This is a genomic window from Paracoccus albicereus (assembly GCF_024359525.1).
In the GTDB taxonomy this organism is placed as follows: domain Bacteria; phylum Pseudomonadota; class Alphaproteobacteria; order Rhodobacterales; family Rhodobacteraceae; genus Paracoccus; species Paracoccus albicereus.
Genome location: NZ_JAKZEU010000003.1, coordinates 56,492 through 113,175, shown reverse-complemented (window position 1 = coordinate 113,175; position 56,684 = coordinate 56,492). Strand labels below are relative to the sequence as shown.

The window sequence follows — 56,684 nt, the reverse complement described above, 5'->3', positions numbered from 1 at the left end:
CGAGCTGGTCTGGGTCGAGGGCTACGATACCGTCCCGCTGGGTGAAGGGATCGGCATGGGACTGCGCCAGTCCGACACCGAGTTGAAGGACAAGTTCGACGCGCAGATCACCGCGATGAAGGAAGACGGCAGTCTGAACGAGCTGATCAAGAAGTGGTTCGGGGAGGACGCGATGCTGTTCGAAGCCTCGGGTGACGGGGAAGCAGCGCCTGCCGCCGGTGCCGCAGCCGAAGGCGACGCGGCTGCCGCTGAAGGCGAGACCGCCGAGACGGCCCCCGCGTCGAACTGACCGGATCGGTGATGCGCGCGCCTGATCGCGCGCGCATCGCCACCCCGCCATGTTTGCATCCTGCGCCGATCCTGCCTCGCTCGAAGGCCTGCAATGGCTGATGTGTTATCTCACATCGGGCACGCATCTGCTGTTCTATGCGAGCTTCGGAACGGTGCTGCTGCTGCTGGCGATCACGGCGCCCATCGCGCTTCTGTTCGGTTTCGGCGGGGCGATGGCCTCGCGGTCGCGGATCGCGCCGCTGCGCTGGTTCGGGCAAGTCTACACGTCGATGGTGCGGGGTATCCCGGACATCATCTTCTTTCTGTTCGTCCCCATCGCGCTTGACCAGGGCCTGGAATATCTGCGCCACAAGATCCTGTGCGACAGCAACCAATCGGTCTGGCAGGGCAACGATTTCGTCGTTTGCGCGGCGGCCAAGCTGCCGCTCTCGACCAGCCCGCAATGGGTGCATCAGGCCTACGGTTTCGGGACCGCTGTCGTGGCTTTCGCCATCGTCTTCGGGGCCTTTGCCGCGAACGTACTTTACGGCGCGATGAACGCGGTGCCGCGCGCTCAGCTTGAAACGGCCGAGGCATATGGCATGTCGCCGCGTCAAGTTACCCGTCGCGTGCTGATCCCGCAGATGTGGACCTATGCGATCCCGGGCCTGTCGAACCTGTGGATGATCCTGATCAAGGCCACGCCGCTGCTGTTCCTTCTTGGGGTCGAAGATATCGTCTACTGGGCGCGAGAGCTGGGCGGCACCAAGACGGCGGCCTTCAGCTATCCGCACCCAGACTGGCGGCTGTACTACTTCCTCGCCATCCTCGTCTTCTATCTGCTGATGACCTGGGGCTCGCAGCGGATCATCGACCGGCTGACCCGTCGGCTGTCGCGCGGGCAGGCGACGATGGGCGGCGAAGCGCTGCGGAAGGTCGGCGCATGAAGCTGGTCTGTGCGCAAGAGATCACCGATTACGGCCTGCGCGCCATCGGCATCGGCGAGCGGCTGCTGCCGCGATCGGATTACGATCTGTGCCAGCAATTCGTGCTGATCGGATCGGGGCTGATCTGGAACCTTTATTACGGCATCCTCGCGCTGACGATCGGCTTCTTCATCGCCAACGCGGTCGCGGTGGCCAAGGCCAGCCGCCACGCCTGGCTGCGTCTGCCCGCCGAAGGGTTCATCTTCCTGTTCCGTGGCAGCCCGCTCTTCATCCAGTTCTTCCTCGTGTACGAGGCGCTGGTCCTGCTTCCGCGGGCGGGCATTCCGATCTTCGGCTTCACCGTCGCGACCGACTGGCTGACCAAGGCCTGGGCCGGGGCGCTGCTGGTGCTGGTCCTGAACACCGCTGCCTATTCCGCGCAGATTTTTCACGGCGCGCTGATGGCGGTGCCGAAGGGCGATCTGGAGGCCGCGGACGCCTACGGCATGACCGGCTGGAAGCGGTTTCGCCGCGTTGTCTGGCCAACCATGATGCGGCTTGCATGGCCCGCTTACACGAACGAGGCGATCTTTCTGTTCCACGCCACCACGCTGGTCTTCTTTTCCAGTTTCCCGGCGTTCCGTCAGCAAGGGGACGCGCTGTATTACGCGAGCTACTTTGCGGACAAGACCTTCAACCCGTTTGTGGCCTATCCGATCGCGGCGTTCTACTTCATCCTGCTGACGCTTTTGCTGATTTCGCTCTTCGGGGTGGTCAACCGGCGCCTGAACCGGCATCTTCCGGGGGCGCAGAAGCGCATCAGATACCGCCCCCAACTGATCAGGTGAGACATGGAGTGGCTGAGGGAGCATCCTGAGGTCAAGACGATCCGCGTTGCCGCAGCCGATCTGAACGGCGTCGCGCGCGGCAAGCGCGTGCCCGCGCGGTTCGCCGACAAGCTGCTGACGGAAGGGACCAAGTTTCCCTATTCGGTCCTGAATCTCGACATCTGGGGCGAGGATATCGAGGACAGCCCGCTGGTCTTCGAAACGGGCGATCCCGACGGCATCCTGCTGCCCACCGAACGGGGTTTCCTGCCGATGCCGTGGCTGGACGCGCCGACCGGTTTGCTGCCCTTGTGGATGTTCCACGCCGATGGGCGCCCGTATGAGGGCGATCCGCGCCAGGCGCTTGCCCGCGTGGCGGAGCGGTATGAGGCGGCGGGACTGGTCCCGGTCGTGGCGACCGAGCTTGAATTCTTCCTGATCGACGATTCCGGCCGGACGCTACGCGTCCCGCCCAGCCCTCGGTCCGGCAAGCGCCGCACCGGCGGCGAGGTGCTGAGTCTGCGCGCCCTCGACGCGTTCGACCAGTTCTTCTCGACCCTCTATGAGGCGTGCGAGACGATGGATATCCCGGCGGATACCGCGATTTCCGAAGCCGGGCCGGGTCAGTTCGAGATCAACCTGATGCACCAGCCCGACCCGCTGAAGGCCGCGGACGACACCTGGTTCTTCAAGATGCTGGTGAAGGGGATCGCGCGGTCCTACGGCTTCGCGGCAAGCTTCATGGCCAAGCCCTATGAGGCATGGTCGGGAAACGGGATGCACATGCACTTCTCGGTCCTGACCAAGGATGGCCGGAACATCTTCGACGATGGCGGCGAACTTGGCACCGACAAGCTTCGTCACGCTGTAGGCGGTTGCCTGCGCGCGATGCCAGGCTCGACGCTGTTGTTTGCACCGCACGAGAATTCCTACGACCGGCTGGTTCCGAACGCGCACGCGCCGACCGGCATCGGTTGGGCCTATGAAAACCGGACGGCCGCGATCCGCATCCCGTCATCCAGCCCCAAGGCGCGGCGGATCGAACACCGCGTCGCGGGCGGCGATGTGAACCCTTATCTGACCATCGCAGCAATCCTTGGTGCCGCGCTTGACGGGATCGAGGATGAATTGGAGCCGCCGGCCGCCTTCAAGGGCAACGCCTACGACCAGAACCTGGCCCAATTGCCCGGCGATTGGGGCGCAGCGATCGAGGCCTTTGCCGATTGTCCCGAGATGCGGCGGATCTTTCCGCAGCATCTGATCGACAACTACCTGATGACCAAGCGTCAGGAACTGCACTACATGGCCGAACTGACCGACGAAGAGACGGTCGAACTGTATCTGGACACCGTCTGACGACAGGTTTCAGAGAACCGCGTCGACCGCTTTCTGCAGCCGTGCCAGCGTGCCGTCCACATCCTTGAGCTTGTCGAGGCCGAACAGGCCCAGCCGGAAAGTCGAGAAATCCTCGGGCTCGCCCACCTGCAGCGGCACCCCGGCCGCGATCTGCAGTCCCTCGGCGGCGAACTTGCTGCCGTTGCGGATCGCGGGATCGTCGGTATAGCTGACTACGACGCCCGGCGCGCCGAAACCCTGCGCCGCGACCGACGCTACGCCCTTTTCGGCCAGCATTGCGCGCACACCGTCACCAAGGCGCCACTGCGCGTCGCGTGCGGCGTCGAACCCCATCGCTTCTGTCTCGCGCATCGCCTCGTGCAGGCGGCGCAAGGCATCGGTCGGCATTGTGGCGTGATAGGCATGGCCGCCGTCCTCGAACGCCTTCATGATGCCGCGCCACTTCTTCAGATCCAGCGCGAAGCTGTCGCTTTCGGTCTTGGCCAGACGGTCCGCAGCACGGCGCGACATCATCACCAGCCCGGCCGACGGCGAGGCCGACCAACCCTTTTGCGGGGCCGAAATCAGCACGTCGACGCCCGTCGCCGCCATGTCGACCCAGACAGCACCCGAGGCGATGCAATCAAGGACCATCAGCGCGCCCACCTCGTGCGCAGCATCGGCGAGTGCCTCGATGTAATCGTCGGGCAGGATCAGCCCGGCCGAGGTTTCGACATGGGGTGCGAAGACAGCTTCGGGCCGATGCTCGCGGATCTTGGCCACGACCTCTTCGATGGGAGGCGGCGCATAGGCCGGCTGCTTTTCATTCCCCGCAGGCCGCGCCTTGACCACAGTCAGGTCGCTGGCAAAGCCGCCTGCCTCGAGGATCTGGCTCCACCGGTAGCTGAACCATCCGTTGCGGACGACCAGCGCATGGCTGCGCGCGGCGAACTGACGGGCCACGGCTTCCATCGCGAAGGTGCCGCCGCCGGGAACGATGGCGATCTCTTCGGCGTGGTAGACCTCGCGCAGCATCGTGGACAGGTCGCGCATGACACCCTGGAAGGCCTGCGACATATGGTTCAGCGAGCGATCGGTGAACACGACCGAGAATTCCTGCAGACCGTCGGGATCGATATCGGGGCGAATGCCGGCCATGGCGGAACCTTTCAGCAAAGAGCGGATGAGTCGGCCGGCACGTTATCCCCTGTGATCAGGAACGGCCACCCGCGATCGCCCTGCTGCCACTCTTGCCGGGTCGCGCGCCCGGCATGCTCTTGCGGGACACCCTGCCAAGCGACTAGCTTAAGGCTATCGCAACCATTCCAAGGGCCTCCATGCGCATCGGCATCCTGCAATGCGGCAAATCCCCCGATCAGATCCGTGACGAACTGGGGGACTATCCGGACATGTTTCATCGCCTGCTGGCGGGACGGGGTTTCGACTTCCGCACCTATGACGTCGAAGAGATGGAATTTCCGGGCAGCGTGGCGGATCAGGATGGCTGGCTGATTACCGGCTCGCGTCACGGAGCGTATGAGGATCACGCTTTCATTCCGCCCCTGGAAGACTTCATCCGCGACGCCTATGCCACCAGTGTGCCAATGGTAGGAATCTGCTTCGGCCATCAGATCATCGCGCAGGCCTTGGGCGGCACCGTCGTGAAGCATCCGGACGGTTGGGCGGTCGGTGTTCAGGATTACGATTTCGGAGGCGCACCGGTCACGCTGAATGCCTGGCATCAGGATCAGGTGGTCAGCCTGCCCGAAGGCGCCGAGGTCGCGGGGCGCAACGCCTTTTGCGAGAACGCGGCGCTGATCTATGGCGATCGCGCCTATACCGTTCAGGCGCATCCCGAATTCGACGATGCCTTCATCCAGGGGCTGATCGACCACCGGGCCAAGGGCAAGGTGCCGCAGGACCTGCTGGACCGGGCCGAGGCGCGGATGGGTCAGGCGACGGGTGCGAGCCTGATCGCTGACCGGATCGAGGCGTTCTTCCTGCAGCCGCGCGCGTTGCGCCGCGGGGACGGAACCGGTGCGTCGACGCGCGGGGCCGCATGAAACATCCCGAATGGATCCAGTCCGCACCCGCCGCCGCGCGCGAATACGTGCAGGGCCGCCGTCTGGACGAGGTTGAATGCATCGTGGCCGACATCGCGGGCGTCGCGCGCGGTAAGGCGATGCCCGCATCGAAATTCGCGCGGCAAGACAAGTTCTACCTGCCGAACTCGATCTTCCTGCAGACGATCACCGGTGAATGGGCGGACAATCCGGCCGGCGCGTTCACCGAGCCGGACATGATCCTGACGCCCGATTTCTCGACCGTGACCGCAGCGCCGTGGACCGCCGACTGGACCATGCAGGTGATCCACGACGCCCATGATCAGCAGGGCAATCCGGTGCCGGTCGCGCCGCGCAACGTGCTCAAGCGCATCGTGGGTCTGTACGAGGAGCGTGGCTGGAAGCCGGTCGTCGCGCCCGAGATGGAATTTTTCCTGGTCGCGCGGAACATCGATCCGAACCAGCCCATCATTCCGCCGATGGGACGTACCGGGCGTCGCGCTGCGGCCAAGCAGGCCTATTCACTGTCTGCCGTGGACGAATACGGCAAGGTGATCGACGACATCTACGACTTCGCCGAGGCCCAGGGGTTCGAGATCGACGGCATTCTTCAGGAAGGCGGTGCCGGTCAGGTCGAGATCAACCTCAACCACGGCGACCCGGTCGCCCTGGCCGACGAGATCTTCTACTTCAAGCGACTGATCCGCGAGGCCGCGCTGCGCCACGACTGCTTTGCAACCTTCATGGCCAAACCCATCGAGGGTGAGCCGGGCAGTGCGATGCACATCCATCACTCGGTCGTGGACACGAAGACCGGGCAGAACATCTTCTCCGACGAGAAGGGCCGGGACGCGCCGCAATTCCTGCATTTCATCGCAGGGATGCAGAAGCATCTGCCTGCCGCGATCGCGCTGCTGGCGCCTTACGTCAACAGCTATCGCCGCTATGTCCCTGACTTCGCCGCGCCGATCAACCTGGAATGGGGCCGCGACAACCGCACCACCGGACTACGCGTCCCGATTTCGTCCCCCGAGGCGCGGCGGATCGAGAACCGGCTGGCGGGGATGGATTGCAATCCTTATCTCGGCCTCGCCGCAAGCCTCGCCTGCGGTTATCTGGGGTTGATCGAGGGTGAAAATCCACGCGCCGAATGTCTGGGCGACGCCTACATGTCCGAGGATGAACTGCCGCTGACACTGGGCTACGCGCTGGACATCATGTGCGAAAGCGAACCCATGACCGAGGTGCTGGGCAAGGAATTCGTCGCCGTCTACGAGGCGGTGAAGCGGAACGAATACAAGGAATTCCTGCAGGTCATCAGCCCGTGGGAACGCGAACACCTGCTTCTGAACGTATGAATCTGCTCTACGCCAACGACCGGCCGGGCGAATATCCGCAAAGTCTGTACGCGGCGACGCGCGACCGGCTGGACCCGTTTCCGCGCCTGAAGGGCGAAACGCGGGCGGACGTCGCCGTGATCGGCGGTGGGTATACTGGCCTGTCGGCGGCCCTGCATCTGGCGCAAGCCGGGATGGACGTCGTTCTGCTGGAAGCCCATCGCGTCGGCTTCGGCGCCTCGGGGCGCAACGGCGGACAGATCGGGTCGGGCCAGCGTCAGGAAGTCGACTGGTTGGAAAAGCAGCTGGGACGCGACATGGCGCGGCGCCTGTGGACGATCGGCGAGGACGCGAAAGCCCTTGTGCGCGATCTGGCGCGGGCTTCGGGTGTCCCTTTCCATTCAGGCGTCGCCCATGCGGTCCGCAACGCCGCTGAAATCGACCACGCCAGACGCCTGTCCGATCTGCTGGCCAGCCACTACGATTACGATCAGGTGGAGGTCATGGACCGCGACGCGTTCCGCGCCATGGTTCCATCCAATGCCTATGTCGGGGGCGATCTGGATCACGGGGCGGGGCATCTGCATCCGCTGAACCTCGCCCTCGGCATCGCCCGCATCGCGGCGGGGGCGGGCGCGCGAATTCACGAGATGACGCATGTCCATCACATCAAGCATGCGAAGAAGGCGGACGAAAAGACCGTCCTGCGCTGCGATACAGGACGGGTGATCTGCGATCATCTGATCGTCGCGGGCAATGGATATTTGGGCGATCTCGATGCCGGCGTTGCTGCGCGGGTCATGCCCATCAACAATTACATCGTCGCGACCGAACCGCTGGGCGATCGCGCGGTAGGGGTCCTTACCCGCAACGTCGCGGTCGCGGATACGAAGTTCGTGGTGAATTACTGGCGGCTCAGCGACGACAAGCGCTTGATTTTCGGCGGGGGTGAGACGCTGCGCTACCGCTTTCCGCGCGACATCCGCGCCACCGTCCGCCCGCACTTGCTGTCGGTCTATCCTGGCTTGAAGGATATCGAACTGACCCATGCCTGGGGCGGTACGCTGGCGATTACCCGCAGCCGGATGCCGCATTTCGCAAGACCCGCGTCGAACTGCCTGTCCGCGGGCGGCTATTCCGGACATGGCGTCGCGCTGGCGACGCTGGCAGGGCGGATGATGGCGGACGCGGTCAGGGGCCAGGCCGAGGGTTTCGATACGATGGCGGCGGTCGGTGCGAAGCGATTCCCAGGCGGGGCTGCGCTGCGACCGCCGTTGCTGGCCCTTGGCATGGGTTGGTTCGCGTTGCGCGATCGGCTGGGCTGGTAGTCGCCCGAGCGTCAACCTTGCGCGCGGCGGTCCAGCCGCTCCTGCACCTTCTGACGTGCTAACGCGGAATCGCGATCGGTGACGCCCAGAAGTCCGGCTGCCAGGCGGATAAGCCGCTCTTCATCGCTGTCACGCTTCGAATCGACCAGCGCCACTTCCCACATCGCGCTGATGATGGACTGGCGTTCCTCCAGCACGACCCGATCCTTGATCTGGCGCGTGAAGCGGACCGTGTCCGGGGCCTCCGCCTCGATCATCTCGGCCGCGGCACGACGCTCGGCGGCCTCGTCCGCGCCGATGTTGTGAAACCGCGCCAGGATCGCATCGATCCGGGCCCGCTCGCTATCGTGGTAGGCATTGTCAGCGCGGGCGACCCGCACCAGCAATGCCGCGATTGCGACTTCGGACTCCACGCTGGACAAACGCGCGGGCGCGGGATCATCGGTCGTGAGGCGATTGAGAAGATTGCGAAACATTTAACCATCATAAGACCTGTGCCAGCCGGGACAAGCAGGTCCGTTCATATCGCGTGCGATTAATATTTTTGCGGGACGTACAGATCGCGCGGAAGGGTCTCGCGTTCGTAATCGGGATTGAAGACGCGGTTAGGCAGTTCGACCTCTTCGTGCGGCACGTCAGTGTAGGGCATCAGCGACAGCAGGTGCGACATGCAGTTCAGGCGCGCGCGCTTCTTGTCGTTGCCCGGCACGATGTACCACGGCGCTTCCGGAATGTTCGTCAGGTCGAACATGTCCTCCTTGGCCTTGGTGTAGGCCTCCCAGCGGATCCGCGACTGAAGGTCCATCGGCGACAGCTTCCACTGTTTCAGGGGATCGTGGACGCGCATCAGGAAGCGCATCTGCTGTTCCTCGTCGGTGATCGAAAACCAGTATTTCACCAGCCTGATGCCGGACCGGACCAGCATACGCTCGAATTCCGGAACGTCCTGGAAGAATTGGTCGACCTCATCCTCGGACGCGAAGCCCATCACCCGCTCGACGCCGGCGCGGTTGTACCAGCTGCGGTCGAACAGGACGATTTCACCCCCCGCGGGCAGATGCGGAACGTAGCGCTGAAAATACCACTGCGTCTTTTCGCGGTCCGATGGCGCCGGCAACGCCACCACGCGCGCCACGCGGGGGTTCAGCCGCTGGGTGATGCGCTTGATCGCGCCACCCTTGCCGGCGCTGTCGCGGCCTTCGAACAGCACGACGACTTTTTCCTTGTGATAGGACACCCAATCCTGCAGTTTGATCAGTTCCGCCTGCAGCCGCAGCAATTCCTGGAAATAAAGCTTGCGATCCATCTGTTCGGGATGGTTGTCGCGATAGATGCGCTTGATCTCAGCCGAGAGGACCGCGTCCTCCAGCTCGATCTCGTAATCCTCGTCGAGCGTATCCTCGAGTTCGGCCTCGAGCCAGTTCTTCGGTTCTTCACTCATGCGGCTCTCCTGCATCTGTGACACCGATATAGGACCGTAACGTGACGGTTTTACAGATGTCACGCGACTCTGTGGCGGCGCGGGACCGCGCCGCTCGTCTTGGGCTCAGTTGCGGAAAAAACGGGCCGCGCAGCTTTGGGTGATGCCGAAGGCGACCCCTCCGCCGTCGAGTCCGCCGGTTGTCCCGCACCATTGACCGTTCGTGGTGAACAGGCTCTTCGAGCCGCGGGCGGGTCGGAAGGCGACGCGATTGCCGTTCACGTCGAATAGGTTCAGCACCCCGCCGGGATTGAGCGCATAATAGCCAACGACACTGCCGTCGGAGGTGATGATGAGCCTGTTCTGGTTGGCGGGATTCGACGGCCGGTTTTCATAGTTTCCAGACGTGTTCGAGCTGTTGCCGGCCGAGTTCCACGCCGAGTAGGGTGAGTTCGCGGGCGCCGCAGGATTGTTCGCCGGATGTCCGGGACCAAGCTCGAAGGGCAGTTGCGTCCGATCAAGGATGAACAGCGGCGCGTCGGCCAGCGCCGGCGCAGTGCCGGCCGCCAGTGCCAGCAGCAGGGCCAGGGGACGGGCAAGGGGTCTGGGCATCCGGTTCTCCTGTCAGCGTATCTGACCCGCATATTGCCGAACCGCAGGGCGTTTGAATAGCGCGACCAGCGTTGGTCGCGCGTCTGTCATTGGCGGCACCCGCTCGCCGGTGCGTCGGCTCAGACCAGCCGCGCGCCTTCCTTGGCCGCTTCGACGAACCCTGCGAACAACGGCGCAGGGTCGAAGGGTTTCGACTTCAGCTCGGGGTGCGATTGAACGCCGATGAACCAGGGGTGGTCGGAATATTCCACGACCTCCGGCAGCTTGCCGTCCGGCGACATACCCGAAAAGCAAAGACCCGCCGCTTCCAGCGCTTCGCGATACTTGCCGTCGACCTCATAGCGGTGACGGTGCCGATCTTCCATCTGCAGCGCTCCGCCGTAGATCTGCGAAATCTTCGATCCGGGCTGCAGAACGGCGGTGTAGGCGCCAAGACGCATGGTGCCGCCCTTGTCATCACCGATCTTGCGGTTGACGGTGTAATTGCCCTGCACCCATTCCTTCAGGTGATAAACCACGGGGGTGAAGCGGGTCTCGCCGGCTTCGTGATCGAATTCCTCGGATCCCGCGTTGGGCATGTCGGCGAGGTTCCGCGCCGCCTCGATCACCGCCATCTGCATGCCAAGGCAAATGCCCAGATATGGCACGTCCTTTTCGCGCGCGTAACGCGCTGCGGCGATCATGCCTTCGGTGCCACGCTCGCCGAAACCGCCCGGCACGATGATGCCGTGATAGCCGTCCAGCAGATGCGCGCCTTCGCCTTCCAGCTTCTCGCTGTCCACCCAGTCGGCCTTGACGCGGACGCGGTTGGCCATGCCGCCATGCGTCAGCGCCTCGGCGATGGATTTGTAGGCGTCTTCCAGTTGCGTGTACTTGCCGACGACGGCGATGTTGACCTGTCCCTCGGCATTTTCCAGCCGGTCGATCACGTCTTCCCACTTGGTCATGTCCGGACGGGGCGCGGGGCTGATCCCGAAGGCGTCAAGGACGGCCTGATCCAGGCCGGCGCGATGATAGGCGATCGGCGCTTCGTAGATCGAGCTGAGATCATAGGCCGGGATCACCGCCTCTGGACGGACGTTGCAGAACAACGCGATCTTGGCACGTTCCTTTTCCGGGATCGGCTGTTCGGACCGGCAGACCAGCACGTCGGGGGCCAGGCCGATCGACTGCAGTTCCTTCACGCTGTGCTGCGTGGGCTTGGTCTTCAATTCGCCCGAGGCGCGCAGATAGGGCAGCAGGGTCAGGTGCATCAGGATGCACTGGCCGCGCGGACGTTCGTGGATGAACTGGCGGATCGCCTCGAAGAAGGGCAGGCCCTCGATATCGCCGACAGTGCCGCCGATCTCGCACAGCATGAAGTCGACCTCGTCATCGCCAATGGCGAGGAAGTCCTTGATTTCGTTGGTGACGTGCGGAATGACCTGGATGGTCTTGCCCAGATATTCGCCGCGACGTTCCTTCTCCAGCACGTTGGAATAAATCCGCCCCGACGAGATCGAGTCGGTCTTGCGCGCATGAACGCCCGTAAAGCGTTCGTAATGGCCCAGATCCAGGTCGGTTTCGGCACCGTCGTCGGTGACGAAGACCTCGCCATGTTCGAAGGGCGACATCGTGCCCGGATCTACGTTCAAATAGGGGTCGAGCTTGCGCAGCCTGACGGTGAAGCCGCGTGCCTGCAGAAGCGCGCCGAGTGCGGCGGATGCGAGGCCCTTGCCGAGGCTGGAAACCACGCCGCCGGTGATAAAGATGTAACGCGCCATGAGGCCCCCGTGATGTCGAAATTCAAGGCTTTGCGGGGCCGCCGGACGGCCTGCATCACGGGACTCAATCTATAAGCGATTCGCGCCCGTCGCGCAACGCGAAGCGCAAGCCCGTGTGGGCCGCGCCGCATGTTGCCGCAAGGTGTGGTGTCAGTTGTTCGCGGGCGCTTGCGTCGCGGGTTCTGCGTCGGCCGGTGCCGGTTCGCTTTCCGTTGTGCTGCTTTCCGGCGCCGGCTGCGCGGCAGGCTCTTCGGCTGCAGGAGCTTCGGCTGCCGGCGCGTTCGTGGCGGGCGCTTCGGCCGCAGGCGGCGTCACCGGTGCCGTCGCGCTGTCGGCGGCTGGCGCGGCGGCCGAACTGTCGGCTGCGGGTGCCTGCGCCGCGGGCGCATCGGCCGCGGGCGGCGTGACCGGCTGGCCGGTGCCCGGCGGGGGCGCGTATTCCGGCAAGGCAGGCAGGTTGGAATCGGTCTGGCTTTCACTGGCCGGCGTATTGACGCCCAACTGGTCCATCACCGAGGACCCCGAGCTTTGCCGTGCGGCGATGATCGTCAGGGCGATCGAGGTCACGAAAAGCGCGATCCCGAAGATCCATGTCAGGCGCGTCAGAACGTTCGCGGCCTGCCGACCGGTCATCACGCCACTACCACCGCCGCCGCCACCCATGCCCAGACCGCCACCTTCGGAGCGCTGCAGCAGCACCACGCCGGTCAGCAGAAGCGCCAGGATCAGATGGACGGTCAGAACGACGTTTTGCACGGGCGTGGGCCTTTCCTTCGCGGACGGGCCTATCTAGTCATCCATGCGGATGATGGCAAGCGGATGCGGGGACAGCCGATGGGCGGGGTGATGATCCAGGGAACCGGCTCGAATGTCGGCAAGTCGATGCTGGTCGCCGGGCTTTGCCGGGCCGCACGGCTGCGCGGGATCGACGTCGCTCCGTTCAAGCCGCAGAACATGTCGAACAACGCTGCGGTGACGGTGGATGGCGGCGAGATCGGGCGTGCGCAGGCGCTGCAGGCGCGGGCCGCCGGTATCGAGCCTGCCGCCGACATGAACCCGGTGCTTCTGAAGCCCGAAACCGACACTGGCGCGCAGGTGGTTGTGCAGGGCCGCGTGCTGGCGCGGGCCGAGGCCGCCGATTACGGCGCGCTGCGGCCGCACCTGTTGGCAGCGGTGATGGACAGCTTCGCGCGGCTGAAGGCGCGGCACGATATGGTGATCGTCGAAGGCGCCGGCAGCCCGGCCGAGGTCAACCTGCGTCCCCGCGACATCGCCAACATGGGTTTCGCACGTACTGCAGACGTCCCGGTGGTGCTGGCCGGCGATATCGACCGGGGCGGGGTCATCGCGCAGATCGTCGGCACGCAGGCTGTACTGGACGCAGACGATGCGGCGATGGTTCAGGGCTTCCTGATCAACAAGTTCCGCGGCGATCCGCGCCTCTTCGACGACGGCTACGCGCTGATTGCGGCACGAACGGGCTGGCGCGGCTTCGGCGTCGTGCCGTGGTTCCGTGACGCGATGCGTCTGCCGGCCGAGGATGCGGTCGATCTGCGGCACAGCGCGGGGCAGGGGCTGCACGTCGTCTGCCTTTGCCTGTCGCGGATCGCGAATTTCGACGATCTCGATCCGCTTGCGGCCGAGCCGGGCGTTCGGCTGACCATGCTGGGGCCGGGGCAGGCCCTGCCCGGCGATGCCGATGTGGTGATCCTGCCCGGCACCAAATCCACACGGGGCGATCTGGAATTTCTGCGCGCGCAGGGATGGGACATCGATCTGTCCGCGCATGTGCGACGCGGCGGTCATGTCTTGGGTCTTTGCGGCGGTTTCCAGATGCTTGGGCGCCAGATCAGCGATCCGACTGGCAGCGATGGCGCGCCGGGTGACAGCGAGGGGCTGGGGCTGCTTGATGTTGAAACGGTGATGAGCGACGCGAAGCGTATCGTGCAGGTCAGCGGCACAGCGATGGGCGCGCCGGTTTCGGGTTACGAGATCCATATGGGTCGCACCCTCGGCCCCGATTGCGCACGGCCCTTCGCGCGGCTGCCAGGCCCCGATGGCGCGATCAGCCGCGACGGGCGCATCGCCGGGACTTACCTGCACGGATTGTTCGCCGACGACCGGTTACGGGCGGCATGGCTCGCGCGGCTCGGCGCGGTCTCACAGCCCGGTTACGAGGCGGGTGTCGAGGACACGCTCGACGCGCTGGCTGCGCATCTTGAGGCGCATCTTGATGTGGGTGCAATCCTGTCGCTGGCGCGTTAGCGGCGTCGGCGGACGGCAGCCTTGAGTTCCGAAAGACGATAGGCTCCGGTCGCGAAGGCCAGCGCGAAATAGATCGCCGCACCGCCGAGGACGAGGATCGCAAGCTCGACGACGTCAGTCATCCCATCAGTCCAGCGCATCGTCATCCACAGCGCGCCCGCCATCAGGGCCGCCGACAGGACGATGCGCGGCGCGGTCCGGCCAAGGCGCGCATCGCCGCGCGCGGCTTGCCCCATCTTTCGGGTTCCCCACCACAGCTGCGCCACCATGACCCAGGCGGCGATCGTGGTGCCAAGCGCGGCTGCAAGAAATCCGATGAACGGCATCAGCCCGAAGGCGACGGCGGCATTCACCACCATCGACATCAGCGCGAAGCGGAACGGCGTGCGCGTATCCTCGCGCGCAAAATAAAGCGGTTGCAGGATCTTCTGCAGCACGAAGGCGGGCAGACCCAGGGCGTAGACGACCAGCGCGCGGGCGGTCTGGACGGTGTCGTCGGCATCGAAGGCGCCGCGCTGGAACAGGGTCGAGACCATCGGCTCTGCAATGACCGCAATCGCGAAGGCTGACGGGATGGTCAGGAACAGCCCGAACTCCGTCGCCCGGCTATAGGCCTGCTGGCCGCCCGCGTCGTCACCCGCTGCGATGCGCCGGGCAAGCTCGGGCAGAAGGACGACCGCGACCGCCGCCCCGACGACCCCCAGCGGCAGCTGATACAGGCGGTCGGAATAGGACAGCCACGCGATTGCGCCCTCGAACCGGGAACCGACCTGCCGGCCGATCAGCAGGTTCAGCTGCACCACGCCGCCCGCGAAAGCGGCGGGCAACGCCACGGCCAGCAGCCGGCGCATGTCGGGCGACAGTCGCGGGCGCCGCGGCCAGAAGCGCCATCCGGTGCGCCGCGCGTCCCACCAGACTAGGCCAAGCTGCGCGATCCCGGTGATGGGCGTTGACCAGGCAAGCGTCAGTCCCATGTCCCAGCCCCGGACTCGCGCCAGCGCCATCGCCGCGATGAACAACAGGTTCAGCAGTACCGGCGCAGCCGCCGCCGCATGAAAGCGACCGTTCGCGTTCAGCACGCCCGAGATCATCGAGGCCATCGAGATCAGCAGGATATAGGGAAAGGTGATCCGCCCGTATTCGACCGCCAGCGCGAAACGCTCGTCACCTGCAAAGCCTGACGCCATCAGCCAGACCAACGCCGGCATGAAGATCATCGCCAGCGCCGACAGGGCCAGCACCGTGGCGAACAGTCCCGAAAACGCCTCGCCCGCGAAACGCTCGGCGCCGGCGCGATCCTCGAGTCGCTTCGAGAACATCGGAACGAAGGCGGTGTTGAACGCACCTTCCGCGAAGAATCGGCGGAACATGTTCGGCAGCGACAGCGCGATCAGGAACGCCTCGGCCACCGGCCCGGTGCCCAGCCACGCGGCCATCAGGATGTCGCGGATGAACCCTGTCAGCCGCGAGACGAAGGTCCAGATGCCGACCGAAAGGAAGCCGCGGACCAGCCCGCCCGGCCGCGCCATCAGGCGGACGCCTTCGCACAGGTGAGTTTCATCGGATCAGCTCTCCGCCCTGCGACCACCGGCCTCGATCGCGGCGCGCAGCTTCTTTTCCAGCGCCTCGCGCTTATGCGCCGCGTGCAGTTTCAGGCCGAACATGTCCTTGACGTAGAAACTGTCCACCACCTGCGCGCCATAGGTCGCGATCACGGCGCCGACGATCTGGATATGATTGGCCGCCAACGTCCGCGTCAGGTCGTAGAGAAGGCCGGGTCGATCACGGGTATCGACCTCAATGATCGTGTAGATGTCGGAGCCTTCGTTGTCGAAGGTGATATGCGTGGGGAACCGGAACTCGCGCTCGCGCTTCTTGACCTGATCCTGCCGGGTCGCGAACTCGTCGCGGGCCACGATTTCGCCCTTGAGCGTCCGCTCGATGGTGCGGCGAAGGCGCGGCAGGCGATCCTCGGCGTAAGGGTGGCCGTCGGCATCCTGCATCCAGAAGACGGCGGTCGCGAAACCGTCCTTGGTCGTGTAGGTGCGCGCATCGACGATGTTCGCACCCATCAGCGACAGGGCACCGCAAAGGCGCGAGAAGATGCCGGGATGGTCGGCCATCACGAAGGCGGCGCGGGTCGCGTCGCGATCATGGTCGGGGTCCAGATCGATGCGGATCTCGCCCTCGGTGATACCGTTCAGCAGGTCGGCGAAGATCGCATGGGTCGCGGTCGGCATGCCGGGCCAGTAGCTGTCGTAATGACGCGCGATCTCGGCCCGGATGGCCTTCGCCTCCCAGCCCTTCGCGACCAGAAGGTGGCGCAGGCCGCGCTTGGCCTCGGACTGGCGCTTGTCGCGGTTCAGCTCTTCGAGACCGCCATCCAGCGCGGCGACGGTTTCCTGATGCAGCTTGCGCAGCAGCATCGCCTTCCAGTTGTTCCATGTCCCCGGACCGACGCCGCGAATGTCGCAGACCGTCAGCACCAGCAGCATGTCCAGCCGCTTGCGAGTCTTCACCGCCTTGGCGAATTCGCGCAGCGTGCGCGGGTCGGAAATATCCCGCTTCTGCGCCACGTCGGACATCAGCAGGTGGTTCCGGACAAGCCATTCGACGGTCTCGACCTCTTCAGCGCTGAAGCCCAGCCGGGCGCTGACCCGGCGCGCGATATGGGCGCCGACGATCGAGTGATCCTCGGACCGACCCTTGCCGATGTCGTGCAGGAAGGTCGCGAGATACATGACTTTGCGGTTGACGCCGGACTGCATGATGTCATGCGACAGCGGCAGATCGTCAGGATGCTCGCCCCGCTCGATCTCGGCCAGCGCGGCGACGCATTGGATCGAATGTTCGTCGACCGTGTAGTGATGATACATGTTGAACTGCATCATCGCCACAACCTGCTCGAATTCAGGGATGAAAGCAGCCAGCACGCCCAGCTCGTTCATCCGGCGCAGCGAGCGTTCCGGATTGCCGTGCTTCAACAGCAGGTCAAGGAAGATGCGAGTTGCGTCGGGATCGTGGCGCACCTCGTCATCGATCAGCTTGAGGTTCGAGGCGACCAGCCGCATCGCTTCCGGATGAAGCAGCATGCCGGTCCGCAGCGCTTCTTCGAACAGGCGCAGGATGTTCAGCGGATCGTCCAGAAAGGTCTTTGGGTCCGCAGGCATCAATCGGCCTGTTTCCTCGCGAAAACCGTCGCGCAGCTTGCGGCGGCGGCGGAACAGCCGACCCAGCAGCGGCGTCTTGCTGACGTGACGCGCCTCCAGCGCGGTCAGGAAGACGCGGGTGACATCGCCCACGCGGGTCGCGTGGCGGAAATAGGTTTGCATGAAGTGCTCGACCGCGCGCCTGCCAGCGCTGTCCTGATAGCCCATGCGCCGGGCGACCTCGACCTGCATGTCAAAGCTCAGCACGTCGACGGGCCGTCCCGCGATCAGATGCAGGTGGCAGCGCACCGCCCACAGGAAATCTTCGGCCTGCCAGAAGGCACGGTGTTCTTCGCGCGTGAAAAAGCCAAGGTCGATCAATTCGACCGCGCGATCGACGCGGTGGATGTATTTCGCGATCCAGTAGAGCGTCTGCAGATCGCGCAGCCCTCCCTTGCCCTCCTTGACGTTGGGCTCGAGAACGTAACGCTGGCCACCCTGCTTTTCATGCCGCGCGTCCCGTTCCGCCAGCTTCGCTTCGACGAATTCCGGCACCGATTTGTCGAACAGTTCCGACCACAGCCGGTCGCGCAGCGCTTCGGCCATGGGGGCATGTCCGGCAACGTGACGATGTTCCAGCAACGCGGTCCGGATGGTCATGTCGCCCGCCCCGAGACGCAGGCAATCATCGACGGTCCGGACGCTGTGGCCGACCTTCAGCTTCAGGTCCCACAGCATGTAAAGCATGGATTCGACCACGCTTTCGGCCCAGCCCGTCGCCTTGGCCGGGGTCAGGAACAACAGGTCGATGTCCGAATGGGGCGCCATCTCGGCCCGGCCGTAGCCGCCCACCGCCAACACGGCGAGCCGTTCGCCATCCGTGGTATCGTCTTTGGGATGCAGGATCTCGGTCGCGACATGGTGGATCGCACCGACAATCCCGTCGGTGACCGACGCGATCGCGCGAACCGTTTCGCGCGCGGCCCGGGGATGGGTCAGGAACGACGCTTCGACTTCGGCCATCGCCTCGGCCCGCGCCTGTGCAAGATGGGCGACGGTCGCGGTGCGGATGTCACGCGCGCTGGCCACCCCGCTTAGCAGGCTGTCCAGCGTCGCCGTCGATCGGCCGAGGTCGAAAAGGTCGTGCGCCCCGGGCAGGGCCGGGGCGCTTTCGACATTGCGGACCGCTGTCCCGGGGCGCGGCAAGATCAGGACCCGAAGCGGCCGAAACGACGCGGTGCAGGGTCAAGGATCACGACCGTGTTGTTGCGGATCGTGGCGACCGACATCGCACGCTGGTTGCTGCCGTCGGGACGGAAGCGGAATAGCCCGTTGATACCGCGGAAACCCGACGATTGCGTCAGCCCGGACTTGGTCAGCGCGTTGCGGTTGCCGGCGCGCGCACCGGCCGCGATTGCCGCGACGCCGTCATAGGCGAGGCTGCCGAGAATGTGGGGCGCTTCGCCATGGGCGGCGCGGTAGCGGCTGGCGAACTGGCCGGCCATGGCGGTGTCGGGCAGGGCGAACCAGCCACCCTGCAATTGCGGCATCGACAGGCGCGATGCAGGCTCGTCCCAGCGGGTCAGGCCCATGAACTGCGTGACCTGGCTGGTGACACCGGCCTCTGCCAGCGTCTCAGTGAGGTAGGGAAGGACGGCGAGATTGTTCGCGGTCATGAATATCGCATCGACCTGACCTGAGCGCGCTGCATTGGCGATCTGCGGCGCGACGCCATCGATACCCGATTGCGACACGGGATGATTGACCCGTCCCGCGACGGTCGCGCCGTTTCGGGCGGCCGCGCCCGCAATGGCGGCGGCACCGACCTGGCCCGCGACATCGTCCTCGGCCACGATCAGCAAGCGGCGCTTGTTCTGGCTCACGCCATAGCCGATCAATCGGTCAGCCACGTTGTCGAACGTGTTGCCCAGCACGAAAAGGTTGCCGCCCGCGATCTCGGCATTGTTCGAAAAGCTGAGCACGTTGATGTTGCGCGCGCGCATCGCGGTGCCGACGGCGTTGGCGCTTTCGGCGAAAAGCGGGCCCAGGATGATCTTGGCGCCGTCATCGGCCGCCTCGTTCGCGCGGGCGACGGCGGCAGCGGCGCTGGTGCCGGTCTGGTAGACCCGCAGGTCGATCTGCGCGCCTTCCGCATCGGCCGCAGCCATCCGCGCCGCGTTGGTCAGGCTGCGTGACAGCCATTCCAGATCGGCATCGCCTGACCCGCCCGGGACCAGCAACGCGACCGGGACCGGCGCGCCGGGGTCGATCTGCTGGCCAATCGAAGGACCCGAGGCGGTGTTCATGCCGACCGGTTCGCAGGCTGCGACGACGAAGGCAGAGACGACGGCCAGCGTCCTCACAAGGATTGAAAGGGGCCGTGTCGTGCCGGCGATGGAGGCGATGGCGCGCATGGTCGAAGATTCCCTGTTGTTGTCGGACGAGCGGTGCCCCAAGACCCTATTGCGGCGGCCATGTCTTGGCAATCAGTCCGGCGATCACGTCTGGACCGAGGGCGCGGAAAGGAAGGACGATGCAGAGCGACGGCAATTCGGGACCCGGCGCGGCACGGATCGAGGCGCAGATTCAGGCCTCGCGGCTGGAGGCGGGACTTTACCTCGTCGCGACACCGATCGGCACGGCGCGCGACATCACGCTGCGCGCGCTCGACGTGCTGAACTCGGCCGATCTATTGGCGGCCGAGGATACACGGGTCCTGCGTCACCTGATGTCGATCCACGGTTTGCCCCTGCGCGAGAGGCGGATCGTGGCCTATCACGATCACAGCGCCGACCGGCATCGCCAGGCGATCCTCGACGCGTTGGCTGACGGTCGGTCGGTCGCCTACGCCTCGGATGCGGGTACGCCGCTGATCGCCGATCCCGGGTTTCGCCTGGCGCGAGAAGCGATCGGTCGGGGGCAGCGTGTCCACGCGGTGCCCGGCGCCTCGGCCGTGCTGGCCGCGCTGACCCTGTCGGGCCTGCCTTCGGATCGCTTCCTCTTCGCGGGCTTTCCGCCGGTCCCGAAGGGCGCCCGAACCACCTGGCTGCGCGATCTGGCCGCAATCGACGCGACCGCGGTGCTGTTCGAAAGTCCGCGGCGCGTTAAGGAAACATTGGAGATTCTGTGTGAGATTGATCCGGATCGGGATATCGTTCTGTGCAGGGAGCTGACCAAGAAGTTCGAAGAGGTGATGCGCGGCAAACCGGATGATGTTGCCCAGGCGATTCCCGATGCGGGACTCAAGGGCGAAATCGTCCTGCTGCTTGACCGTCCGGCGCCCGCCGTTATCGGCGCCGATGCGGTGCGGCAGGCGCTGTCGGTTCATCTCGGCGCGATGTCGGTGAAGGATGCGGCCCGCACGGTCGCAGAGGAATTGGGCCTCGCGCGCCGCGAGGTGTATCAGATGGCGCTGGTCATGGCGGCCGAGGATAGGGACGGATGACGGTTCAAACGCGGGATTTTCAGGCGAAGAGACAGGTCCGCGGCGCACTGGCCTACCGCACCGGCGCGATGGCGGAAGAGCAGGTGGCCCGACAGTACGAAAGCGCGGGCTATACCTTGTGTGAGCGCCGGTTCCGCAGCGCCCGGGGCGAGATCGACCTGATCTTTCGGCAAGGCGCCTGCACGGTCTTTGTCGAGGTCAAGAAGTCGCTGTCCTTCGAAACCGCCGCCCTGCGTCTCGATCGTCGGCAGATGGATCGGATTTGCGCCACCGCCTGCGATTACTGCGAAAGCCTTCCTGACGGGCTGCTGTCCGAAATGCGCTTCGATCTGGCGATGGTCGATGCCCAAGGCCGGATCGAGGTGTTCGAGAACGCGTTCGGCGAAGCCTGATTGCGCCGCGCCCGTCTTGCATCGGGCGCGCGGTTCCGCGACAACCGGCGCGTCGCCGATCGGAGCCGAACTGATGAGCCTGAATGTCGCCTTGCAGATGGACCCGCTGGAACGGGTGTCGATAACGGGGGACAGCACCTTCCGCATCGGGCTTGAAGCGCAGGCCCGCGGTCATCGGCTGTTCGAATATCCCGTGGACCGACTCGTCTATGACGAGGGTCGCATCAAGGCGACCGGCCGGTCCGTCACGCTGCGGCGCGAGCAGGGCAACCATGTCACGTTTGGCGAAGAGGTCGAGGTCGATCTGGCCGAGTTCGACGTCGTCTGGCTGCGTCAGGACCCGCCCTTCGACATGGGCTATGTCACCTCGACCCATCTGCTGGAACGTCTGACGCCCGACGTTCTGGTCGTCAACGATCCATTCTGGGTCCGCAACGCGCCCGAAAAGCTGATGGTGCTGGACTTTCCCGACCTGACGCCGCCGACCTTGATCGCGCGCGAGCCCGCCGCGATCCGCCGGTTCCGCGAGCGTCACGGCGACATCATCGTGAAGCCGCTTTACGGCAACGGCGGCGCGGGCGTGTTCCACTTGCGTCCCGACGATCCGAACCTGTCCTCGCTTCTCGAGACCTTTGCGGGCATCAACCGCGAGCCGATGATCGCGCAGAAATACCTGCCCGCCGTCGTCAACGGCGACAAGCGCATCATCCTTGTCGATGGTGAGCCGGTCGGCGCGATCAACCGCGTTCCTGCCAAGGGCGAGGCGCGATCGAACATGCATGTCGGCGGTCGTGCCGAGAAGGTCGGGCTGACCGCACGCGAGCGCGAGATCTGCGACCGCATCGGTCCGGTTCTGCGCGAAAAGGGCCTGATCTTCACCGGTATTGATGTGATCGACGGCTGGCTGACCGAGATCAATGTGACGTCGCCCACCGGCATCCAGGAGCTGGAGCGCTTCGACGGCGTCAACGCCGCCGCGCTGATCTGGGAGGCGATCGAGCGTCGTCTGTCGAACCGGCAGGCAGTGGACGATCGTCCCTAGCCTTACGACGAAATCCGGTTGCCAGCCTGTCGGGCCGGGCATAACCTCTGCCTGAAAAGACCGCAAACCGACACAGATCGGACGCGGAAAGCGGATCGGAATTCGCCACAGGGGGCGTGCATTGACGGGACCGGGACAGGACGAGGCGTTCGTCGTCTTCGACCATGTGCAGAAAAGCTATGACGGCCAGACACTGGTCGTCAAAGATCTGAACCTCACCATCGGCAAGGGCGAGTTTTTGACCATGCTGGGCCCGTCAGGGTCGGGCAAGACGACCTGCCTGATGATGTTGGCAGGGTTCGAGACCGCGACCCACGGCGACATCCTTCTGGGCGGGCGACCGATCAACAACATCCCGCCGCACAAGCGCGGGATCGGCATGGTGTTTCAGAACTACGCGCTGTTTCCGCATATGAGCGTGGGCGAGAACCTGTCCTTCCCGCTGGAAGTGCGCGGCATGTCGAAATCCGAGCGTGAAGGCCGGATCGGTCGAGCGCTGGACATGGTGCAGATGGGTCGGTTCGCCAACCGTCGCCCGGCACAGCTTTCAGGGGGCCAGCAGCAGCGGATTGCCCTGGCCCGCGCGCTGGTCTTCGATCCCGAACTGGTGCTGATGGACGAACCGCTCGGTGCGCTCGACAAGCAGTTGCGCGAGCACATGCAATTCGAAATCAAGCACCTGCATGAACAACTGGGCATTACTGTCGTGTACGTCACCCATGATCAGGGTGAGGCGCTGACCATGTCGGACCGGATCGCGGTCTTCAACGACGGGCGCATCCAGCAGCTCGCGACCCCGAGCCAGCTTTACGAAGCCCCCGAAAACAGCTTCGTTGCGAGTTTCATCGGTGAAAACAATGCGCTGTCAGGCACGGTCGAACGGCGCGAGGGCGAACGGGCGGCCGTCCGGCTGGCGACGGGCGAGCTGATCGATGCGGTCGCCGTCGATGCAGTCCGCGAAGGTGCGCCCACAACCGTCTCGATCCGCCCCGAGCGCATCGAGTTCAAGTCCGAACTGCTGCCCGGCGGCGCCGAGACCATCGAGGCCGAGGTGCTGGAGGTGATCTACATGGGCGACATCCTGCGCACCCGCATGCGCGTCGCGGGCAACGAAGATTTCGTCATGAAATGCCGCAACACGCTGGGCCAGACCCGGCTGGAGCCGGGGCAGAAGATCAGGATCGGCTGGCACCCTCAAGATGCCCGTGCACTCGATCCCGTCTGAATCCCGCTACTGCCCGCCGTCAGAACCACCGGCCGAAGCGCGGCCTTTCTTGAAGAACGGAGAGACGACATGAAGAGACTGCTCACCCTCACCACCGCAATGGGCCTGATCGCGGGACCGGCGGTGGCCGATGTGAACCTGCTGTCATGGGGCGGTGCCTACGGCAATTCGCACCTGGAAGCCTATGCCAAGCCCTTCGAGGCCGAGACTGGGATCAAGGTGAACATGGCCGACGCCGACAACCCCGCGACCCCGATCAAGGCGATGGTCGAGGCGGGGAACGTGACTGCCGATGTCGCGTCGGTCGAGTACGCAGACGCGGTGCGGCTGTGCGACGAGGGCCTGCTGGAGACGATCGACGCCTCAATGCTGATGCCGGCCGAGGACGGAACTGCCGCTGCCGACGATTTCATCGAGGGCGCGGTCACCGACTGTTTCGTGGGCACCGACGTCTATTCGATGGTTCTGGCCTACGACGACAGCAAGTTCGCCGATGCCAAGCCGTCGACTCCGGCCGATTTCTTCGATCTCGAGGCTTTCCCCGGCAAGCGCACGATGCGCAAGGGCGCCAAGTTCAACCTGGAACTGGCGCTGATGGCCGACGGCGTCGCGCCCGATCAGGTCTACGAGACGCTGAATACGCCCGAGGGTGTCGATCAGGCCTTTGCCAAGCTGGAAACCATTAAGGACGACGTGATCTGGTGGGAAGCGGGCGCGCAGCCGCCGCAGCTTCTGGCGGATGGCGAGGTGACGATGGCCTACGCCTTCAACGGCCGGATCTTCAACGCAGCCCAGGGCGAGGGCAAACCGTTCAAGATCATCTGGGACGGCCAGATCTACGAGATGGAAGGCTGGGTGGTGCCGAAAGGCGCGCCGAACATGGAAGAGGCGATGCAGTTCGTCGCGTGGACCACGTCTCCGGCCCCGCAGGCGCGCGCCGCGGAATTCATCAGCTACGGCCCGCCGCGGAAATCCGCGGCCGCGATGGTCGGCAACATCGAGGGCACCGAAGAACCGATGGGTCCGAACCTGCCCACGTCCGAAGCGAACATGACCAATGCGCTTGGTTCCGATCTCGACTTCTGGGTCGATCACGATGCCGAGCTGAACGAGCGCTTCAACAGCTGGCTCGCCGGCTGAGACAAGACCGGGCCGTCGCGTCGCTATGCGGCGGCCCAAACTAATCAGAATGATAACAAAGTGCAGCAAGCACATTTTCAACTGAGAGGGGAAGAAGAATGAAGTCCATCCTGATCACGACGACGGCGCTTGTCGGCTTTGCCGCGACCGCCGGCGCGCAAGAGGTCAACGTCGTCTCCTGGGGCGGCGCCTACGAGAAATCGCAGGTCGAGGCCTATAACAAGCCGTTCACCGAAGAGACCGGCATCACCGTCAACATGATCGCCGCCGACAACCCGGCCACGCCGCTGAAGGCGCAGGTCGAGGCGAACAACGTCACCGGCGATGTCTTCGACATCGAGGTCAGCGACGCGATCCGCATGTGCGACGAGGGCGCGCTTGTCGAAATCGACCCGGCCGATCTGCCCGCCGCACCCGACGGCACCGCGGCCGCCGACGATTTCATCGACGGCGCGCTGCAGGATTGCGCGGTCGCCAATATCTTCTGGGGCACGGTCATCGCCTACGACACGACCAAGTTCGAAGGACAGGCGCCTTCGACGGCCGCCGATTTCTTCGATCTGGAAACCTATCCCGGCAAGCGCGGCCTTCCCAAGAATCCCAAGCGCACGCTGTACCTGGCCCTGATCGCCGACGGCGCCTCGCCTGACGAGATCTACGATCTCTTGGGCAGCGACGAAGGCGTGCAGCGTGCCTTCGACAAGCTCGACACGATCAAGAGCGACGTCGTCTGGTGGGAAGCCGGCGCGCAGCCCCCGCAGCTGCTGGCGGATGGCGAGGTGACGATGGCCACCGGCTATAACGGTCGCTTCTTCGACGCGATGGTGGGCGAGGGCAAGCCGTTCGAGATCATCTGGGACGGCCAGTACATGGACATGGACATGTTCGTGATCCCGAAGGACGCGCCGAACCCGGAAGCCGCGATGGAATACCTGAAGTTCGCCACCGACACGCAGCGGCTGGCCGATCAGGCCAAATACATCGCGTACGGGCCGGCACGTCAGTCCTCGGCGTCGCTGGTCGGCATGTACCAGGACGGCAAGACCGAAATGGCGCCGCATATGCCGACCAACCCGGACCACCTGGAAACCGCTGTCATGGACGATCCGGAATTCTGGGCCGACCACGACGCTGAACTGTCCGAGCGGTTCAACGCCTGGCTGGCGTCGTCCTGATCTGAAACCGCCGCCGTCCCGATCGGGGCGGCGGCATGCTTGAGCGGAGGCGGGTTTGGCCCAAGCCCTCGATCCCCACGCGGCCATCGCGACCACGGCATCCGGTGTCGAGACCGATGACGGTCCTCTGCGCACGGCCGACGGCATGCCGCTGGCACGCGCGCTGGCCCGGTCGCAGACGCAGGCGCGCCGCCGCGCCTTCCTTCTGGTCCTGCCGCTTCTGGCCTTCGTGATGATCACCTTCGTGGTGCCGATCGGCCAGATGCTGCAGCGGTCGTTCTACAACGACGGCTTTTCCGCCAACATGCCGCAGGTCTCGGAATGGTTCGCCGCGACCGAGCCGGGCACCGAGCCCGGCGAAGATGGCTGGGCTGCGCTGGCCGCCGATCTTCAGGCATCGGCCGAGGCGCGGACCATCGGCGTCGTCGGCACGCGCATCAACTACGACGTCCCCGGCACGCGGTCGCTGTTCACCTCGACCGGACGCAAGGTCCGCGACGGGATCGAGCCGCCCTATCGCGAGGCGCTGCTGGAGATCGACGAGGAATGGGGCGACCCGGTCCTGTGGGGCGCCATGCGCCAGGCCTCGACTCCGCTGACGACCAATTTCTACCTCGCCTCGGTCGATCGGACGCGCGCGCCTGACGGCAGTATCGAGCAGGTCGATCCGCGCCAGCGCGTCTACGTGATGCTGTTCATGCGGACCTTCTGGCTCTCGGCGCTGATCACCGGGTTGACCTTCTTGCTGGGCTTCCCGATCGCGCACCTGCTGGCGACCCTGCCGACGCGGAAATCGAACCTGCTGATGATCCTGGTGCTGCTGCCGTTCTGGACCTCGCTTCTGGTCCGCACGACAAGCTGGATGGTGCTGCTGCAGCAACAGGGCGTGATCAACGACATCCTCGTCTGGCTGGGGGTGATCGGAAACGGTGGGCGTCTGCAGATGATCTACAATCAGGCCGGCACGATCATCGCGATGACGCATATCCTGCTGCCCTTCATGATCCTGCCGCTTTATTCCGTGATGCGCACGATCAACCCGTCCTACGTCCGCGCCGCGCGCAGCCTGGGCGCGACAAGCTGGACCGCGTTCCGCCGGGTCTATTTCCCGCAGACTCTGCCGGGGCTGGGGGCAGGGGCGCTGCTCGTCTTCATCCTTGCGGTCGGCTATTACATCACCCCCGCGCTGGTCGGCGGGTCTTCGGGACAGCTGATCTCGAACATGATCGCGATGCACATGACCGATACGCTGAACTGGTCGATGGCCGCGGCGCTGGCGGCGATCCTGCTGGGCTCGGTCCTGTTGCTCTACTGGATCTACGACCGGTTGGTCGGGATCGACAACTTGAAGTTGGGATAGGCCATGGCGCTTCCAACCTATGCATCGCCGCTAGAGCGGATCTGGCACTGGGCCTATCTGGTGATCTGCGGGCTGATCTTCTTCTTCCTGATCGCACCGATCGTGGTCATCATCCCGCTGTCCTTCAACGCCGAGCCCTATTTCACCTTCACCGAAAAGATGCGCAGCTTCGACCCCGAGGGTTATTCGCTGCGCTGGTATCGCAGCCTGCTGACCTTCGGGATGCAGAACCCCGATGCGACGGGCACCGCCTTCTGGGCGGACACCTGGGCCAACGCGAAATGGGTGAACGCGGCCAAGAACTCGATCATCATCGGCTTCTTCTCGACCATCCTCGCGACTTTCCTTGGCACGCTGGCCGCACTGGGTCTGTCGCGGCCGGAAATGCCGTTCCGCCGCCCGATCATGGCGATCATGATTTCGCCCATGATCGTGCCGCTGATCATCACCGCGACGGGGATGTTCTTCTTCTACTCGAACCCTTGCTCGATGCTGACCGTGTTCGGCCATTCGGGCCAGTGCGGGCGGCTGGCCGGCACCTATCTGGGCGTGATCCTGGCCCATGCGACACTGGGCATTCCCTTCGTGATCATCACCGTGACCGCGACGCTGGTGGGCTTCGATCAGTCGCTGAACCGTGCCTCGGCCAGCCTGGGTGCCAGTCCGCGGCGGACCTTCTTCAAGATCACCATGCCGCTGATCCTGCCCGGCGTGATTTCCGGCGCGCTTTTTGCCTTCGTGACGTCGTTCGATGAGGTGGTGGCGGTCCTGTTCATCGCCGGCCCCGACCAGCAGACCATCCCGCGGCAGATGTGGAACGGCATCCGCGAACAGATCAGCCCCGCCATTCTCGCGGTTGCGACGATCCTCGTTCTGTTTTCCATCGCGCTGCTGACCACGGTCGAAATGCTGCGCCGCCGCTCGGAAAGGCTGAGGGGGCTGACCCCGCAATGACGCCGGAAGAACTGGAAGACGACGCGGCGCGCCCCAAGGCTCCGCCGGTCCCCGGCCTGACGCCCTTGCAGGAGATCGAGGGCAAGCGCCTGTCGATGATCCATCGGATGTACCGGCAGGAACTGTCAGCCGTCGCGCGCCTGATGGGCGATATCCGCGCGGGCATCGCCACGCCGGACAAGCTGCCCTCGGCCATCGCCGGCCTGTCGCTGACCGAGAATCTGTCGTTGTTCGGGACGGTCTGCGGCCGCGAATGCGCGCTTTTGCAGAACCACCACGACATCGAGGAGCAGTGGATGTTCCCCTCGCTGGCCGAGGGCGCGAATGCCGGTCTGCGCGCGGTGATCGACCGGTTGATCGCCGAGCATAAGGTCATCCACGCGCTGATCGGCGATTTGCGCCTGGCGGCTGACCGTCTGGCCGAGGATGGCGCACCCGAAGCCTTCGCCGACTGCTCGACCGTGTTCAACCGCCTTGATCGCGCGATCCGGTCGCACTTCGGCTATGAAGAGGTCGAACTGGCGCCGGCGCTCGGCGCCAGTGGCATGGCGATCTAGGGCAACAGGCTCAGCCACAGCCAGGTGGTCAGGATCGACAGGCCCGTCGCCACCAGCACGGTCGAGGCCGCAACGCGCTTGGCCACGCCGTAGATGTTGGCGAAAATGTAGGCGTTGACCCCCGGCGCCATCGCCGCCGTCACCACGGCCGACCGCATCCCCGCCACGTCCAGCCCTGTCCCGAGCCCGATCGCAAAGGTGATCGCCGGATGCAGCACCAGCGCGCAAGCGCAGCACATGGTGATCGTGGCCATGTCGCCTTCGGGCTTGTAGCGGTGCAGCACACCGCCCAGCCCGAACAGGGCCGCCGGGATCGCCGCGCGCGCGATCATGTCGACCGCCGCCCAGAACCCTTCGGGCATCGCCAGTCCCGCCTGCGTCAGCAGGTTCATCGCCAGCCCGCTGAGGATGCCGATGACAAGCGGCGTCTGCAGCACACCGCGCAGCGCGCGAAGCGCCAGCCGACCCACCGGCAGGCCCTTGCCGCGCGCCAGGGTGAATTCCATCATCGTGATCCCGAACGTGTAGAGCAGCGGCGAATGGACCGCGATGATCGCCCAGTTGCCAGTCAGCGCGTCTGGTCCGAAGGCGCGTTCGGTGATCGGAATGCCCAGCAGCAGGGTGTTGGAAAACAGGCAGACGAAGCCGATGGCGACGCAGTCGATCGGGTTCCGGCCAAAGAAGCGCCGCGCCCCCCACCAGCCCACGAAGAAGCTCGCGAAGGCGCCCGCGTAGAACGCCAACAGCAGACGCGGGTCGAAGCCCGACCCGAGATCCAGCCGCGCGATCGAGGAAAACAGCAGCACCGGTACCGCGAAATTCTGCGCAAACGACATCACGCCATCGACGCCCGCGTCGCTGAACCAGCCGCGCCAGGTCACCACCCAGCCGAAGCCGACGACCAGGAAGACCGGCAGGATGACGGTGAAGAGCGAACTCATCCCTCGGTGGTCCCGGCGCCGATCTCGATCACCATCCCGTCGAAGGCGGGCTGGATATGATCGGGCGTCGCGTCCGTCACCGCCTGGTAATCCAGGTCGATATGCATGTTGGTGATGATCCCACGTGCCGGGGCCGCACGCTCCATCCACTCCAGCGTCAGCGCAAGATGGGCGTGGCTGGGATGCGGCGTGTCGCGCAGCGCGTCGCAGATGAACACGTCCGCACGCTCGACCAGCGGCCACGAGGTTTCCGAGATGTCGGAAACGTCGGGCACATAGACGAGCCCGCCGATCCGGAAGCCGAGCGCGGTGATGCGGCCATGCTGGACAGGGATCGGCTGGAATGTCAGCGCCCCGCCATTGCCGTTGATCTGGAAGGGACCCTCGATCGGGTTCAGATCGGCAACCGGCGGGTAGCCCGACCCCGGCGGTGTCTCGAAGATGTAGCCGAAGCGTTCGGACAGGGCTTGCGTGGTCGGCGCGTCGGCCCAGGCCTGCAGGCGCTCACCCGCGTTGTAGGCCAGTTGCCGCAGGTCATCGATGCCGTGGATATGGTCGGCATGGGCATGGGTGTAGACCACCGCATCCACCGTCTCGACCCCGGCATCCAGCATCTGCACGACCAGGTCGGGACCGGTGTCGATCAGCACGCGGGTCGTGCCGCCGGGCCCGATCCGCTCGACCAGAAGCGAACAGCGGCGGCGGCGGTTCTTGGGGTTCGCCGGATCGCAGGCCCCCCAGCGATCGCCGATGCGCGGCACGCCGCCAGACGACCCACAGCCGAGGATCGTGGCACGGATCAAGCCAGCGCCTCCGCGACCTTCCAGAACAGCCGCTCGAAATTCTCGGACGTCACTCGCGCGAAATCGGCGTAGTCCATTCCGAAGACCTCTGCGCCGACGGCTGCGGTCTTGGCCACGTAAGCCGGTTCGTTGCGCTTGCCGCGGTGGGGCGGTGGGGCAAGATAGGGGCTGTCGGTCTCGACCAGGATCCGGTCCACGGGGGCCGAAGCGAAGATGTCGCGCAGGTCCTGCGAGCGTGGGAAGGCCGCGATCCCCGACATCGACAGGTAAAAGCCCAGATCCAGCGCTGCCTTGGCGAGCCCCGGTCCGCTGCTGAAACAATGCATGACGCAGAAATAGGCGCCCGCCCGATGTTCCTCGGTCAGGATGCGGGCCATGTCGTCATCGGCGTCGCGCGCGTGTATGATCAGCGGCAGCCGGGTCTGGCGCGCGGCCTCGATATGGATGCGCAGGCTTTCTTGCTGTGCGCTCGCGCTGTCGGCGGTGTAGTGGTAATCGAGGCCCGTCTCGCCGATGCCGACGAATTTCGGATGAGCGGCCAGCGCGACCAGTTCCTCGACCGTCGCCATCGGCTCGTCTGCGACGCTCATCGGATGGGTGCCGGCGGCGTAGAACACACCCTCATGCGCCTCGGCCAGCGCGCGGACGGTCGGTTCTGTGCGCAGCTTCGTGCAGATCGTGACCATGCGCGTCACGCCCGCCGCGCGGGCCCGCGCGATCAGCTCGGCGTGCTGACCGTCGAAGTCGGGAAAATCGAGATGACAATGGCTGTCGACGATGGCTGCGGGCGCATCGGTCATGTCAGGACACCGTTGAAGGTCGGGCAGGGGCTGATTGCGCCGGCGGCAGATGCGCCAGCTGGGTCAGCATATCCATGACCAGTGCGGCGGGGTCAAGGTTCACCGCCCGCCCGGCCCGCGCGCGTGCCGACAGATCGGCCTGCGCGCCGGCCCAGTCCCGTGCCGCCCGCGCGTCGGGCGACAGCCGCGCCATCAGCCGACCTTCGCCATCCGCCGCCTGCGGCACCGGCGCGCCCATCAGTCCGGCGCGCGCCATCCGCGTGAGGAAACGGTCCAGAAGCGTCACCGTCAGATCGAAGGGATCGCCGTCGGCGCCCGGTCGCTTGCCCGCTGCGTCCGCAAGCGCCGCGGCGGCGACACGGTCCATCTGCGGCAGCGTCGCGAACAGATCGACGATCCGCTGGTAATGGGTAAGCCCGTCCTGTCCAACCAGCCGCAGCGCCTCGCCGACCGAGCCGCCGGCCAGCGCAGACAGCTTCTCGGCATCGCCTTCGGCCCCGATGCCGCTCAAAACGGTTTCCATGTCGCCCGGCGCAAGCGGGGTCAGGCGCAATTCCCGGCAGCGCGACCGGATCGTCGGCAGAAGCCGCGCGGGCTGGTGCGCGACCAGCAGGATCAGCGCGTCCTTCGGCGGCTCTTCCAGCATTTTCAGCAGCGCGTTGGCGGCCGATGTGTTCATCTCGTCGGCGGCGTCCACGATGGCGATGCGGCGTCCGCCCTCGGCCGCGCTCATGTGGAAGAAGGACAGCAGGCGCCGGACTTCCTCGACCGTGATCTCGGCGCGCAGCCGGCCCGCCTTGTCGTCCCAAGGCCGGCGGATCAGCGACAGCCGCGGTTCCGACAGCGCCCGCAGACGGCGCACTTCGGGCGCATCCTCGGATGCGGTCAAGTCCCGGGTCCCGCTTTCGGACAGCAGCCAGCGCGCGATGGCCCAGGCCAGTGTCGCCTTGCCGACACCGCGCGGCCCGGTCAGCAGCCAGGCATGGTGCAGCCGTCCCGATCCCGCGGCCTCGACGAACTGGGCGACGGCGGCGTCCTGACCGACGACGCGTGCAGCGTGGCGCGGATGAGGCGCGCCCGGAACACGGTCGGGTTCGGGAATATCCTCGGGGTCGGTCACAGCGCGGCCAGTACGCGCCGTGCGACATCATCCGCGCTGCCCGATCCGTCGATCAGCCTGACGCGGTCGTGGAACTGCGAGGCCAATGCGCGAAAGCCCTGCGCCAACCGTTGCTGAAAGTCGAGGCCGAGGCTTTCAAAACGATCCTCGCGGCCGGCACGTCCACCGGCGCGTCGCAGCCCCGTTTCGGGATCAAGGTCGATCACCAGCGTAAGGTCCGGCTCGATCCCGATGGCAAGGTCGTGCAGGCGGTCCACGAAGTCCCGCAGCTCGCCACGCGCCGCACCCTGATAGACGCGGGTGCTGTCGGCGAAGCGGTCGGTGATGACGGTCTGGCCTGCGGCCAGCGCCGGACGGATCGTGCGTTCAAGGTGATCCCGGCGTGCCGCGGTGAACAGCAGCGCCTCGGTTTCGCCCGACCAACGGTCGCCGCCGCCCTCGACCAGCAGGCGCCGGATCTCTTCGGCGCCCTGGCTGCCGCCGGGCTCACGGGTCAGTACCACCGTCCGGCCCTGCGCTCGCAGGGTCTCGGCCAGAAGCCGCGCCTGCGTCGACTTGCCGCAGCCGTCGATCCCCTCGAAGCTGATGAACATCAGCTTCCCGCGGCATCCATCGCGCGTTGGCCAAGGCGCATTGCGGCGCCCTTCATCCGGCCCAGAAACCCTGCCTCGGGCACGTCGCTTGCCGCAATCAGCGGCGTCTTCGCCTCGCCCGCGCCGGGGATCGTCACGACCAGATCGCCCAGATGATCGCCCGCCGCGATCGGGGCGGGCAAGGGCGAGCGATAGACCGCCTCGGCCGTGACGCTTTCCTGCTGGCCGGCAGGGATCAGGACCCGCACGCCTTCGCGCGTGGTCAGGGCGACCCGGCCGCTGGTTCCCAGCCAGACCGGCGCCTGGGCGACGGTTTCGCCTTTCGGGACCAGCGTCTTCATCGTGAACTGTCGGAACGCCCAGTTGGCGATCTGCTCTGCTTCCTGCGCGCGGGCGCTGTCGCTGGGCAGGCCCGCCAGAACGAAGACGATGCGCCGGTCGCCCTGGACGGCCGAGCCGACGAGGCCGTAGCCCGCCTCTTCGGTGTGGCCCGTCTTCAGACCGTCCGCGGTCCATTCGCCGTTGCCCAGACCCAGCAGCGGGTTGCGGTTATTGGCGTTCGAGGGCACGCGGTTCTTGTAGTTGTATTCGGTCAGCGCGAAGTTTTCGTAGAGTTCGGGAAAGTCCTCGATCATGTGCGTGGCGAGCATCCCCAGATCGTGAACCGACATTTCGTGACCCGGCGCGGGCCAGCCCGATGCGTTCACGAAATGCGAGTTGGTCAATCCCAGCTGCGTGGCGCGCTCGTTCATCTGGCGCGCGAAGGCTTCCTCGGTTCCGGCCAGCCCCTCGGCAACGACCACGCAGGCATCGTTGCCCGAATTGATGATGATGCCGTGGATCAGCTCTTCGACCGTGGGGCGGTCGGCGGGTTCGACGAACATCTTGGACCCGCCCATCTTCCAGGCCTTGACCGAGACCGGGAAGGCCGTGTCCATCGTGACGCGTCCGTCATGCAGTGCCTCGAACAGCATGTTAAGCGTCATCAGCTTCGACATGCTGGCGGGAGGCAGCGGCTCATCGGCGTTCTTTTCCATCAGCACGGTGCCGGTCGCCACGTCGTAGACCCAGGCCGCGCGGGCGTTCGTGTCGAAGCTGATCGCGTCCTGCGCGCGGACGGGCAGGGCGAGAACCGCGAGAATGATGGAAAGGATGGGGAACAGACGGGCGCGCATCGGGGTTTCCTTGCCTGACGGGATCGGGCCTGATCGAAGTGTTGCCTGATCGTGTTTTGTCTGAAGAATTACAGCATGGGCGGGGGCGCCGCAACGTTGCCTGTACCCGCGAGGGAATGTTCAGTTGGCGCTCAAGCGCCGACCGCCTCGCGCCAATGGCGGCGGCAAAGCGAAACGTAGGTCTCGTTTCCACCGACCTGCACCTGCGCACCTTCGGTGATCGCGCGGCCCTCATCGTCGCGGCGGATCACCATCGTGGCCTTTCGCCCGCAATGGCAGATCGTGCGGACCTCGCGAAGATTGTCGGCCAGCGCCAGAAGCGCGGCCGAGCCGGGAAAGAGCTGGCCACGAAAATCGACCCGCAGCCCGTAGCACATGACGGGGATGTCTCGGTCATCGGCCACACGCGCCAGTTGCCAGACCTGATCTGCTGTCAGGAATTGCGCTTCGTCCACGAAGAGGCAAGCAGGCGTCGGCTGAGCGGCAACGAGCGCGAACAGATCGGTCTCCTGCGCGAAGGTCAGCGCGTCGTCCGCTATTCCGATGCGGCTGGCGATCCGCCCATTGCCCGCGCGATCGTCCAGCGCGGCCGTCAGAAGCAGCGTCGCCATCCCCCGCTCGCGATAGTTGTAGGACGCCTGCAGCAACAGCGTGCTCTTGCCCGCGTTCATGGTCGAGTAGTGGAAGTAAAGCTTGGCCATCGCGCCTGCCCATAGCGCCGGCCGAGGCGTCGGGCAAGCGGGGGCCAGCGCGCGTCTTGCCATCACGGACGGAAGCTGGCAGATCATTGCGGTGGCCACGGGCGAAAGCCGTTCCAGCCTGCCGCGCCATCCCAAGCAACATTCAGGTCATCCGATGCGCGACCCCATGTTCCGCATGGCCCTTATCCTGGGCCTTCTTTCCGCCGTTGGTCCTTTTGCGATCGACATGTATCTGCCTGCGCTGCCGCAGGTCGCACGCGATCTCGATGCGACCGAGGCGCAGGCGGCGCTGACGCTGACGTCCTATTTCCTCGTCTTCGGGATCGCGCAGATGATCTACGGGCCAATGGCCGACGCGCTTGGTCGCAAGCGGCCCCTGGTGATCGGCGTTACGATTTTCCTGATCGCCACGATCGGCGCTGCCATGGCGCCCAGCCTCGGCTGGCTGATCGCGGCGCGCGGCCTGCAGGCGCTGGGGTCCGCCACGCTGATGGCGGTGCCGCGGGCAGTAATCCGCGATCTGGCCACCGGCCCGGCAGCGGCACGGATGATGGCCGCCATCATGATCGTCATCTCGATCTCGCCGATGCTCGCGCCGTTGACCGGATCGATGGTGCTGGCCTGGGGCGGGTGGCGCGAGATCTTCGGCGTCCTCGCCATCGCGGCGCTGCTGAGCCTGGGCCTGATCCTCTTCGTGCTGCCCGAGACGCTGCCGCCTGAAAACCGTCGCCCGTTCCGTCTGCGCCCGATGCTGTGCGGCTTGCGTCGCCTGCTGACCGACCGCCGCTTCATGGGTCTGACGATGATCGGCGGCTTCGGGATCTCCAGCTTCTTCGTCTTCATCGCCACCGCGAGCTTCGTCTACACGTCGCAGTACGGGTTGGGCCCGACGGGCTTTTCCATCGCCTTCGCCATCAACGCGCTGGGCTTTTTCACTGCCTCGCAATTCGCCGGACGGCTGGCCGAGACCTATGGGATGGAGCGGGTGATCTCGCTTGCCATCACCGGGTTTGCCGGCGCGACGCTGGCGCTTTGCGCGCTGGTCTGGGCGGGCATCGACGCGCTGCCGGTTGTGGTGATCGGGTTGCTGATCGCGAACTCCTTCTTGGGGCTGGTGATCCCGACAGCGATGGTGATGTCGCTCGACCCGCATCCCGACATCGCCGGGCTTGCGTCCTCGCTGGGTGGAACGGCGCAGATGTTGACAGGCGGCCTGATGATCGCGGTGACCGGACCGCTAATGAACAACACCTCGGCGCGAATGGTCGCGGCGATCGCGCTGTGCGGGGTGCTGGCCTGGGTCTCGGCAGCGCTGTCGCTGCCCCGGTTGCGGCTGCGCGCGGCATGAAAAAAGGCCGCAGGATCATCGTCCTGCGGCCCTTTGTTCTTTCATTTTGAAACGTTCAGCCCTGCTGCTGGCTCCGCGGCCGGCGCGAGGGGCGGCGGGCCGGGCGCTTCTTGGCGCCATCGCCCGCAGGCTTGCCGCGGCCGCGCGACGGACGCCCGGCTGGGGCCGCCGCTTCGGCCGGACGCTCGCCGCCGACCACGGGGATCTGCGACTTCATCGCCTTTTCGATGGCGCGCAGTTCGCCGACTTCGGCCGGGGCGCAGAACGCCACGGCGCGGCCATCACGCCCCGCACGCGCAGTCCGCCCGATCCGGTGAACATAGTTTTCCGGCACGTTCGGAAGGTCGTAATTGTAGACATGGGCGACCTCGGGAATGTCGAGGCCCCGCGCCGCGACGTCGGTCGCAACCAGCACCTGCGTCGTGCCCTTGCGGAACGCGTCGAGCGCGCGCTCGCGCTGACCCTGGCTCTTGTTGCCGTGGATCGCGGCGACGGCGAAGCCCCACTTTTCGAGCGTCTTGGACAGCTTTTCCGAACCGTGCTTGGTGCGGCCAAAGACCATCGCCAATTCGCCCGGATGCTTCGACAGATATTCGGCCAGCAGCGTCGCCTTGTCGCCCTGGTTCACGAAATGCACGCCTTGCGCGATCTTGGCGGCGGCCTGACCCGGCGGGTTCACCTGCACCCGCAACGGATCGGTCAGGTAGGTGTCGGCCAGCTCCTCCATCAGCTTCGGCATCGTGGCCGAAAACAGCAGCGTCTGACGCTCTTTCGGCAGGATCTTCGCGATCCGGCGCAGCGCGTGGATGAAGCCGATGTCCAGCATCTGGTCGGCCTCGTCCAGCACCAGATAGCCGGCCTGCGACAGATCGACCGCATTGCGCTCGATCAGGTCGATCAGTCGGCCCGGCGTCGCGATCAGAACGTCGACACCGCGAGCGATGCGCTGAACCTGCACGTTGATCGACGCACCGCCGACGACGCGAAACGACCGGATCGGCGTCCCCTCGGCATAGGCATCGATGTTGGCGGCGATCTGGGTAGCCAGTTCGCGCGTCGGCGCAAGGATCAGCGCGCGGCAGGTGCCGGGCTCGGGCTTGCGGCCGGCAGCCAGCAGCCGCGTCATCATCGGCAGGCCGAAGGCGGCGGTCTTGCCGGTGCCCGTCTGCGCAAGGCCCAGCAGGTCGCGGCCCGCCACGATGGCCGGGATCGCCTGCGCCTGGATCGGCGTCGGCTCGGTCAGGCCCAATGGCGGCAGGTTCGCGTTGATGCGGGGATCGATGCCCATGTCGGCAAAGGCGCCGGTCGGCAGCGGCTCGCGCACGACCGCGTTGCGGCCGTGGTTTTCGCGACTGCCCTCGCGCGGCTCGCGGGCGGGGCGGGCAGGACGGCCCCCGTTGTCGCCGCGATCATCGCGGAAACGCGGCTTGCCGCCGTTGCGGAAGCGCGGCTTGCCCGCGCGGCGCGGGCTGTCGGACTTGCCCGCAGGACGCGGGCGGTCGGTGGTTTCGGTCGTCATTCAAAGTCTTTCATCCCGCCGCCCCCCGTATCGGGTCGCGCGGGCAGAGGCCGCGCGCATCATGGCGCGGCGATTGCAGGGGTGCGGGCGCGATACGATTTGCCCGCAAGCCTCCCCGCGTGATTGGGAAACTCGGATGGAAGTGTCGTGCCACGGGGCGAAGACCTCGCCTCTGCTCACGCGGCAGCGGGCGGCGACAGGGGGCAGATGGGGCCTGGGGCGCGTGAAGTCAAGCGCGGTCTGCGCTGTCCATCCAGATCGTCACCGGACCGTCATTGGTCAGCCGCACCGCCATGTCGGCGCCGAAGCGACCGGTCTCTATCGGTACGCCGGCCTCGCGCAGGGCAGCGGCGAAGCGTTCGTACAGGCGCCGCCCGTCATCGGGCGATGCCGCGGATGAAAAGCCGGGGCGATTGCCTGTCCGCGTGTCCGCGGCCAGCGTGAACTGGCTGACGACCAGCGCGCTGCCCTGAATGTCCAGAATGGATCGGTTCATCCGACCCTCGTCGTCGCGAAAAATGCGCAATTTGGCGACCCGCGCCGCGAGCTTGTCGGCGGCTTCGTCCTGATCACCCGCCATCGCGCAGACCAGGACCATGAGGCCCGGGCCGCATCGACCGATGACTTCACCTTCGACCGCAACTTCGGCCTCAATAACGCGCTGGATCAGAGCCCTCATGCCTTCACCCTTCCATAGATCGCCATACCCACCAGCATCGCCAGGAAGAAAGCCCAGACGGGCAGCCCGCCGAAGCCCAGCGAAGCCATGGCGGGGCCGGGGCACAGGCCCGACAGACCCCAGCCAACACCGAACAGCGCCGCGCCGCCCAGAAGGCGCCGGTCGATCACCGGGTCGGGCCGCTCGGGCAGGGGCATCGCGTCGATCACCGAAATCCGCCGCCGGGCAGCGATGCGCCACGCAGCCAGCATCGGAAGGATCGCGCCCCCCATCACGAAGGCCAACGTCGGGTCCCAGTTACCGAAGATGTCCAGAAACCCTTGCACCTTTGCCGGATCGGTCATGCCCGATACCAGCAGCCCGGCTCCGAACAGCCCGCCCGCCAAGGCTGCGGCAAGAAGCCGGCTCATGCGTGCAATCCGACCATGCGACCGACAAGTACCGCGATAATTCCGGTCGCGATGTAGACCAGCGTCGCCACGATCCCGCGCAGCGAGAAGCGCGAGATGCCGCAGACCCCGTGACCCGAGGTGCAGCCATTGCCCATCCGGGTTCCGAATCCGACCAGCAGACCTGCAAGGACAAGTGTGCCAAGGCCCGCAACCGGGTCGGATGCTGCGCCCAGCCCCGCGGCGACCAGCAGTGCCGGCACGGCGATCAGCGTCGCAACGAAAGTCGCCCGTTCAGCGGCGTTGCCGCGCCCCGAGCCGTCGACCAGCCCGCCGACAAGACCGCTGGCGCCCATGATCCGCCCGTTCAGCAGCAGGAAGGCGCTGGCGGCAAGGCCGATCATCACGCCGCCGCAAAGGCCCAGGATCCAGTCGGGGTTCATGTCACTCACCATCCGCGATTATCATGCGGAATATATGCTGGAAACGGAATGCGTCAATCGCCCAGCATCAGGCCCAGCACGACGAGCATCAGGCCAAGGCTCGATCCTGCCAAGGCCGCCATGTTGATCGCGACCGCGCGGCGCATTCCCGTGCGCATCGCCGCGTCGTCCAGACCGGACCGGCGCAGCCGTGCCACGATCGCGATGCACCATCCAAGCGCGCCGAGCCCTGCCAGCGTCAGTGCCACGCCGATCCAGACCAATGCCGCAAAGATGTCCATCGCGTGTCTCCCTTGGCTTCGCCCCTCTTCGGGGCCTAGCGGCGATTGCGCCCCCTCGCAAGACCGCCTAAGGCTACGCGCCGAACCGGGCAGGAAGGACGACAGACGATGCAGGACGAGCGCTCCTACGGCGTGGCCGCCGACGAATTGCGGCAGTTCATCGAGCAATATGAACAGCTTGAGGCCGAGAAGAAGGACGTCACGGAACGCCAGAAGGAAGTGATGGCCGAGGCGAAGGCGCGCGGCTACGACACCAAGGTGATGAAGAAGGTGATCGCGCTTCGCAAACGCGACCGCGACGATATCGCCGAGGAAGAGGCGATCCTCGACATGTACAAGCAGGCCTTGGGCATGGGCTGACGCTGTGCGGTGCGGCCGTGGCTAGGGCAGGATGAATTCCACCCCCGGCAGCACCGCGATCTGGCTGACCTCGTCGCGATAGCGGCGGGTGACGACGTCTACGGTTTCCTGCGACCAGCCGGGCAGGTCGATCACCTGGTCCAGGACACCGGGCAACGCATCGGCGGCCAGCCTTTCCGCATAGACCTGACGGCGAGTCGCGATGGTCATCTGGTCGCGACCGGCCAGTGCCTGCCGCAGCCGCGCCAGACCCTGATCCCCCAGCAATTCGTGCATGTAAAGCAGGCCGCCGCTCAGCCCGGAATCGCTGGGCAGGCCCGCGACCAGACGCACCACGTCGGGCCAGACCAGGGGCACGTCCTCGTGGCACCAGACGACCAGCCGCCGCCGTTGCGCGGCCTGCGCGATCGCCTGCATGGCGGGCAGCCAGCTCAGCTTGCGAGGATCGGGGCTGCCCGTCATCCGCGCGTAGTCGGCGCCCTGTTCGGACTGGATCATCTCTGCGATCAGCGTCGCGGGATTGCGGATCGCGATGAAGAATTCGCTGTCGGCCTGTGGAAACAGGTTGCGCAGCGCGGCCACGCGGTTGGCCGCGCCCGGGTAAAGCCCTTCGGCCGAGACCACGCGAGAAGTCGGGCCCAGAAAGCCGGGACTGGAACAGATCACACGCTGTGGATCATCGCTGTCGAGGATCGCGTCCAGCATAATCTGTTCCATCTCGGGCGTGGCCTGCCCGCCGTTCAGCGCCATCAGCGCCTCTTCGAAGATGCCACGATGCCGGTTCGGCGTGACGATCTCCGTGCGCCGTTCGAACAGGGCCGCGCGGTTGTTCAGCAGCGTCTTCAGCATCCGGTCGCCGTCGGTCGCGTGGGCGCCAAGATGATAGACGATCTGCATGGGCCTGCCCCCGGTCCTGCGGCCATTCGGCCTGATTGCGCGGCAGCTTAGCGGCGCTTCATGGACAGGGAAACCGCTTTGATGTAGGCGGCGCGGCATGACAAGTGCAGCGCCCGCGCGCCCCCATCGCACTGCCGAACTGCGCCACCGTGCGGGCTGGGGCTGGTCCCTTGCCGCGATCCTGATCGCGGCCCTGGTGCTGGCGCCGGTGGCCACCGTCGTCTGGATCGCGTTCAACCCGACCGACAACATCTGGCCGCACCTGCTGTCGACCACGCTGCCCCGCTATGCGGGCAACACCGTGATCCTTGCGCTGGGAACCGGGGCGCTGGCAGCCGCGATGGGTGCGGGGGCCGCTTGGCTGGTCGCGATGTACCGCTTTCCGGGCCGGGGCGCGCTGGAATGGCTGCTGCTGCTGCCGCTGGCCGTGCCCGCCTATATCGGCGCCTATGCACTGGCCGACTTCCTCGACTATTCCGGCCCCGTGCAGACCGGACTGCGCGAGACCTTCGGCTGGGCCAGCGCGCGCGATTACTGGTTTCCCGACATCCGGTCGCGCTGGGCTGCGGTGCTGGTGCTGTCCGCGTCGCTTTACCCCTATGTCTACCTGCTGACCCGCGTCGCCCTGCGCGAGCAGTCCGCCAGCGCGTATGAGGTCGCCCGCGCGCTCGGCACCGGTCCGTGGCGGCTGTTTCGCCGCGTCGGCCTGCCGCTGGTGCGTCCCGCCATCGTCGCGGGCGCTGCCATCGCGATGATGGAAAGCGTCGCCGATTACGGGGTGGTGTCCTATTTCGGGGTGCAGACGCTGAACACCGGCATCTTCACCACCTGGCTGGAACGTCAGAATGCGGGCGGCGCCGCGCAGATCGCCAGCCTGATCCTGCTGGTCGTCGCCGTTCTGGCGCTGTGGGAACGTGCGGCCCGCCGCGGTGCCCGGTATCACCAGAGCGCACGCCAGCCGCGCCCGATCATCCTGCAGCCGCTGCCGCGCCGCTGGGGCTGGATGGCGACGTTGGCCTGCGCGCTGCCGGTCGCGATCGGCTTCGTGCTGCCGGTCGCGGTCATCGGACATTACGCGCTGGCCTATCCGCAGGGCTGGCTGACGCCGGGTCTGGGTCTTGCGCTGTGGCACACGCTCAGCCTGGGCGGGATCGCGGCAATTCTGGTCGTGGTGCTGGCATTGATCATGGTCTACGGCACCCGGCTGTCGGGACGAAGACTGCCGCGCATGCTGCTGCCGGTCACGATCATCGGCTACGCGGCACCCGGCGCGGTGCTGGCGGTCGGCATCCTGATCCCGCTCGCCGCGCTGGACCACCGGATCGCGGATGGCTGGCTCGCGGCGACCGGCACCGATCCCGGCCTGATCCTGACCGGCACCGGCTTCGCCATCATCCTGGCCTATGTGGTGCGCTTCTTCGCCATCGGGCAGGGCGCGGTCGACGGCGCCTTCACCCGCGTCCCGCCATCGCTGCCGATGGCGGCGCGTTCGCTGGGCCGCGGCGCGGGCGGCGTGCTGCGCGACGTCTATCTGCCGCTGATGCGCGGCTCGGTCGGATCGGCCGTGCTGCTGGTCTTTGTCGATTGCAGCAAGGAACTGCCGGCGACCCTGCTGCTGCGTCCCTTCAATTTCGAGACATTGGCAACCCGCGCGCATGAAAAGGCCAGTCTCGAGGATCTGGGCAATGCCGCGCCTGCCGCTCTGCTGGTGATGGCGATGGGTCTTGTCGCGGTTGGTTTGCTGGCGCAGGCGAACCTCGGCTTGCGCCGCAGCCGTCCGCGCGGTATCGCAGCAGGGATCGCCCCAAGCCGGGGCGCATCCTAGGGCCGGGTTAGCACAGCGGTAGTGCAGCGGTTTTGTAAACCGAAGGTCGGGGGTTCAAATCCCTCACCCGGCACCAGTTTTTCCAAACCTGCACGAAAAAGCCCCGCCGGATTGCCAGCGGGGCCTTCCATGTCAGTCAGGGTGCCGGTCAGCGGCGACGCGAGAAGCCGGCCCACATCTTGCCTGCATCGCGGTCATGCCCGCCCTTGATCGCGCCCATCCACGCGGCGACTGCGGCGACCAGCGAGGATACGGCCAGGAACAGCGCGGACCACACCGCGCCGCTGCGCGCGCGTTCGGCGACCTCGACCGCCTTGGCCTGTGCTTCCTGCAGACGCTGCTCGGCCTCGTCACGCAGCTCTTGCGCGCGGGCTTCGGCAGCCGCGACAGCTTCCTCTGCCTGCGCACGGGCCTCTTCCAGACGCTGTTGCGCCTCGGCCCGCAGGTCCTGCGCCTGCGTCACTGCCTGTTCGACGCGCTGATCGATCTGCGCGGGCGTCAGTTCGGTCCGGGCAGCCAGCGCCGAGCGCAGATAGTCCAGATCCTCGTCCGGTACTTCACCAGTCCGCAGAACGGTCGAGAGAATGTTGCCGACTTCGCTGCGGATCTGATCGTTCGAGAATTGATCGGGGGCAGCGGCCTCGCTGCGCAGCAGGCGGTCGGTCACGTAGTCGAGGGGATTGCCCCCCTGCGCGCCACCTTCACCCGAACCGGCGACAGCGGATGCTGCACCGCCGGCCAGTTGGCCCACACCACTGATCGCGCCACCCGCAACCTGTCCGACGCCACCCACGACGCCACCAGCCAACTGGCCCGCGCCCTGCGCGACGCCGCCCACGGCTGAACCAGCAGCCTCGACCGCGGTGCCCGCCGCGTTGCCGGCCGTACGCAGTCCGGTCGACACGGCGCCTGCGGCCAGAATGCCGCCCAGGATCATGCCGATCGCCCAGACCGTCAGGCCATGGATACCATCACGGGCCTCTGTCTCGTCCTCACTGGCCGAACTGCGGCTGCGCATGCGCCCGGCGACATAGCCACCCAGGGCGTAGACGGCCACCATCGCGATGAAGGCGAACAATCCCACAAGGATCAGCGCGAAAGTCCCCAGCCCTTCGCCTTCCTCGGCAGAGACCGAGCCAAGCCCGATTGCGGCGGTGAAGCCCGTAAACACGATCGAGGCGCCCGCCGCTATCGCGGCCCCCGCCAGGATCGAGGCCCAGTCCACATGGCCACGCTTGGTCTCTGCGTACGGTGTTTCGTTCATGCTGAAGCTCCTTTCGTTTCGGGACCTTCGCCCCGTCTGTCTGATCGGGTCGAAGACCCACCTTTGTTAAACTTGTGATTGCGAAAAATGTTTCCGACCCGGCGGCGATTTAATCGCGCCCGATTGGTGTGATCGGAAAGTGGCTGAACGCAGGCTGATCAGCGCCTTAGCGCCGCCCGCCTCCGATACGGTTTGCCTCTGGCAGGCGACGCAGGGCGAGCATCGCCGCAGTCCCGATGGCGGGGCCGGGGACGAGAACCAGAAAAGCCCATTGCCAGCTGCCGAGCCAGCCCGCCACGCTGGGCATCAAGCGCAGGCTGATGATGGTCAGCCCGAAGCCCACGCCCATCTGAAAGGCCAGCGCCGTGCCGACCAGGCTGCGGTCGGCAAGTTCGGTCACCATGGCCGAAAACTGCGCTGAATCCGCCACAATCGTCACGCCCCAGACCAGCGCGACGATCAACAGTAACCATAGCGGGCCGGCATAGACGAAGCCGATCATTGCCGCGCACCCGCCCGAGATGCCCATCATCAGCGCCGTCGTTGCGGTGCGGCCGATGCGGTCGGCCATCCAGCCACCGGCGACGCAGCCGATCGCGCCCGCCGCGATCACCGCGAAGGTCGCGGCCGAGGTCAGGACAGGGCTGCCTGTTCCCGACAGCGCCAGCGCGCCCGACAGGAAAGCGAGGAACCAGCCCCACATGGCGTAAAGCTCCCACATGTGGCCGAAATAGCCGGTATTGGCCAGCATCAGCGGCTTGTTCAGAACGATCCGGCGCAGGTCGCCCAGACGAAACGTCGTTTGCGCGTAGCCATGGGGGCCTTCGCGCGCGACAGCGCCCAGCAGCAGCGCCGACAGCGCGGCAAAGCCCGAGGTCGCGATCACGACGATCCGCCAGTCGAAGCCCGCGCTGGCTGCGCGGATCAGATGCGGAAAGGCTGAACCCAACGTCAGCGCGCCGATGACGAAGCCAAGCGCCAGCCCGCGCCCGGCGACGAACCATGTCGTGACCAGCTTCATCGCGGGCGGATAGACCCCCGCGAGCGCCGCGCCCGTCAGCAGCCGGCTGGCGATGGCGGTGGCGGGACCGGGGGCGACCAGCAGGATCAGGTTCGCAGCGGCTGCCAGCGCCGCCGCCATGCCGATCAGTCGTTGCATCCGGACGCGATCCGCCAGACCGGTGATCGTCAGCCCCAGGGCGCCGGTGACGAAGCCCAACTGCACCGCGATGGTCAGCCAGCTTGCGGCGGCCTCGTCCAGATGCCAGCGCGCGGTCAGTTCGGGCAGGATCGCCGTGGCCGAGAACCACGGCGTCATCGACAGGACGACCGCGCCGCAGATCAGCGCCAGCGCGCGCCAGCGGCCCGTTGCAGGGGCCGGGGCTGCACCGGCGCCTTGGCTCAACGCCCCCGGATCCGCGGGTCCATCGCGTCGCGCAGGCCGTCGCCGATATAGTTAACGCAGAGCACCGTCAGCGAGATCAGAAGGCCGGGAAGGATCACCCGCGTCGGATACATCTGCATCTGATCGACCGCGTCATACAGAAGCCGGCCCCAGGTCGGGAAATCCGGTGGGAAGCCGAGGCCGAGGAAGCTCAGCGCGCTTTCGGTGATGATCGCGGTGGCGATGCCCAGCGTGGCCGCGACCATGATCGGCGACAGCACGTTGGGCAGGATGTGGCGCAGGATCATGCGCGGGGCGGGCGTCCCGATGGATTTCGCCGCCAGAATGAACTCGCGCTCCTTCAGGCCCAGCACGTCGCCGCGCACGATCCGTGCCGACTGCATCCAGCTCGTCGCGCCGATCGCGCTGACGATCAGCAGGAAGATCCCCATCGCCGGTCCGAAGGCCTGCGACAACGGCTCGCGGAACAGCGTGACCATCAACAGCAGCAGCGGAAGCAACGGCAGGGCCAGGAACAGTTCCGTCAGACGCATCAACGGCGCGTCAAGCCGCCGGAAATAGCCCGACAGGACCCCGATCAGGCTGCCCAGCGTGATCGCGAGGATCATCGCCGTCAGCCCCACCGCGATCGAGACCCGGCCACCCACCATCAGCCGCGCCAGCATGTCGCGGCCCAACTGGTCGGTGCCCAGCGGATGCTCGGCGGTAAAGCCGGTGTTGCGGGCAAGAATGTCCACATAGGCCGGATCGGCGGTCCAGATGTAGGGACCGATGGTGACGAACAGGATCACACCGATGAACAGCACCAGGGCCACCATGGCGCCGGTATGGCTGCGGAACTGACGCCACACGTCGCGCCACTGGCTGCGGGTTTCCTCGCCGGCATGGACCGGATCGTCGGGCGGCAGCTCGGTGCTGACGGGGGCGGGGCCGGCGGTCTCGGCGACCAGTTCCTCGCGGTCCAGCCGCTGCTGGCGTTCGGTCTCAGTCATAGCGGATCCTCGGGTCGAGGATGCCGTAAAGGATATCCGCGATCAGGGTGAAGATGACGATCAGGATCGCGAAGATGAAGGTCAGTGTCAGCACCATCGGGATGTCGTTGGCGTGGATGGCGCTGATCAGCAGCTGGCCAAGGCCGTTCACCTTGAACACCTGCTCGGTGATGATGGCGCCGCCGAACACCGCCGGCAGGCCAAGCGCGATGACGGTCACGACCGGGATCAGGCTGTTGCGCAGGACGTGCTTCATGACCACCGTCCGCTCGCCCAGGCCCTTCGCCCGCGCGGTGCGCACGTAATCCTGCCCCAGATTGTCCAGCATCGAGGCGCGCATGAACCGGCTGATCTGCGCCGCGTTGTACAGCGCCAGCACGGTCACCGGCATCACCATCTGGCGGACCTGCACGAGGAAGCTGTCCCAGTCCGTCACCTGATGCGTGGTGTCGTAGATCGAGGGGAACCACTGCAGCTTCACCCCGAAGATGATGATCAGCACGACGCCGGTGAAGAAGGTGGGCATGGAAAAGCCGACCATGCTGACGAAGGTGCCAAGCTGGTCGAACCAGGAATACTGCTTGTAGGCCGAGATGATGCCGATCGGAATCGCGATCATCACGCCAATGAGGTAGGACATGCCGACGACGGTCAGCGTCTGCGGCACCCGCTGCGCGATCACGTCGAAGACCGGGCTGCGCGACTGGAAGCTGATGATCCGCTGCATTCCTTGCGAGAAATCGGTGCGGAAGATTCCGTCGATCCAGTAGAGCGGCTCGACATAGAAGAACTGCTTCAGCCACAGCACGTAGCGAACCGGCCAGGGTCGGCCAAGGCCAAGCGCCTCGCGCATCCGCTCTTTCACCTCGGGGGGCACGGTCAGCGGCACGTCGCCCAGCGGATCACCGGGCGACAATTCCAGCAGCAGGAAAATCACCAGCGAGATGAAGAGCAGCGTCGGGATCGCCAGCAGAAGGCGTCGGATCACGAAGGTCAGCATGGCGGCTCACCCCATGCGCTGGCGGGTCGACCCGCGATCGTCGGCGTCTGTCTCATGCGCCCGTTCCCCCTTGTTATGGTTCGGCCCGCGGCTCGTTCAGTGTCCGCGGGCCGGTCTCGTCTTACTCGGCCCGCGACCAGTCCGCCACGTTCCAGAATTCGCTGTCCCACGGGTTCATCTGCACGCCCGCCAGCGCGTTCGAGCTGACCGAGACCCGCCCGCGCGAAATCAGCGGCTGCAGGACCATCGTGTCGCGCGTCAGCATCAGGTCCATCTCCTGGGCCAGCGCCGCCCGTGCCTCGGTGCCAGAGGTCTGCGACATCTGCTCGACCATGGCGTCATATTCCTCGAAGCAGAACCGTGCCGCGTTCTCGCCCTGCCACTGGTTTTCAGGGCTCGGGATGGCATCGCAGGCATGTTCGGCCAGGAACGTGCCGGGATCGGTGCCGTCATAGACGTCGGTGTACATCTCGACATCGGCATAGAACTTGACCAGCGTGTCGGGCGAATTCGGGTCCGACCCGAAGAAGACGCTGGCATCGACGGTCTTCAACTCTGTCTGGACGCCGATCTCCTGCCACCATTGCTTGATCAGCGCCTGGAAGTCCTGGCGCACCGCGTTGACGCTGGTCTGGAACAGCAGCGACAGCTTGCGGCCGTCCTTCTCGCGGATGCCGTCTCCGTCCTCGTCGGTCCAGCCGGCCTCCTCCAGCAGCGCCTTGGCGCCCTCGATGTCCTGCGTCAGGCAATCGGTGTTGTCGGCCGCGAATTCCGCGGGGCCGTTGACCATGTTGCAGGTCGCCGCGCCGGTTTCGCCATAGCCGATCTCGTTCAGGATGTTGCGGTCGATCGCCATCGACAGCGCCCGTCGCACATTCTCGTCGCTCAGGATCGGATGCGGATGGGCCACCGTCGACCGCTCGCCCTCGGGCAGGTCGGGCGAGGGGTCGGTCATGTTCATCTTCAGATGTTCGGTCGTCGCGCCGAACTCGACTTCCAGCTTGCCCATCCCGGCGGCCAGCATCTGGTTCAGCGTCTCGGGCGAGATCTGGATGTTCCACGCATAGTCGTATTCGCCGGTTTCCAGAACCGCGCGCGCGGCCGCAGCGGAATCGCCGCCACCCTTCAGGTTCACATTGGCGAAGGCTGGCTTGTCGGCCTCGCGGTATTCGGGGTTCACCTCGAAGCTGGCGACGTCATTGGTGCGGAAATCCGTGACCATGAACGGCCCGGTGCCGATCGGGCCAAAGTTCGCCTCGGTGCAGGTCGCCGCAGCGGCGCCCAGACAATTCTCGAACTGCGCTTTCTGCAGGATCGGAGCCTGGCTTCCGACGAAGGCCTGGAACGGGTAAGGGCGCGGGCTGTCGAAGGTGATCGTCACCGTCAGCGGGTCCACCACCTCGACCGAGGCGATGGCGTCGAATTTCGCGGCCTGCGAACAGCCGCCTTCCTCGCTCATGCAGTAATCGGCGGTGAACTTGACGTCCTCGGCGGTTACGTCGCTGCCGTCGGACCATTTCAGCCCTTCCTTCAGCTTCCACGTGATCTGGGTCATGTCCTCGGAGATGCCGCCATTCTCCATGCTGGGGATCTCGGCCGCCAGCCGCGGGACGATCTCGCCGTCCGGTGCAAAGGCCGCCAAGGGCTCCAGGATCAGCGAGGACGCCAGCATGTCCTTGGTCCCGGTGGACAGATAGACGTTCAGCGTGGACGGTGCCTGCCACAGAAGCAGGTTCAACTGGCCGTCGGTGCCGCGTTCGGCCATGGCACTGGTCGCCAGCGTCATCGCGCCAAGCGCGGTGGCCGTCAGAAGCGTCTTTTTCTTGCAGATCATCGTGTCCTCCCGGTTCTGCTCATTCTGCCCTTCAGGGGGCGGTGGGATCGGCCCGCGAACATGCCACGGGCCGACCCGGATCGATTACTGGTCGTTGCGGGTCCAGTCCGCGACGTTCCACAGCTCGCTGTCCCAGGCGTTCATCTGAACGCCGCCCAGGCTGCTGCTGACGGCCGAGGCGGTGCCGCGATAGACCAGCGGGATGATCGCATAGCTGCCCTTGGTGGTCAGCATGTCGTTCATCTGGCGGCCCATTTCGGCGCGCTTCTCGGGCTCGACGGTGTTGCCCATCTCGGCGACCAGCGCGTCATAGGCCTCGTCGCAGTAACGGCTGATGTTTTCGCCCTGCCACTGGTTGTTCGGACCGGGTGCCTTGTTGCAGGTCCATTTCGCCAGATACGGCGCGGGGTTGGTGCCTTCGAAGTTGTCGGCGTACATCTGCACGTCGGCGTAGAACTTCTGCAGGGTGTCGGGCGAACCCGCATCGCTGCCGAAGAAGACCGAGGCGTCGATGGATTTCAGTTCGGTCTCAAAACCGACCTCATCCCACCATTGCTTGATCAGCGCCTGGAAGTCCTGACGCACCGCGTTGACGCTGGTCTGATAGACCATCGACAGCCGCACGCCGTCCTTTTCCCGCACGCCGTCGCTGCCCGCGACCCAGCCTGCCTCTTCCAGCAGCGCCTTGGCGCCTTCCAGATCCTGCGTCAGGCAATCGGTGTTGTCGGACGCCCAGGCCTCAGGCGCGGGGACGTAGTTGCAGGTCGGCTGACCGGCCTGGCCATAGCCGATCTCGGTCAGGACGTTGCGGTCGATCGCCATGGACAGCGCCTGCCGCACGGCGGGATCGGTCATGAACGGATGCGGATGCGCCGTGGTCGAACGCTCGCCCTCGGGCAGCGAGGACGAGGGGTCGGTCAGGTTGATGTGCAGGCGCTCGACAAGGCTGCCGAAGGCGACCTCGACCTTGCCACGCCCGGCCGATTCCATCCCGGCGATGACGTCGGGCGAAAGCTGGGTGTTCCAGGCGTAATCGTATTCGCCCGTTTCCAGGACGGACCGCGCCGCGGCAGCCGCGTCGCCGCCGCCCTTGATGACGGCGGTGGCGAAGGCGGGCTTGTCGGCCTCGCGGTATTCGGGGTTCGCCTCGAAGCTGATCGTGTCGTTGGTGCGGAAATCCGTCACCATGAACGGACCGGTGCCGATCGGCTTGAAGTTCTGGTCGGTGCAGGTCGGCGCGGCCTCGCCGCTGCAATTCTCGAACTGCGCCTTCTGCAGGATCGGCGATGCGGCGCCGACCAGCGGTCCGAACGGATCGGGCGTGGCGCCGGCGAAGTTGATCTTGACCGTCAGCGGATCGACCGCCTCCACGCTCTCGACGCCCTCGAACTTTGCCAGCTGCGAACAACCGCCCTGCGGGTTCATGCAGTACTCGGCGGTGAAGACCACGTCATCGGCGGTAAAGTCGCTGCCGTCGGACCATTTGATCCCTTCCTTCAGCTTCCATGTCACCGACCGCAGGTCCTCGGCGATGCCACCGTTGTCGATCGAGGGCATTTCGGCGGCCAGGCGCGGCACCAGCGTGCCGTCCGGCTCGGACGAGGCCAGCGGCTCCAGCGTCATGCTCGAGGCGACCAGCTCCTTGGTGCCGCCCGACAGATAGACGTTCATCGTCGAGGGCGCCTGCCACATGATGATGTTCACCTGTCCGTCCTCGCCACGTTCGGCCATCGCGGCGGGTGCGAGCGCCATCGTGGCGGCGGCCCCCATCAGCAGAGTCTTCAAAGTCATCGGGTTCTCCTGTTGGATCTGTTGCCCGCGCGGGGCACAAGGCTGGCGCATCTTTGCCTGCCCGTGCCGAACCGTTGGTCCCGGCTGCCGCGTTTTTCCGCGTGTCTCGCCGTCCGGTTCGTCGTGGTCTGTCGTTCGCCCGTTCCCCCTTGCGGAATGGACCGACTTCAAACCAAGGTCGTTTGAAACGCAAGACCTATCCGCGCGCGCCGCTTTGACTTTCCGCCAAGCGCCGCTAGCGTGGGCAGGCGTGCAAGGGGACAGGGACGATGCTGGACGAAAAACCGCAGGCCGCGAACATGACGGCCGATGACAAACCGCTCGTCTCGATCGAGGATCTCCGGGTCGAGTTCCAGACCAACGACGGCGTCGTCGTCGCGGTCAAGGGCATCTCCTTCGACATCAAGCCCGGCGAATGCGTCGCGGTGGTGGGCGAATCCGGCTCCGGCAAGTCGGTCTCGTCGCTGTCGCTCATGCGGCTGGTGGAATTCGGCGGCGGCGACATCAAGGAAGGCCGCCTGATGTTCGACCGCGGCGACGGACGCACGGTCGATCTGGCCACCCAGTCCACCCCCGTCATGCGCGACATCCGCGGCAACCAGATCGGCATGATCTTCCAGGAGCCGATGACCGCGCTGAACCCGGTCTTCACCATCGGCGACCAGCTGATGGAAGGCCTGATCGAGCATCGCGGCATGGACAAGAAGGCCGCCCGCGCGCGCGCCCTGGAAATCCTGCGCCAGGTTCGCATCCCCGAACCCGAACGCCGCCTCGACCAGTATCCGCACGAACTCTCGGGCGGGATGCGCCAGCGCGTCGTCATCGCCATCGCCATGGCCTGCGAGCCCCGCCTTCTGATCTGCGACGAGCCGACGACCGCGCTCGACGTCACCATCCAGGCCGAGATCCTCGCCCTCATCAACCGGCTGAAACGAGAAAAGCAGATCGCCGTCCTCTTCATCACCCACGACATGGCGGTCGTCGCGCAGATGGCCGACCGCGTCGTTGTCATGTTCCGCGGCGACAAGGTCGAGGAAGGCCCGGTCGAGCAGATCTTCGAATCTCCGCAGCAGGACTACACCAAGATGCTGCTCGCCGCCGTCCCGCGCCTGGGCGAGTTGAAGGGCAAGGACTACCCCGAGCCGATGCGCCTGATGAAGGACGGCACGCGCGAGGCGACGCACCCGATCATCGCCAAGGACCCCCGCCCGCTTCTCAAGGTCGAGAACCTCACCACCCGCTTCGCCGTCAAGGGCGGCCTTCTGAAACGCACCGTGGCCCGCGTCCACGCGGTCGAGGACGTGTCCTTCACGATCAACGCGGGCGAGACCCTGTCGCTGGTGGGCGAATCCGGCTCGGGCAAGTCCACCGTCGCCCGCTCGCTTCTGCGCCTCGTGGAACCCGACAGCGGCCATGTCACGCTGGACGGCACCGACATCATCGGCCTCAGCCCCCGTGGCCTGCGCCGCGCGCGCCGCGACATGCAGATGATCTTCCAGGACCCCTTCGCCAGCCTCGATCCGCACATGAAGCTCTACGATCAGGTGGCGGAACCGCTGGCCAATTACGGCATCGGCAATCGCAAGGAACGCCAGCAGAAGATCGCCACCCTCTTCGACCGGGTCGAGCTGCCCCGCAGCTTCATGCGCCGCTACCCGCACGAGATGTCGGGCGGCCAGCGACAGCGCATCGCCATCGCCCGCGCGCTGGCCCTGAACCCCAAGCTGATCGTCGCGGACGAGGCGGTCAGCGCGCTCGACGTCTCGGTCCAGGCGCAGGTGCTGAACCTGCTGATGGAGCTTCAGCAGGACCTCGGCATCTCGATGCTGTTCATCAGCCACGACATGGCGGTGGTCGAACGCGTCAGCCACCAGGTCGGCGTGATGTATCTGGGCCGGATCGTCGAGATGGGCTCACGCCGCCAGGTGTTCGAGAACCCGCAGCATTCCTACACCCGCCAGCTCATGTCCGCCGTCCCGGTCGCCGACCCGCGCGAGAAGAAGATCTCCGAGGACCTGCAGTTCAAGCCCATCCCCTCACCGATCCACCCGGTCGAGTACAAGGCGGTCCCGTCGGTCTACGAGGAGGTTGAGGCGGGGCACCTGGTGCTGCGGGAGCCGGTGACGCATGAGTGAGGGGGTAGATCATGCACCTGTAGGAAGGCTACGTGCAACATCAAGCATCTCAGCCAGTTCTTCGATGGACTCATTAAGTTCTTTGTGACCTTCTCGGCTGTTGTACGTCAGACACTTTAAGTTTCTATTCGATTTGAGAGACTGGGTCATATCTGGGGATATTCGTGAGGAAGTAACCAGATAATGTGGTCGTGAAAGAGGAAAATTGAAACGATGGTTTTCCATCAATAGCGCAAGATCTGGATCCGAAACTCCACAGCCAACAATAAAAAATGTGTGGGATAGCAAGCAGGCATCAAGCACACTATAGAATGCCGAATGCTTTACTCGCGCTCTAGCATAGTCATGATGTGTAAAGATGAGCTCTTCGGGGTGATTGACGGACCCGTGAACCTTGATGATATGCTGGCGGTCATCGCGTAAGAAGTTGTGAACGCTCGAGTCGGAATAACGCTTGACCGTGACTTGGCCGCCAGTTTCGGAAATTACAAAGTTTTCAAAAATTTCGTCAAAGTTTGGCGTTAAATAAATTTGCTGATCGAGGCTAAACAAATCTTGGTGGATTTTTGCATGAGTGTATCCTGGATCTATAAATCGCTCACGAAGATACGGCTCCCAATTCTCCTCCATCTTTTGCTTAATCCACTCACAAGCATGTAGATAGTCTTCAGATCGAATAGCAGTTCGAATGCGTTGCGTACCCTTTCGTCCTAGACGACTGAGAGCGTCATTTAAGAATTCCTTCCACAATGGAGGGCGCGTCACGCCATCACGCCCCACCGAATTCCGCGAAACGCCACTCCCTAAAACACTACAACCCGCTGTGCTAACAAGTCCTTAATCAGCTGATCAGGCCACTCAATCATTCTTCAAGCCCGATACGTTCAATAATCTCGTCTGCGACAGTCCCGAAGGTAGTCTTAGCATCCTTTACTTTTGAGAAATGTGCCCCCCGAACCCCATCTGTTGATTTAAGCATAAAGACGGGAGCTCGCGCAGATTGAGACATAGGGATCATACTATGCAGGTTCGGGATTGCGCCCAAACCAAGCGGAGCGTTCCTATCGGCTAGCGGAACAGTCTTTGATAGGTGGCTAGATACAACCTTTTCAAATTGATTCATAATCCTTTCGTATGCATTTACCGCTCGTTTAGTGCCTTTTCGATCGCGTTTTGCGAGATATTGTTGAGAAACATATCCGGCGAAACACAGGTCGCGAGCTAGGTCAGCATCAACTTCCTCCAGGTCGTCAACATTTGCTATTCCGACGTCCCATTGTTTTCGCCACTTTTCAATCCAAGTCGCAATATTTTCTATAGCTTTAACGCTAAAAATATCAATCGACATTGGCGCGACGAAGTAGTCAGTGGCAATAAGCACCGCCCGATTGATCGACCCCAATGATGGCCCAACGTCTATCAGCACGACGTCATAGTCACTGCAGCGGTGAACTAGGTCGGCAAACAAAAGTGTCGTTCTAATGCCTCGCGCATCCCCCCCAATTGCCGACCCCCAATCTTTTGCGAGTAAGTCTTCGGTAAGAGCCAGCCTTGGATCGCCGGGTATAACGTCCACATTGAAGCGGGGGCTACGGCTAACATTCAGTTCCTTACTGTAGCCCTTGCCTAAAGATAATGGTCTGATGATATTGTAAAGAGTAAATGACGATGTTTCTTCATAAAAATATTGCAGCTTTTCATCATCAAACATATACTGCGTCGCATTACATTGCGGATCTGCGTCTATTACTAAAACTTCGTACTCGTACTCCTCAGCTAGGTAAGCCGCTACGTTGCAAAGCAAGGTAGTCTTGCCGACACCGCCCTTATTGTTGAAAAACGTGATGGACGTGGTCACTTTCTACTCCTGGGCTATATATTTAGAAATTCGCCAGCGCGAAGCGAGATTCGATACAACCCTAACGGTTGAGCAGTGTCTACCCTTGTCACGCAACACACGTTAATCATCCCCTAACCGCTCGCTCGCAGCCTGTGTACAGGTTGTGTACAGCCTGTGTACGCGCGGTGTACGGGTTGTGACCCGTCAAACCCGGCAATTGCTGGGCTTTTCGTGCCTCATCCTGTTGCGCTGTTGCACAAGGACCGTGCGCTTGGTGCGCGGTGAAATCTTCATCCTTTCTTAACCTCCGTTGCGCGCCGCAGGCCCGGTCAGGGGGCTTTCAACCCGTCCCGGATGGGCCTAGGCTTTCGCGCAGAACAGGAGTGGACCCATGCCCGTCAAGAACCGTTTCGCCGAATTGCTGCCCGAGATCACCGAGTGGCGACAGGACTTCCACCGCCATCCCGAACTGCTCTACGACGTCCACCGGACCGCCGGCCGCGTCGCCGAACTCCTGCGCGATTTCGGCTGTGACGAGGTGGTCGAAGGCATCGGCCAGACCGGTGTCGTCGGCGTCATCAAGGGCAAGTCCGACAGCAAGGGCCGCGTGATCGGCCTGCGCGCCGACATGGACGCGCTGCCCATCACCGAACAGACCGGGCTCGATTATGCCTCTGAAACCAAGGGAAAAATGCATGCCTGCGGCCATGACGGCCACACCGCGATGCTGCTCGGCGCCGCCAAGTACCTGGCCGAGACGCGCAATTTCGACGGCACCGCCATCGTCATCTTCCAGCCGGCCGAGGAGGGCGGTGCAGGCGGCGACGCGATGATCCGCGACGGTCTCGCCGACCGCTGGGGCGTGCAGGAATTCTACGGCATGCACAACATGCCCGGCATCCCCGTGGGCAGCTTCGCCATCCGCGAAGGCGGCATCATGGCCGCCGCCGACCAGTGGGACATTACCGTCACCGGCAAGGGCGGCCATGCCGCGAAACCCCACGAATGCATCGACACCGTGGTCGTCGCCTCGCAGATCATCATCGCACTCCAGTCGATCGTTTCGCGCAACATCGACCCGCTGAAGAACGCCGTCGTCTCCGCCTGCGTCGTGGAAACCGATTCCACCGCCCACAACGTCATCCCCCAGGTCGTGAAGATCAAGGGAACCGCCCGCAGCCTCGATCCCGGCGTCCAGGATCAGCTGGAAGAAGGTATTGAACGCGTTGCGAAAAACGTCGCCGCCGCTTTCGGCGCCAAGGCCGACGTGAACTATGAACGCGGCTATCCGGTGACCGTGAACCACCCGGATGAAACCGGCCACGCCGTCGCCGTCGCCCGGGGAATCAGCCCTGACGTCGACACCGACGTCGCCCCCATGATGGGCGGCGAGGATTTCAGCTTCATGCTCAACACCCGCCCCGGCGCCTACATCTTCGTCGGCAACGGCGACACCGCGATGGTCCACCACCCGGCCTACAATTTCAGCGACGAGGCGATCCCCTTCGGCTCAAGCTGGTATGCCGGCATGGTCGAGGCGCGGATGCCCGCCGCGTGAACGAAAAGGGCCGGCCCCGAAGGACCGGCCCAAACCGCAAGACGCCGGATTTTACTGCGGAATCTGCGCGGTGATCCCTTCGACGAAGAAGTTCATCCCGGACAGATCCTCGTCGCTCGCCGTCTCGCCCTCGGCCAGCCAGGCGGTGCCGTCAGCCTTGTTCAGCGGGCCGGTGAACGGGTGATACTCGCCCGAGGCGATGGCGTCCTTGAGCGCCAGCGCCTCTTCCTTGACCTCGGCAGGCACGGCCTCGGTGATCTCGCCGATCTCGACCTCGCCTTCCGCAATCCCGGCCCAGGTGGCCTTGGATTCCCAGGTTCCGTCCAGCACCGCGCCGACACGCTCGATGTAATAGGGCGCCCAGTTGTCGATGATGGACGACACCCGCGGCGAGGGCGCAAAGTTC

Annotated in this window: 53 protein-coding genes and 1 tRNA gene (2 of these 54 running past the window's edge); 23 read left to right on the top strand and 31 right to left on the bottom strand. The window is 65.1% G+C overall.

All coding sequences use genetic code 11. The annotated features are described in order from the left end of the window. The 4 genes in view from MLD63_RS09340 to MLD63_RS09325 are tightly spaced (at most 49 nt apart) and all read left to right on the top strand, a layout consistent with a single transcriptional unit that may run on beyond the window. Positions 1 to 289: the end of a transporter substrate-binding domain-containing protein gene (locus MLD63_RS09340; RefSeq protein WP_255329642.1), read on the top strand. It extends 551 nt beyond the left edge of the window; the window shows 289 of its 840 coding nt (coding positions 552-840); its start codon lies off the left edge, out of view; the stop codon is at positions 287 to 289. 49 nt (positions 290 to 338) lie between these two features. Continuing rightward, entirely contained in the window at positions 339 to 1,217 is an 879-nt protein-coding gene (locus MLD63_RS09335; RefSeq protein WP_255329641.1) for an ABC transporter permease, read from the top strand. After that, positions 1,214 to 2,044: an ABC transporter permease gene (locus tag MLD63_RS09330; protein WP_255329640.1), complete on the top strand. Its 831-nt coding sequence runs from the start codon at positions 1,214 to 1,216 to the stop codon at positions 2,042 to 2,044. The genes MLD63_RS09335 and MLD63_RS09330 overlap by 4 nt, the downstream gene beginning before the upstream one ends. 3 nt (positions 2,045 to 2,047) lie before the next feature. Next, complete coding sequence (locus MLD63_RS09325) at positions 2,048 to 3,379, top strand: glutamine synthetase family protein (RefSeq protein WP_255329639.1); 1,332 nt, start codon at positions 2,048 to 2,050, stop codon at positions 3,377 to 3,379. 9 nt (positions 3,380 to 3,388) lie between these two features. Here MLD63_RS09325 and MLD63_RS09320 read toward each other — a convergent pair whose 3' ends face one another. Then, entirely contained in the window at positions 3,389 to 4,516 is a 1,128-nt protein-coding gene (locus tag MLD63_RS09320; protein WP_255329638.1) for an aminotransferase class V-fold PLP-dependent enzyme, read from the bottom strand. A gap of 179 nt (positions 4,517 to 4,695) precedes the next feature. Between MLD63_RS09320 and MLD63_RS09315 the strand changes: the two genes are divergently transcribed. From MLD63_RS09315 to MLD63_RS09305, 3 genes are read left to right on the top strand one after another with little or no spacing between them, the layout of a single operon-like run. Next, positions 4,696 to 5,421: a type 1 glutamine amidotransferase gene (locus MLD63_RS09315; RefSeq protein ID WP_255329637.1), complete on the top strand. Its 726-nt coding sequence runs from the start codon at positions 4,696 to 4,698 to the stop codon at positions 5,419 to 5,421. Then, positions 5,418 to 6,779 carry a glutamine synthetase family protein gene (locus MLD63_RS09310; protein ID WP_255329636.1) on the top strand — a complete coding sequence of 454 codons (1,362 nt, stop codon included), beginning with the start codon at positions 5,418 to 5,420 and terminating at the stop codon, positions 6,777 to 6,779. Before MLD63_RS09315 ends, MLD63_RS09310 begins: the two co-directional genes overlap by 4 nt. Next, complete coding sequence (locus tag MLD63_RS09305) at positions 6,776 to 8,086, top strand: NAD(P)/FAD-dependent oxidoreductase (RefSeq protein ID WP_255329635.1); 1,311 nt, start codon at positions 6,776 to 6,778, stop codon at positions 8,084 to 8,086. Before MLD63_RS09310 ends, MLD63_RS09305 begins: the two co-directional genes overlap by 4 nt. 11 nt (positions 8,087 to 8,097) lie before the next feature. On the opposite strand, the gene MLD63_RS09300 is transcribed toward MLD63_RS09305, so the two are convergent. From MLD63_RS09300 to secG, 5 genes are all read right to left on the bottom strand, one after another. Further along, the gene (locus MLD63_RS09300; protein ID WP_255329634.1) at positions 8,098 to 8,562 is read right to left on the bottom strand and encodes a tellurite resistance TerB family protein; all 465 of its coding nucleotides are present in this window, start codon (positions 8,560 to 8,562) and stop codon (positions 8,098 to 8,100) included. Positions 8,563 to 8,621: 59 nt separating this feature from the next. Further along, on the bottom strand, positions 8,622 to 9,527 hold the full coding sequence (ppk2, locus tag MLD63_RS09295) for a polyphosphate kinase 2 (protein ID WP_255329633.1): 906 nt from the start codon (positions 9,525 to 9,527) through the stop codon (positions 8,622 to 8,624). Between the two features lie 105 nt (positions 9,528 to 9,632). Then, positions 9,633 to 10,118 carry a hypothetical protein gene (locus MLD63_RS09290; RefSeq protein WP_255329632.1) on the bottom strand — a complete coding sequence of 162 codons (486 nt, stop codon included), beginning with the start codon at positions 10,116 to 10,118 and terminating at the stop codon, positions 9,633 to 9,635. A 119-nt stretch (positions 10,119 to 10,237) separates the two neighbouring features. Next, complete coding sequence (pyrG, locus tag MLD63_RS09285) at positions 10,238 to 11,881, bottom strand: CTP synthase (protein ID WP_255329631.1); 1,644 nt, start codon at positions 11,879 to 11,881, stop codon at positions 10,238 to 10,240. A gap of 150 nt (positions 11,882 to 12,031) precedes the next feature. After that, entirely contained in the window at positions 12,032 to 12,637 is a 606-nt protein-coding gene (gene secG / locus MLD63_RS09280) for a preprotein translocase subunit SecG (protein WP_255329630.1), read from the bottom strand. 78 nt (positions 12,638 to 12,715) lie between these two features. Between secG and MLD63_RS09275 the strand changes: the two genes are divergently transcribed. Next, positions 12,716 to 14,146 carry a cobyric acid synthase gene (locus tag MLD63_RS09275; RefSeq protein WP_255329969.1) on the top strand — a complete coding sequence of 477 codons (1,431 nt, stop codon included), beginning with the start codon at positions 12,716 to 12,718 and terminating at the stop codon, positions 14,144 to 14,146. Here the strand turns inward: MLD63_RS09275 and murJ are convergent. Genes murJ through MLD63_RS09260 form a run of 3 tightly spaced genes read right to left on the bottom strand, consistent with a single transcriptional unit; the run spans position 14,143 to position 19,709 of the window. Further along, entirely contained in the window at positions 14,143 to 15,675 is a 1,533-nt protein-coding gene (gene murJ, locus MLD63_RS09270; protein ID WP_255329629.1) for a murein biosynthesis integral membrane protein MurJ, read from the bottom strand. The genes MLD63_RS09275 and murJ overlap by 4 nt on opposite strands. Positions 15,676 to 15,711: 36 nt before the next feature. After that, positions 15,712 to 18,501, bottom strand: a complete 2,790-nt coding sequence (locus MLD63_RS09265) for a [protein-PII] uridylyltransferase (protein ID WP_439957642.1) — start codon at positions 18,499 to 18,501, stop codon at positions 15,712 to 15,714. Positions 18,502 to 18,503: 2 nt separating this feature from the next. Beyond that, positions 18,504 to 19,709, bottom strand: coding sequence for an ABC transporter substrate-binding protein (locus MLD63_RS09260; protein ID WP_255329628.1), 1,206 nt, complete (start codon positions 19,707 to 19,709; stop codon positions 18,504 to 18,506). 119 nt (positions 19,710 to 19,828) lie between these two features. On the opposite strand from MLD63_RS09260, the gene rsmI reads away from it, so the two are divergent. The 9 genes from rsmI to MLD63_RS09215 all read left to right on the top strand — a co-directional run bounded on the left by rsmI (position 19,829) and on the right by MLD63_RS09215 (position 28,585). Then, positions 19,829 to 20,740, top strand: coding sequence for a 16S rRNA (cytidine(1402)-2'-O)-methyltransferase (rsmI, locus tag MLD63_RS09255; protein WP_255329627.1), 912 nt, complete (start codon positions 19,829 to 19,831; stop codon positions 20,738 to 20,740). Then, a complete protein-coding gene (locus tag MLD63_RS09250) occupies positions 20,737 to 21,132 on the top strand; it encodes a YraN family protein (RefSeq protein ID WP_255329626.1) in 396 nt (131 codons plus the stop codon). Before rsmI ends, MLD63_RS09250 begins: the two co-directional genes overlap by 4 nt. 73 nt (positions 21,133 to 21,205) lie before the next feature. Further along, positions 21,206 to 22,174, top strand: coding sequence for a glutathione synthase (gene gshB, locus MLD63_RS09245; RefSeq protein ID WP_255329625.1), 969 nt, complete (start codon positions 21,206 to 21,208; stop codon positions 22,172 to 22,174). Positions 22,175 to 22,295: 121 nt separating this feature from the next. Next, entirely contained in the window at positions 22,296 to 23,399 is a 1,104-nt protein-coding gene (locus MLD63_RS09240; protein WP_255329624.1) for an ABC transporter ATP-binding protein, read from the top strand. Between the two features lie 69 nt (positions 23,400 to 23,468). Further along, on the top strand, positions 23,469 to 24,539 hold the full coding sequence (locus MLD63_RS09235) for an ABC transporter substrate-binding protein (protein WP_255329623.1): 1,071 nt from the start codon (positions 23,469 to 23,471) through the stop codon (positions 24,537 to 24,539). A 98-nt stretch (positions 24,540 to 24,637) separates the two neighbouring features. After that, entirely contained in the window at positions 24,638 to 25,714 is a 1,077-nt protein-coding gene (locus tag MLD63_RS09230; RefSeq protein ID WP_255329622.1) for an ABC transporter substrate-binding protein, read from the top strand. A 55-nt stretch (positions 25,715 to 25,769) separates the two neighbouring features. Beyond that, complete coding sequence (locus MLD63_RS09225) at positions 25,770 to 27,074, top strand: ABC transporter permease (RefSeq protein WP_255329621.1); 1,305 nt, start codon at positions 25,770 to 25,772, stop codon at positions 27,072 to 27,074. Between the two features lie 3 nt (positions 27,075 to 27,077). Further along, on the top strand, positions 27,078 to 28,028 hold the full coding sequence (locus MLD63_RS09220; RefSeq protein ID WP_255329620.1) for an ABC transporter permease: 951 nt from the start codon (positions 27,078 to 27,080) through the stop codon (positions 28,026 to 28,028). Continuing rightward, on the top strand, positions 28,025 to 28,585 hold the full coding sequence (locus tag MLD63_RS09215) for a hemerythrin domain-containing protein (protein ID WP_255329619.1): 561 nt from the start codon (positions 28,025 to 28,027) through the stop codon (positions 28,583 to 28,585). Before MLD63_RS09220 ends, MLD63_RS09215 begins: the two co-directional genes overlap by 4 nt. On the opposite strand, the gene MLD63_RS09210 is transcribed toward MLD63_RS09215, so the two are convergent. The 7 genes from MLD63_RS09210 to MLD63_RS09180 all read right to left on the bottom strand — a co-directional run bounded on the left by MLD63_RS09210 (position 28,582) and on the right by MLD63_RS09180 (position 34,718). Continuing rightward, complete coding sequence (locus tag MLD63_RS09210; protein ID WP_255329618.1) at positions 28,582 to 29,526, bottom strand: AEC family transporter; 945 nt, start codon at positions 29,524 to 29,526, stop codon at positions 28,582 to 28,584. The two genes, MLD63_RS09215 and MLD63_RS09210, sit on opposite strands and share 4 nt — an antisense overlap. Next, positions 29,523 to 30,329: an MBL fold metallo-hydrolase gene (locus MLD63_RS09205; protein ID WP_255329617.1), complete on the bottom strand. Its 807-nt coding sequence runs from the start codon at positions 30,327 to 30,329 to the stop codon at positions 29,523 to 29,525. The genes MLD63_RS09210 and MLD63_RS09205 overlap by 4 nt, the downstream gene beginning before the upstream one ends. Then, positions 30,326 to 31,129, bottom strand: coding sequence for a TatD family hydrolase (locus MLD63_RS09200; RefSeq protein ID WP_255329616.1), 804 nt, complete (start codon positions 31,127 to 31,129; stop codon positions 30,326 to 30,328). The genes MLD63_RS09205 and MLD63_RS09200 overlap by 4 nt, the downstream gene beginning before the upstream one ends. 1 nt (position 31,130) lies before the next feature. Continuing rightward, positions 31,131 to 32,249, bottom strand: coding sequence for a DNA polymerase III subunit delta' (locus MLD63_RS09195; RefSeq protein WP_255329615.1), 1,119 nt, complete (start codon positions 32,247 to 32,249; stop codon positions 31,131 to 31,133). Then, positions 32,246 to 32,842 (bottom strand): dTMP kinase, encoded by a 597-nt coding sequence (gene tmk / locus MLD63_RS09190; protein WP_255329614.1) that lies wholly within the window; start codon positions 32,840 to 32,842, stop codon positions 32,246 to 32,248. The genes MLD63_RS09195 and tmk overlap by 4 nt, the downstream gene beginning before the upstream one ends. After that, complete coding sequence (locus tag MLD63_RS09185) at positions 32,842 to 34,017, bottom strand: D-alanyl-D-alanine carboxypeptidase family protein (protein ID WP_255329613.1); 1,176 nt, start codon at positions 34,015 to 34,017, stop codon at positions 32,842 to 32,844. The genes tmk and MLD63_RS09185 overlap by 1 nt, the downstream gene beginning before the upstream one ends. Before the next feature lie 131 nt (positions 34,018 to 34,148). Further along, entirely contained in the window at positions 34,149 to 34,718 is a 570-nt protein-coding gene (locus MLD63_RS09180) for a thymidine kinase (protein ID WP_255329612.1), read from the bottom strand. Positions 34,719 to 34,872: 154 nt separating this feature from the next. On the opposite strand from MLD63_RS09180, the gene MLD63_RS09175 reads away from it, so the two are divergent. Continuing rightward, positions 34,873 to 36,066 (top strand): multidrug effflux MFS transporter, encoded by a 1,194-nt coding sequence (locus MLD63_RS09175; RefSeq protein WP_255329967.1) that lies wholly within the window; start codon positions 34,873 to 34,875, stop codon positions 36,064 to 36,066. Positions 36,067 to 36,121: 55 nt separating this feature from the next. Here the strand turns inward: MLD63_RS09175 and MLD63_RS09170 are convergent, their stop codons facing one another. The 5 genes from MLD63_RS09170 to MLD63_RS09150 all read right to left on the bottom strand — a co-directional run bounded on the left by MLD63_RS09170 (position 36,122) and on the right by MLD63_RS09150 (position 39,377). Then, positions 36,122 to 37,585: a DEAD/DEAH box helicase gene (locus MLD63_RS09170; protein ID WP_255329611.1), complete on the bottom strand. Its 1,464-nt coding sequence runs from the start codon at positions 37,583 to 37,585 to the stop codon at positions 36,122 to 36,124. 229 nt (positions 37,586 to 37,814) lie between these two features. Further along, entirely contained in the window at positions 37,815 to 38,264 is a 450-nt protein-coding gene (gene dtd / locus MLD63_RS09165) for a D-aminoacyl-tRNA deacylase (RefSeq protein WP_255329610.1), read from the bottom strand. Continuing rightward, complete coding sequence (locus MLD63_RS09160; protein ID WP_255329609.1) at positions 38,261 to 38,674, bottom strand: DUF6691 family protein; 414 nt, start codon at positions 38,672 to 38,674, stop codon at positions 38,261 to 38,263. Before MLD63_RS09160 ends, dtd begins: the two co-directional genes overlap by 4 nt. Beyond that, on the bottom strand, positions 38,671 to 39,096 hold the full coding sequence (locus MLD63_RS09155; RefSeq protein ID WP_255329608.1) for a YeeE/YedE family protein: 426 nt from the start codon (positions 39,094 to 39,096) through the stop codon (positions 38,671 to 38,673). Before MLD63_RS09155 ends, MLD63_RS09160 begins: the two co-directional genes overlap by 4 nt. A gap of 53 nt (positions 39,097 to 39,149) precedes the next feature. Next, on the bottom strand, positions 39,150 to 39,377 hold the full coding sequence (locus tag MLD63_RS09150; RefSeq protein WP_255329607.1) for a hypothetical protein: 228 nt from the start codon (positions 39,375 to 39,377) through the stop codon (positions 39,150 to 39,152). A gap of 108 nt (positions 39,378 to 39,485) precedes the next feature. Here MLD63_RS09150 and MLD63_RS09145 point away from each other — a divergent pair, with 108 nt between their 5' ends. Beyond that, a complete protein-coding gene (locus MLD63_RS09145) occupies positions 39,486 to 39,737 on the top strand; it encodes a DUF2312 domain-containing protein (protein ID WP_255329606.1) in 252 nt (83 codons plus the stop codon). Positions 39,738 to 39,758: 21 nt separating this feature from the next. Here MLD63_RS09145 and MLD63_RS09140 read toward each other — a convergent pair whose 3' ends face one another. Continuing rightward, positions 39,759 to 40,634, bottom strand: a complete 876-nt coding sequence (locus MLD63_RS09140) for a hypothetical protein (protein ID WP_255329605.1) — start codon at positions 40,632 to 40,634, stop codon at positions 39,759 to 39,761. Positions 40,635 to 40,731: 97 nt separating this feature from the next. Here MLD63_RS09140 and MLD63_RS09135 point away from each other — a divergent pair, with 97 nt between their 5' ends. Both MLD63_RS09135 and MLD63_RS09130 read left to right on the top strand, forming a co-directional pair. Then, complete coding sequence (locus tag MLD63_RS09135) at positions 40,732 to 42,459, top strand: ABC transporter permease (protein ID WP_255329604.1); 1,728 nt, start codon at positions 40,732 to 40,734, stop codon at positions 42,457 to 42,459. Between the two features lies 1 nt (position 42,460). Then, positions 42,461 to 42,535: transfer RNA gene (locus MLD63_RS09130), tRNA-Thr, on the top strand. Positions 42,536 to 42,607: 72 nt separating this feature from the next. Here MLD63_RS09130 and MLD63_RS09125 read toward each other — a convergent pair. The 6 genes from MLD63_RS09125 to MLD63_RS09100 all read right to left on the bottom strand — a co-directional run bounded on the left by MLD63_RS09125 (position 42,608) and on the right by MLD63_RS09100 (position 50,745). Further along, positions 42,608 to 43,723 carry a hypothetical protein gene (locus tag MLD63_RS09125; RefSeq protein WP_255329603.1) on the bottom strand — a complete coding sequence of 372 codons (1,116 nt, stop codon included), beginning with the start codon at positions 43,721 to 43,723 and terminating at the stop codon, positions 42,608 to 42,610. Positions 43,724 to 43,889: 166 nt separating this feature from the next. Further along, positions 43,890 to 45,128: an MFS transporter gene (locus tag MLD63_RS09120; protein WP_255329602.1), complete on the bottom strand. Its 1,239-nt coding sequence runs from the start codon at positions 45,126 to 45,128 to the stop codon at positions 43,890 to 43,892. Continuing rightward, positions 45,125 to 46,120 (bottom strand): ABC transporter permease, encoded by a 996-nt coding sequence (locus MLD63_RS09115; RefSeq protein WP_255329601.1) that lies wholly within the window; start codon positions 46,118 to 46,120, stop codon positions 45,125 to 45,127. The genes MLD63_RS09120 and MLD63_RS09115 overlap by 4 nt, the downstream gene beginning before the upstream one ends. Next, a complete protein-coding gene (locus tag MLD63_RS09110; RefSeq protein WP_255329600.1) occupies positions 46,113 to 47,120 on the bottom strand; it encodes an ABC transporter permease in 1,008 nt (335 codons plus the stop codon). The genes MLD63_RS09115 and MLD63_RS09110 overlap by 8 nt, the downstream gene beginning before the upstream one ends. Positions 47,121 to 47,241: 121 nt before the next feature. Further along, positions 47,242 to 48,954 carry a peptide ABC transporter substrate-binding protein gene (locus MLD63_RS09105; protein WP_255329599.1) on the bottom strand — a complete coding sequence of 571 codons (1,713 nt, stop codon included), beginning with the start codon at positions 48,952 to 48,954 and terminating at the stop codon, positions 47,242 to 47,244. A gap of 84 nt (positions 48,955 to 49,038) precedes the next feature. Further along, entirely contained in the window at positions 49,039 to 50,745 is a 1,707-nt protein-coding gene (locus MLD63_RS09100; RefSeq protein WP_255329598.1) for a peptide ABC transporter substrate-binding protein, read from the bottom strand. A gap of 269 nt (positions 50,746 to 51,014) precedes the next feature. Between MLD63_RS09100 and MLD63_RS09095 the strand changes: the two genes are divergently transcribed. Beyond that, positions 51,015 to 52,880 (top strand): ABC transporter ATP-binding protein, encoded by a 1,866-nt coding sequence (locus tag MLD63_RS09095; protein ID WP_255329597.1) that lies wholly within the window; start codon positions 51,015 to 51,017, stop codon positions 52,878 to 52,880. Positions 52,881 to 52,889: 9 nt separating this feature from the next. Here the strand turns inward: MLD63_RS09095 and MLD63_RS09090 are convergent, their stop codons facing one another. Together MLD63_RS09090 and MLD63_RS09085 are read right to left on the bottom strand one after the other, a co-directional pair. Next, on the bottom strand, positions 52,890 to 53,510 hold the full coding sequence (locus tag MLD63_RS09090) for an SIR2 family NAD-dependent protein deacylase (protein WP_255329596.1): 621 nt from the start codon (positions 53,508 to 53,510) through the stop codon (positions 52,890 to 52,892). Positions 53,511 to 53,742: 232 nt separating this feature from the next. Next, on the bottom strand, positions 53,743 to 54,738 hold the full coding sequence (locus MLD63_RS09085) for a ParA family protein (protein ID WP_255329595.1): 996 nt from the start codon (positions 54,736 to 54,738) through the stop codon (positions 53,743 to 53,745). A gap of 373 nt (positions 54,739 to 55,111) precedes the next feature. On the opposite strand from MLD63_RS09085, the gene MLD63_RS09080 reads away from it, so the two are divergent. Next, a complete protein-coding gene (locus tag MLD63_RS09080; protein ID WP_255329594.1) occupies positions 55,112 to 56,278 on the top strand; it encodes a M20 aminoacylase family protein in 1,167 nt (388 codons plus the stop codon). Positions 56,279 to 56,329: 51 nt separating this feature from the next. Here MLD63_RS09080 and MLD63_RS09075 read toward each other — a convergent pair whose 3' ends face one another. After that, positions 56,330 to 56,684 carry the 3' portion of a BMP family ABC transporter substrate-binding protein gene (locus MLD63_RS09075; RefSeq protein WP_255329593.1) on the bottom strand. It continues 725 nt past the right edge of the window, so only the last 355 of its 1,080 coding nucleotides appear in the window; its start codon lies beyond the right edge, outside the window; the stop codon is at positions 56,330 to 56,332.

Coding starts and splice junctions, on each gene's coding strand:
- MLD63_RS09335 (WP_255329641.1), top strand. CDS start 339: ATGTTTGCATCCTGCGCCGATCCTGCCTCGCTCGAAGGCCTGCAATGG.
- MLD63_RS09330 (WP_255329640.1), top strand. CDS start 1,214: ATGAAGCTGGTCTGTGCGCAAGAGATCACCGATTACGGCCTGCGCGCC.
- MLD63_RS09325 (WP_255329639.1), top strand. CDS start 2,048: ATGGAGTGGCTGAGGGAGCATCCTGAGGTCAAGACGATCCGCGTTGCC.
- MLD63_RS09320 (WP_255329638.1), bottom strand. CDS start 4,516: ATGGCCGGCATTCGCCCCGATATCGATCCCGACGGTCTGCAGGAATTC.
- MLD63_RS09315 (WP_255329637.1), top strand. CDS start 4,696: ATGCGCATCGGCATCCTGCAATGCGGCAAATCCCCCGATCAGATCCGT.
- MLD63_RS09310 (WP_255329636.1), top strand. CDS start 5,418: ATGAAACATCCCGAATGGATCCAGTCCGCACCCGCCGCCGCGCGCGAA.
- MLD63_RS09305 (WP_255329635.1), top strand. CDS start 6,776: ATGAATCTGCTCTACGCCAACGACCGGCCGGGCGAATATCCGCAAAGT.
- MLD63_RS09300 (WP_255329634.1), bottom strand. CDS start 8,562: ATGTTTCGCAATCTTCTCAATCGCCTCACGACCGATGATCCCGCGCCC.
- ppk2 (WP_255329633.1), bottom strand. CDS start 9,527: ATGAGTGAAGAACCGAAGAACTGGCTCGAGGCCGAACTCGAGGATACG.
- MLD63_RS09290 (WP_255329632.1), bottom strand. CDS start 10,118: ATGCCCAGACCCCTTGCCCGTCCCCTGGCCCTGCTGCTGGCACTGGCG.
- pyrG (WP_255329631.1), bottom strand. CDS start 11,881: ATGGCGCGTTACATCTTTATCACCGGCGGCGTGGTTTCCAGCCTCGGC.
- MLD63_RS09275 (WP_255329969.1), top strand. CDS start 12,716: ATGGGCGGGGTGATGATCCAGGGAACCGGCTCGAATGTCGGCAAGTCG.
- murJ (WP_255329629.1), bottom strand. CDS start 15,675: ATGGCGCGGCCGGGCGGGCTGGTCCGCGGCTTCCTTTCGGTCGGCATC.
- MLD63_RS09260 (WP_255329628.1), bottom strand. CDS start 19,709: ATGCGCGCCATCGCCTCCATCGCCGGCACGACACGGCCCCTTTCAATC.
- rsmI (WP_255329627.1), top strand. CDS start 19,829: ATGCAGAGCGACGGCAATTCGGGACCCGGCGCGGCACGGATCGAGGCG.
- MLD63_RS09250 (WP_255329626.1), top strand. CDS start 20,737: ATGACGGTTCAAACGCGGGATTTTCAGGCGAAGAGACAGGTCCGCGGC.
- gshB (WP_255329625.1), top strand. CDS start 21,206: ATGAGCCTGAATGTCGCCTTGCAGATGGACCCGCTGGAACGGGTGTCG.
- MLD63_RS09235 (WP_255329623.1), top strand. CDS start 23,469: ATGAAGAGACTGCTCACCCTCACCACCGCAATGGGCCTGATCGCGGGA.
- MLD63_RS09230 (WP_255329622.1), top strand. CDS start 24,638: ATGAAGTCCATCCTGATCACGACGACGGCGCTTGTCGGCTTTGCCGCG.
- MLD63_RS09220 (WP_255329620.1), top strand. CDS start 27,078: ATGGCGCTTCCAACCTATGCATCGCCGCTAGAGCGGATCTGGCACTGG.
- MLD63_RS09215 (WP_255329619.1), top strand. CDS start 28,025: ATGACGCCGGAAGAACTGGAAGACGACGCGGCGCGCCCCAAGGCTCCG.
- MLD63_RS09210 (WP_255329618.1), bottom strand. CDS start 29,526: ATGAGTTCGCTCTTCACCGTCATCCTGCCGGTCTTCCTGGTCGTCGGC.
- MLD63_RS09200 (WP_255329616.1), bottom strand. CDS start 31,129: ATGACCGATGCGCCCGCAGCCATCGTCGACAGCCATTGTCATCTCGAT.
- tmk (WP_255329614.1), bottom strand. CDS start 32,842: ATGTTCATCAGCTTCGAGGGGATCGACGGCTGCGGCAAGTCGACGCAG.
- MLD63_RS09185 (WP_255329613.1), bottom strand. CDS start 34,017: ATGCGCGCCCGTCTGTTCCCCATCCTTTCCATCATTCTCGCGGTTCTC.
- MLD63_RS09180 (WP_255329612.1), bottom strand. CDS start 34,718: ATGGCCAAGCTTTACTTCCACTACTCGACCATGAACGCGGGCAAGAGC.
- MLD63_RS09175 (WP_255329967.1), top strand. CDS start 34,873: ATGCGCGACCCCATGTTCCGCATGGCCCTTATCCTGGGCCTTCTTTCC.
- MLD63_RS09170 (WP_255329611.1), bottom strand. CDS start 37,585: ATGACGACCGAAACCACCGACCGCCCGCGTCCTGCGGGCAAGTCCGAC.
- dtd (WP_255329610.1), bottom strand. CDS start 38,264: ATGAGGGCTCTGATCCAGCGCGTTATTGAGGCCGAAGTTGCGGTCGAA.
- MLD63_RS09160 (WP_255329609.1), bottom strand. CDS start 38,674: ATGAGCCGGCTTCTTGCCGCAGCCTTGGCGGGCGGGCTGTTCGGAGCC.
- MLD63_RS09155 (WP_255329608.1), bottom strand. CDS start 39,096: ATGAACCCCGACTGGATCCTGGGCCTTTGCGGCGGCGTGATGATCGGC.
- MLD63_RS09150 (WP_255329607.1), bottom strand. CDS start 39,377: ATGGACATCTTTGCGGCATTGGTCTGGATCGGCGTGGCACTGACGCTG.
- MLD63_RS09145 (WP_255329606.1), top strand. CDS start 39,486: ATGCAGGACGAGCGCTCCTACGGCGTGGCCGCCGACGAATTGCGGCAG.
- MLD63_RS09140 (WP_255329605.1), bottom strand. CDS start 40,634: ATGCAGATCGTCTATCATCTTGGCGCCCACGCGACCGACGGCGACCGG.
- MLD63_RS09135 (WP_255329604.1), top strand. CDS start 40,732: ATGACAAGTGCAGCGCCCGCGCGCCCCCATCGCACTGCCGAACTGCGC.
- MLD63_RS09125 (WP_255329603.1), bottom strand. CDS start 43,723: ATGAACGAAACACCGTACGCAGAGACCAAGCGTGGCCATGTGGACTGG.
- MLD63_RS09115 (WP_255329601.1), bottom strand. CDS start 46,120: ATGACTGAGACCGAACGCCAGCAGCGGCTGGACCGCGAGGAACTGGTC.
- MLD63_RS09110 (WP_255329600.1), bottom strand. CDS start 47,120: ATGCTGACCTTCGTGATCCGACGCCTTCTGCTGGCGATCCCGACGCTG.
- MLD63_RS09105 (WP_255329599.1), bottom strand. CDS start 48,954: ATGATCTGCAAGAAAAAGACGCTTCTGACGGCCACCGCGCTTGGCGCG.
- MLD63_RS09100 (WP_255329598.1), bottom strand. CDS start 50,745: ATGACTTTGAAGACTCTGCTGATGGGGGCCGCCGCCACGATGGCGCTC.
- MLD63_RS09095 (WP_255329597.1), top strand. CDS start 51,015: ATGCTGGACGAAAAACCGCAGGCCGCGAACATGACGGCCGATGACAAA.
- MLD63_RS09090 (WP_255329596.1), bottom strand. CDS start 53,510: ATGGAGGAGAATTGGGAGCCGTATCTTCGTGAGCGATTTATAGATCCA.
- MLD63_RS09080 (WP_255329594.1), top strand. CDS start 55,112: ATGCCCGTCAAGAACCGTTTCGCCGAATTGCTGCCCGAGATCACCGAG.